This is a genomic window from Streptomyces sp. NPDC052299, from assembly GCF_040679335.1.
Lineage (GTDB): Bacteria > Actinomycetota > Actinomycetes > Streptomycetales > Streptomycetaceae > Streptomyces.
Genome location: NZ_JBFAUP010000013.1, coordinates 1 through 57,671 on the forward strand (window position 1 = coordinate 1; position 57,671 = coordinate 57,671).

Annotated in this window: 39 protein-coding genes and 1 pseudogene (1 of these 40 running past the window's edge); 17 read left to right on the plus strand and 23 right to left on the minus strand. The window is 73.5% G+C overall.

What is annotated here, in order from left to right; translation table 11 throughout:
• Positions 1–548: 548 nt before the first annotated feature.
• A complete protein-coding gene (locus AB0L33_RS22125) occupies positions 549–998 on the plus strand; it encodes a PTS glucose transporter subunit IIA (protein WP_365683976.1) in 450 nt (149 codons plus the stop codon).
• A gap of 79 nt (positions 999–1,077) precedes the next feature.
• Positions 1,078–2,748 carry a phosphoenolpyruvate--protein phosphotransferase gene (ptsP, locus tag AB0L33_RS22130; RefSeq protein ID WP_365683978.1) on the plus strand — a complete coding sequence of 557 codons (1,671 nt, stop codon included), beginning with the start codon at positions 1,078–1,080 and terminating at the stop codon, positions 2,746–2,748.
• Positions 2,749–2,816: 68 nt separating this feature from the next.
• Here ptsP and AB0L33_RS22135 read toward each other — a convergent pair whose 3' ends face one another.
• Positions 2,817–3,764, minus strand: coding sequence for a hypothetical protein (locus AB0L33_RS22135; RefSeq protein ID WP_365683980.1), 948 nt, complete (start codon positions 3,762–3,764; stop codon positions 2,817–2,819).
• Positions 3,765–3,804: 40 nt separating this feature from the next.
• On the minus strand, positions 3,805–5,781 hold the full coding sequence (locus AB0L33_RS22140) for an acetoacetate--CoA ligase (protein ID WP_365683982.1): 1,977 nt from the start codon (positions 5,779–5,781) through the stop codon (positions 3,805–3,807).
• Between the two features lie 231 nt (positions 5,782–6,012).
• On the opposite strand from AB0L33_RS22140, the gene AB0L33_RS22145 reads away from it, so the two are divergent.
• A complete protein-coding gene (locus AB0L33_RS22145) occupies positions 6,013–8,538 on the plus strand; it encodes a glycoside hydrolase family 31 protein (RefSeq protein ID WP_365683984.1) in 2,526 nt (841 codons plus the stop codon).
• Positions 8,539–8,562: 24 nt separating this feature from the next.
• Here AB0L33_RS22145 and AB0L33_RS22150 read toward each other — a convergent pair.
• Positions 8,563–8,868, minus strand: a pseudogene (locus AB0L33_RS22150) (NUDIX domain-containing protein); the annotation flags it as partial.
• Between the two features lie 128 nt (positions 8,869–8,996).
• Between AB0L33_RS22150 and AB0L33_RS22155 the strand changes: the two are divergent.
• Together AB0L33_RS22155 and AB0L33_RS22160 are read left to right on the plus strand one after the other, a co-directional pair.
• On the plus strand, positions 8,997–9,803 hold the full coding sequence (locus AB0L33_RS22155; RefSeq protein WP_365683986.1) for a M15 family metallopeptidase: 807 nt from the start codon (positions 8,997–8,999) through the stop codon (positions 9,801–9,803).
• A gap of 111 nt (positions 9,804–9,914) precedes the next feature.
• Positions 9,915–10,265: a DUF962 domain-containing protein gene (locus tag AB0L33_RS22160; RefSeq protein WP_365683988.1), complete on the plus strand. Its 351-nt coding sequence runs from the start codon at positions 9,915–9,917 to the stop codon at positions 10,263–10,265.
• Positions 10,266–10,282: 17 nt separating this feature from the next.
• On the opposite strand, the gene AB0L33_RS22165 is transcribed toward AB0L33_RS22160, so the two are convergent.
• Positions 10,283–10,645 (minus strand): helix-turn-helix domain-containing protein, encoded by a 363-nt coding sequence (locus tag AB0L33_RS22165; protein WP_365683990.1) that lies wholly within the window; start codon positions 10,643–10,645, stop codon positions 10,283–10,285.
• A 140-nt stretch (positions 10,646–10,785) separates the two neighbouring features.
• Here AB0L33_RS22165 and AB0L33_RS22170 point away from each other — a divergent pair, with 140 nt between their 5' ends.
• On the plus strand, positions 10,786–11,664 hold the full coding sequence (locus AB0L33_RS22170) for an NAD(P)-binding domain-containing protein (RefSeq protein ID WP_365683992.1): 879 nt from the start codon (positions 10,786–10,788) through the stop codon (positions 11,662–11,664).
• A gap of 5 nt (positions 11,665–11,669) precedes the next feature.
• On the opposite strand, the gene AB0L33_RS22175 is transcribed toward AB0L33_RS22170, so the two are convergent.
• From AB0L33_RS22175 to AB0L33_RS22190, 4 genes are read right to left on the minus strand one after another with little or no spacing between them, the layout of a single operon-like run.
• Positions 11,670–12,275, minus strand: coding sequence for an ATP/GTP-binding protein (locus tag AB0L33_RS22175; RefSeq protein ID WP_365683993.1), 606 nt, complete (start codon positions 12,273–12,275; stop codon positions 11,670–11,672).
• Positions 12,256–12,678 (minus strand): DUF742 domain-containing protein, encoded by a 423-nt coding sequence (locus AB0L33_RS22180; RefSeq protein WP_365683995.1) that lies wholly within the window; start codon positions 12,676–12,678, stop codon positions 12,256–12,258. Before AB0L33_RS22180 ends, AB0L33_RS22175 begins: the two co-directional genes overlap by 20 nt.
• A 9-nt stretch (positions 12,679–12,687) precedes the next feature.
• On the minus strand, positions 12,688–13,131 hold the full coding sequence (locus AB0L33_RS22185; RefSeq protein ID WP_365683997.1) for a roadblock/LC7 domain-containing protein: 444 nt from the start codon (positions 13,129–13,131) through the stop codon (positions 12,688–12,690).
• Positions 13,128–15,872 (minus strand): nitrate- and nitrite sensing domain-containing protein, encoded by a 2,745-nt coding sequence (locus AB0L33_RS22190; protein WP_365683999.1) that lies wholly within the window; start codon positions 15,870–15,872, stop codon positions 13,128–13,130. Before AB0L33_RS22190 ends, AB0L33_RS22185 begins: the two co-directional genes overlap by 4 nt.
• Positions 15,873–16,272: 400 nt before the next feature.
• On the opposite strand from AB0L33_RS22190, the gene AB0L33_RS22195 reads away from it, so the two are divergent.
• Positions 16,273–16,725 carry a hypothetical protein gene (locus tag AB0L33_RS22195; RefSeq protein WP_365684001.1) on the plus strand — a complete coding sequence of 151 codons (453 nt, stop codon included), beginning with the start codon at positions 16,273–16,275 and terminating at the stop codon, positions 16,723–16,725.
• Positions 16,726–16,746: 21 nt separating this feature from the next.
• On the opposite strand, the gene AB0L33_RS22200 is transcribed toward AB0L33_RS22195, so the two are convergent.
• The 6 genes from AB0L33_RS22200 to AB0L33_RS22225 form a co-directional block, all read right to left on the minus strand.
• Positions 16,747–21,549, minus strand: coding sequence for a hypothetical protein (locus tag AB0L33_RS22200; protein WP_365684003.1), 4,803 nt, complete (start codon positions 21,547–21,549; stop codon positions 16,747–16,749).
• Between the two features lie 58 nt (positions 21,550–21,607).
• Positions 21,608–22,528: a hypothetical protein gene (locus tag AB0L33_RS22205; protein WP_365684005.1), complete on the minus strand. Its 921-nt coding sequence runs from the start codon at positions 22,526–22,528 to the stop codon at positions 21,608–21,610.
• A gap of 58 nt (positions 22,529–22,586) precedes the next feature.
• The gene (locus AB0L33_RS22210; RefSeq protein ID WP_365684007.1) at positions 22,587–24,113 is read right to left on the minus strand and encodes a hypothetical protein; all 1,527 of its coding nucleotides are present in this window, start codon (positions 24,111–24,113) and stop codon (positions 22,587–22,589) included.
• Between the two features lie 70 nt (positions 24,114–24,183).
• Positions 24,184–27,813, minus strand: a complete 3,630-nt coding sequence (locus AB0L33_RS22215; RefSeq protein WP_365684009.1) for a hydantoinase B/oxoprolinase family protein — start codon at positions 27,811–27,813, stop codon at positions 24,184–24,186.
• A 101-nt stretch (positions 27,814–27,914) separates the two neighbouring features.
• Positions 27,915–29,336, minus strand: a complete 1,422-nt coding sequence (locus AB0L33_RS22220) for a HEAT repeat domain-containing protein (protein WP_365684010.1) — start codon at positions 29,334–29,336, stop codon at positions 27,915–27,917.
• Between the two features lie 234 nt (positions 29,337–29,570).
• Positions 29,571–29,963, minus strand: a complete 393-nt coding sequence (locus tag AB0L33_RS22225) for an ankyrin repeat domain-containing protein (RefSeq protein ID WP_330311228.1) — start codon at positions 29,961–29,963, stop codon at positions 29,571–29,573.
• A 243-nt stretch (positions 29,964–30,206) separates the two neighbouring features.
• Between AB0L33_RS22225 and AB0L33_RS22230 the strand changes: the two genes are divergently transcribed.
• Both AB0L33_RS22230 and AB0L33_RS22235 read left to right on the plus strand, forming a co-directional pair.
• Positions 30,207–30,401, plus strand: coding sequence for a hypothetical protein (locus AB0L33_RS22230; protein ID WP_018103962.1), 195 nt, complete (start codon positions 30,207–30,209; stop codon positions 30,399–30,401).
• 37 nt (positions 30,402–30,438) lie between these two features.
• Positions 30,439–32,028, plus strand: a complete 1,590-nt coding sequence (locus AB0L33_RS22235) for an ATP-binding protein (protein WP_365684013.1) — start codon at positions 30,439–30,441, stop codon at positions 32,026–32,028.
• 55 nt (positions 32,029–32,083) lie between these two features.
• On the opposite strand, the gene AB0L33_RS22240 is transcribed toward AB0L33_RS22235, so the two are convergent.
• Positions 32,084–33,583 carry a PLP-dependent aminotransferase family protein gene (locus tag AB0L33_RS22240; RefSeq protein ID WP_365684015.1) on the minus strand — a complete coding sequence of 500 codons (1,500 nt, stop codon included), beginning with the start codon at positions 33,581–33,583 and terminating at the stop codon, positions 32,084–32,086.
• Between the two features lie 102 nt (positions 33,584–33,685).
• Here AB0L33_RS22240 and AB0L33_RS22245 point away from each other — a divergent pair, with 102 nt between their 5' ends.
• The 4 genes from AB0L33_RS22245 (at position 33,686) to AB0L33_RS22260 (ending at position 37,164) form a co-directional block, all read left to right on the plus strand.
• Positions 33,686–34,327 carry a hypothetical protein gene (locus tag AB0L33_RS22245; protein ID WP_365684017.1) on the plus strand — a complete coding sequence of 214 codons (642 nt, stop codon included), beginning with the start codon at positions 33,686–33,688 and terminating at the stop codon, positions 34,325–34,327.
• Positions 34,324–35,088, plus strand: coding sequence for a glycerophosphodiester phosphodiesterase (locus AB0L33_RS22250; RefSeq protein WP_365684019.1), 765 nt, complete (start codon positions 34,324–34,326; stop codon positions 35,086–35,088). Before AB0L33_RS22245 ends, AB0L33_RS22250 begins: the two co-directional genes overlap by 4 nt.
• Before the next feature lie 49 nt (positions 35,089–35,137).
• Positions 35,138–36,514: an MFS transporter gene (locus AB0L33_RS22255; RefSeq protein ID WP_365684021.1), complete on the plus strand. Its 1,377-nt coding sequence runs from the start codon at positions 35,138–35,140 to the stop codon at positions 36,512–36,514.
• Between the two features lie 275 nt (positions 36,515–36,789).
• Positions 36,790–37,164 (plus strand): RNA polymerase-binding protein RbpA, encoded by a 375-nt coding sequence (locus AB0L33_RS22260; protein WP_003959706.1) that lies wholly within the window; start codon positions 36,790–36,792, stop codon positions 37,162–37,164.
• A gap of 111 nt (positions 37,165–37,275) precedes the next feature.
• Here the strand turns inward: AB0L33_RS22260 and fxsA are convergent, their stop codons facing one another.
• The 4 genes from fxsA to AB0L33_RS22280 all read right to left on the minus strand — a co-directional run bounded on the left by fxsA (position 37,276) and on the right by AB0L33_RS22280 (position 41,344).
• Positions 37,276–37,866, minus strand: a complete 591-nt coding sequence (gene fxsA, locus AB0L33_RS22265) for an FxsA family membrane protein (protein ID WP_365684024.1) — start codon at positions 37,864–37,866, stop codon at positions 37,276–37,278.
• Between the two features lie 55 nt (positions 37,867–37,921).
• Positions 37,922–38,689: a polyprenol monophosphomannose synthase gene (locus tag AB0L33_RS22270; protein WP_365684026.1), complete on the minus strand. Its 768-nt coding sequence runs from the start codon at positions 38,687–38,689 to the stop codon at positions 37,922–37,924.
• Between the two features lie 527 nt (positions 38,690–39,216).
• Entirely contained in the window at positions 39,217–40,857 is a 1,641-nt protein-coding gene (locus AB0L33_RS22275; protein WP_365684028.1) for an amidohydrolase, read from the minus strand.
• Positions 40,858–40,903: 46 nt separating this feature from the next.
• Positions 40,904–41,344, minus strand: a complete 441-nt coding sequence (locus AB0L33_RS22280; protein ID WP_018103953.1) for an Lrp/AsnC family transcriptional regulator — start codon at positions 41,342–41,344, stop codon at positions 40,904–40,906.
• A 202-nt stretch (positions 41,345–41,546) separates the two neighbouring features.
• On the opposite strand from AB0L33_RS22280, the gene AB0L33_RS22285 reads away from it, so the two are divergent.
• Positions 41,547–41,942 (plus strand): hypothetical protein, encoded by a 396-nt coding sequence (locus AB0L33_RS22285; protein ID WP_365684030.1) that lies wholly within the window; start codon positions 41,547–41,549, stop codon positions 41,940–41,942.
• A gap of 400 nt (positions 41,943–42,342) precedes the next feature.
• Here AB0L33_RS22285 and AB0L33_RS22290 read toward each other — a convergent pair whose 3' ends face one another.
• On the minus strand, positions 42,343–43,515 hold the full coding sequence (locus tag AB0L33_RS22290; RefSeq protein WP_365684032.1) for an acyl-CoA dehydrogenase family protein: 1,173 nt from the start codon (positions 43,513–43,515) through the stop codon (positions 42,343–42,345).
• Between the two features lie 393 nt (positions 43,516–43,908).
• Here AB0L33_RS22290 and AB0L33_RS22295 point away from each other — a divergent pair, with 393 nt between their 5' ends.
• A complete protein-coding gene (locus tag AB0L33_RS22295) occupies positions 43,909–45,183 on the plus strand; it encodes a glycoside hydrolase family 18 protein (RefSeq protein ID WP_365684034.1) in 1,275 nt (424 codons plus the stop codon).
• 63 nt (positions 45,184–45,246) lie between these two features.
• Here the strand turns inward: AB0L33_RS22295 and AB0L33_RS22300 are convergent, their stop codons facing one another.
• Positions 45,247–45,396: an SCO1431 family membrane protein gene (locus tag AB0L33_RS22300; RefSeq protein WP_365684036.1), complete on the minus strand. Its 150-nt coding sequence runs from the start codon at positions 45,394–45,396 to the stop codon at positions 45,247–45,249.
• Between the two features lie 194 nt (positions 45,397–45,590).
• Positions 45,591–49,352, minus strand: a complete 3,762-nt coding sequence (locus AB0L33_RS22305; RefSeq protein ID WP_365684038.1) for a S8 family peptidase — start codon at positions 49,350–49,352, stop codon at positions 45,591–45,593.
• A 208-nt stretch (positions 49,353–49,560) separates the two neighbouring features.
• Here AB0L33_RS22305 and AB0L33_RS22310 point away from each other — a divergent pair, with 208 nt between their 5' ends.
• Positions 49,561–50,412 (plus strand): helix-turn-helix transcriptional regulator, encoded by an 852-nt coding sequence (locus tag AB0L33_RS22310; RefSeq protein ID WP_365684040.1) that lies wholly within the window; start codon positions 49,561–49,563, stop codon positions 50,410–50,412.
• A gap of 43 nt (positions 50,413–50,455) precedes the next feature.
• Here the strand turns inward: AB0L33_RS22310 and AB0L33_RS22315 are convergent, their stop codons facing one another.
• Positions 50,456–54,562, minus strand: coding sequence for a S8 family serine peptidase (locus AB0L33_RS22315; RefSeq protein WP_365684042.1), 4,107 nt, complete (start codon positions 54,560–54,562; stop codon positions 50,456–50,458).
• 340 nt (positions 54,563–54,902) lie between these two features.
• Here AB0L33_RS22315 and AB0L33_RS22320 point away from each other — a divergent pair, with 340 nt between their 5' ends.
• Positions 54,903–57,671, plus strand: the 5' portion of a protein-coding gene (locus tag AB0L33_RS22320) for a S8 family serine peptidase (protein ID WP_365684044.1). It continues 1,509 nt past the right edge of the window; 2,769 of the gene's 4,278 nt are visible here — the first part of the coding sequence; the start codon lies at positions 54,903–54,905; its stop codon lies off the right edge, out of view.

The window sequence follows — 57,671 nt, forward strand, 5'->3', positions numbered from 1 at the left end:
CTGCCGAAGCAGGCCGGGGTATCAACATATCTGGCGTTGACTTTTGGCACGCTGTTGAGTTCTCAAGGAACGGACGCTTCCTTTGTACTCACCCTCTCGGGCTTTCCTCCGGGCGCTTCCCTTCGGTCTTGCGTTTCCGACTCTATCAGACTCTTTCGTGTCCGATTCCCGGTCGAAGCGGGTCAAGCGATTTTCGCTTTCCAGGTCTTCGCTTTCGCGTTTCCCTTTCCGGCGGACCAGACACTATCAAACCTTTCCGGTCCCCCTGACCGGCCCCCCGCAGACATGCGGGTGCCCGATTTCGGGTTAGGGTTTGGGCTCAATAGCCGCTGCCGACCCCCGACTCAAAGTCGCGTTGGGGCCAGGCAGGAGTACGACAGTACAGGCAGCCGGGAGTCGAGGCAAATCGTTTCCGGTGCGCCCCTAGGTCCTCGAACCACCAGGACTCGGGCGGAACCGGGACTTCTTATGACTTACGCTGCTGAGCAGTACGCCGTCCTCCTCTCTAGCCGCGGCGGCACCTTCGAAGCTCCACTGGGAGGCCCCCCATGACCACTGTGACGTCCCCGCTTGCCGGACGTGCCGTTGGGCTCGCTGCCGTACCCGACCCCGTCTTCGCCGGCGCGATGGTCGGTCCGGGCACCGCCATCGACCCCGTCCGCGAGCCCTCCGAGGCGGTCTCCCCCGTCGACGGAGTCGTCGTCTCCCTCCACCCTCACGCGTTCGTGGTGGTCGACAGCGAGGGGCACGGGGTGCTCACGCACCTGGGCATCGACACCGTCCAGCTCAACGGTGAGGGCTTCGAGCTGCTCGTGAGCAAGGGCGACACCGTGGCCCGCGGTCAGGCCGTCGTCCGGTGGGACCCGTCCGCAGTCGAGAAGGCCGGCAAGTCCCCGGTGTGCCCCATCGTGGCGCTGGAGGCGACGGCCGACGCCCTCTCCGAGCTCGTGGAGTCCGGCGATGTCGCGGCCGGCGACTCGCTGTTCGGCTGGCAGTAACGCGATCGGCGCAGTGACAGCCGACTGGATATCCACCACCGCGGAGGCAACGGCCACCGCACGACCGGAGACGGGTGAAATGGAGACAACGCTGCGAGGCGTAGGCGTGAGCCACGGTGTGGCGATCGGCGAGGTACGGCACATGGGCACCGCGGTGCTCGAACCGCCGGCCAAGCAGATCCCGGCCGAGGAGGCCGAGCGCGAGCAGGGGCGGGCCCGGCAGGCCGTGGAGGCCGTCGCCGCCGACCTCATCGCGCGCGGCAACCTGGCCGGTGGCGAGGCGCAGCACGTGCTGGAGGCCCAGGCCATGATGGCCCAGGACCCCGAGCTCATGGCCGATGTCGAACGCCGCATCGCCGTCGGAAGCACCGCCGAGCGCGGTGTGTACGACGCGTTCGCCTCGTACCGGGCGCTCCTGGCGGGTGCCGGCGAATACCTGGCGGGCCGGGTCGCCGACCTCGACGACGTGCGCAATCGCATCGTGGCGCGGCTGCTCGGCGTGCCGATGCCCGGCGTGCCGGACAGCGACGAGCCCTACGTCCTGATCGCCCGGGACCTCGCCCCCGCCGACACGGCGCTGCTGGACCCCGCGCTGGTCCTCGGCTTCGTCACCGAGGAGGGCGGGCCGACCAGCCACAGCGCCATCCTGGCCCGGGCGCTCGGTGTGCCCGCCGTGGTGGCCCTGCCCGGGGCCGGTGAGCTGGCCGAGGGCACGCTCATCGCCGTGGACGGCAGCACCGGTGAGATCTTCGTGGAGCCGAGCGACGCGAAGCGGGCGGAGCTGGAGAGCGCCGCCGCCGCGCGCAAGGCCGCGCTGACCGCCGCGACGGGCCCCGGTGCCACGTCGGACGGTCACAAGGTGCCGCTGCTCGCCAACGTGGGCGGGCCCGGTGACGTGCCGGCGGCCGTGGAGGCGGGTGCGGAGGGCGTCGGCCTCTTCCGTACCGAGTTCCTCTTCCTGGACGACAGCAAGCAGGCGCCGTCCGAGGAGAAGCAGATCGCCGCGTACCGCGCGGTGCTCGAGGCGTTCCCCGAGGGCCGTGTCGTGGTGCGGGTGCTGGACGCGGGCGCGGACAAGCCGCTCGACTTCCTGACCCCGGCGGACGAGCCGAACCCGGCGCTGGGCGTGCGCGGGCTGCGGAGCCTCCTCGACCACCCGGACGTGCTGCGCACCCAGCTGACCGCGCTGTCGAAGGCCGCCGAGGGGCTGCCCGTCCACCTCGAGGTCATGGCGCCCATGGTGGCCGACCGCGCGGACGCCAAGGCCTTCGCCGACGCCTGCCGCGAGGCCGGGCTGAACGCCAAGTTCGGCGCGATGGTCGAGATCCCGTCCGCCGCGCTGCGGGCGCGCTCGGTGCTGCAGGAGGTGGAGTTCCTGTCGCTGGGCACCAACGACCTGGCGCAGTACACCTTCGCGGCGGACCGTCAGGTGGGGGCCGTCTCCCGGCTCCAGGACCCGTGGCAGCCTGCGCTCCTGGATCTGGTGGCGCTGTCCGCCGAGGCCGCGAAGGCCGAGGGCAAGAGCTGTGGTGTCTGTGGTGAGGCCGCCTCCGATCCGCTGCTCGCGTGCGTGCTGACGGGCCTGGGTGTGACGTCCCTGTCGATGGGCGCGGCGTCCATTCCCTATGTGCGTGCCACGCTCGCCAAGTACACGCTGGCGCAGTGCGAGCGGGCGGCTTCGGCCGCGCGTGCGGCGGACTCGGCCGAGGAGGCGCGCCGGGCGGCGCAGGCGGTGCTTTCGGGCGAGTAGTCCGGGACCGCACGACGCGAGGTGAAGGGGCTTTCCGCCGGGGACCGGCGGGAAGCCCCTTCGTCGTGTCAGCGGTGCTCCTCCGGTTCATCGGCGCCGATGTCGAAGCCCGCGCAGTACTCCACGCCGGACTCGGGGGCGACGGGTTCGCCCGTGTCCGCGTCGGTGCAGTAGGCGCTGAAGACCTCGCCGGCGGTGAGCGGGTCGAGGTTGCCCCGGCTCAGCCGCCAGCCGTGCACGCGGTCCGGGGCGCCCGGGGTGCTCGTACGCAGGACGACCCCGCCGTGGCTCTCCAGGGCGATGGCGACGGCGAGGACGCTCACGAACTCGGCGCCCTCCGATGTGTCGAGCAGGAGGGGCCCCGCGCCGGGGCGGTCGGTGTGCAGGGCGGCGAGCAGCTGGTCGTTCTCCGTGGGGGTGCTGCACACCAGGTGGTGGATGCCGGGTCCGGCGGCCTCCAGGGTGCGTTCCAGGAGGTGGGAGGCGCGGTCGAAGGCGGCTTGGCCGATGTCCCGGCCGCAGTCCGCGCAGTGGCCGAGGCCCGCCAGGAGCATGGTGGCGTACTCCCAGGTGGCCCGGCGGACGGCGCGGCCGACGAGCAGCTGGATCAGGGCGTCCAGGGGCTGCCCTTCGTAGGTGACGGTGGCTCCGCAGGCGGCGATCTCCGCGGTGAAGCGGCTTCGGCCGGCCGGGGTGTCGGGGGCGATGCCGGCCTCCGCGCAGTACTGCACGTACTCCAGGGGGTCGAACAGGGCGACCGTCGTGTGCACGCCCTGTGCGGTGAGGGCCTTGAGCAGGGCCTCCACCTGTGCCAGATAGACGCCGTGGTCGTCGAAGGTGAAGGTGCGGAAGCGGCGCATCGCCGCGAAGTCCTCCTCATCGGTCAGCAGGCCGATGGTGGTGGGTGCTTCGCGGCGCAGCGCGCGTCGCATCGTGGTGGTCGCGGTCCGTCCGTGGACGGTGGTCCGCTTGTTGCGTGTCTGCGCCATGATGTCCCCCAGTGCGCTGTCGATCATTGCTCACTCAGAGTAACCACGGGCACTGACAACGGGGCGGTCAGCGGCGTTCGCGGGCCAGCTTCTCGTAGAAGTGGAGGAGTTCCAGGTTGTCGATCGAGCCGGGGTTGACGGCCTTTTCCAGGGCCGTTCCCTGGAGCAGGCGCTTGACCGGAACCTCGATGCGCTTGCCGGTGAGGGTGTGCGGGATGCCGGGGACCTCGATGACCTCGTCGGGGACGTGGCGGGGCGAGAGGTTCTCGCGGATGGTGCGCTTGATGCTGTCGCGGAGGGCGTCGTCCAGGGTGGCGCCTTCGGCGAGGTGGACGAAGAGCGGCATCCAGTAGCCGCCGTCCGGTTCCTCCAGGCCGATGACGAGGGATTCGCGGATCTCGGGGAGTCGTTCGACGGCCTCGTAGATGTCGGCGGAGCCCATGCGGACGCCCTGCCGGTTGAGGGTGGAGTCCGAGCGGCCGTGGATGACGACGGAGCCGCGGTCGGTGATCGTGATCCAGTCGCCGTGACGCCAGACGCCGGGGTACACGTCGAAGTAACTGTCGTGGTAGCGGCTGCCGTCGGGGTCGTTCCAGAAGCGGACCGGCATGGACGGCATCGGCTTGGTGACGACGAGCTCGCCGACCTCGCCGGTGAGCGGTTCGCCCGCGGGGTCCCAGGAGTGGAGGTCCGTGCCGAGGCTGGCGGCCTGGAGCTCGCCGATGTGGACGGGGAGGGTGGGCACCGCGCCGGCGAAGCAGCTGCAGACGTCGGTGCCGCCGCTGACGGAGGCGATCCACAGGTCGTCGGCGACCTCGTCGTGGAGCCAGCGGAAGCCGTCGGGCGGGAGCGGGGAGCCGGTGGTGGCGACGCACTGGACGCGGGAGAGGTCGAAGTCGCGTCCGGGGTGGATGCCGGCCTTGCGGCAGGCCATGACATAGGCGGCCGAGGTGCCGTAGAGGGTGGCGCCGGTCTGTTCGGCGACGCGCCACTGGGCGCTGATGTCCGGGTAGCCCGGGCTTCCGTCGTACAGCACGACGGTGGCGCCGGTGAGGAGGCCGGAGACGAGGAAGTTCCACATCATCCAGCCGGTGGAGGTGTACCAGAAGAAGCGGTCCTCGGGGCCGAGGTCGCAGTGGAGGCCGAGCTGCTTGAGGTGTTCGACCAGGATGCCGCCCTGGGACTGGACGATGGCCTTGGGCAGGCCGGTGGTGCCGGAGGAGTAGAGGACCCAGAGCGGGTGGTCGAAGGGGACCTGCTCGAAGACCGGTTCGGTGTCGGCGGCGGTGAGGGCGGCCCAGTCGAGGGCGCCGTCGGGGGCTTCGGTGCCGAGCAGCGGGATGTGCACGACGGCGCGCAGGGTGGGCAGTTCGCGGCGGAGTTCGGCGACGGTGTCGGCGCGGTGGTGTTCCTTGCCGCCGTAGCGGTAGCCGTCGACGGTGAAGAGGACGACGGGTTCGACCTGCTGGAAGCGGTCGAGGACGCTGCGGGCGCCGAAGTCGGGGGCGCAGGAGGTCCAGATTCCGCCGACGGCCGCGGTGGCGAGGAAGGCGACGACGGCCTGCGGGATGTTGGGGAGGTAGCCGCTGACGCGGTCGCCGGGGGCGACCCCGAGTGCGCGGAGTTCGGCGGCGAGCGAGCCGACCTGGCGGCGCAGCTCGGACCAGGAGGTCGGGGCCTGGGTGTGGCTCTCGTCCACGTGGAGCAGGGCGGGCGCGTCGGCGCGCAGGGGGTCCTCGGAGGCGCGCAGCGCGTGCTCGGCGTAATTGAGGGTGGCGCCGGTGAACCAGGTGGCGCCGGGCATCGAGCGGTCGCCGATGACCTGCTCGTACGGGGTGGAGAAGCGGACGTCGAACCATTCGGCGACGGCCTTCCAGAAGGTGTCGAGCTCGTCGACGGACCAGCGGTGCAGACTGGCGTAGCCGCCCTCGGCGGGGGCGCCGTGGTGCTCGGCCGCCCAGCTCTGGAATCGGGTGACGGCGGCGGCCGCGACGCGGTCGGGACCGGGCTGCCACAGGGGGGCTTCGTCGGCTGCTGAGGTCATGGGGCGGCTCCCTGGCTGTAGCGGGTACGCGGAGTGTGCGCAGGTCGCGCGCACGTGCGGGGGTGTGCGCGTGAGGCGACGTCACGGACGATGCCATGTGATCGTCTTTCGCACCAGGGTTGCCCGCACATGGTTCCGTGTCCCGGTATGTGCTCCCGCCACGTCCGGTGCGGGGTGAACGGAAGTTGAACGGCGCTCGTTCGCTGCCGGGCGGGTGGCAGGGTGAGCGGCATGAACGGTCGTGACCTGGTGCGCTCGGTGAAGCTGGTGGGTTCGAGGCGGGGGCTGCGCACGGTGCGCTCGGCGTGGCGCCGGGCGCGTGCGGACGCGCGTGCGCTGCCGGGGCGCGGGGCGGAGCGTGCCCGGGTGCCGGGTCCGGTGACCGGGGCGGAGCCGGGGCCCGGGGGCGGGGTGGTGCGGTTCGCCCGTTCGGAGCTGCGGATCCGGGTGGCGGTGGGCGGGGCGGTGTTCTGGGGGTGGGACGGGGCGGAGCCGGGGCCGTCGTACGCGTTGCCGGGCGAGGCGCCGGACGCGGATCCGCGGGCGGTGCTGGAGCCGGGTACGGACGGCGGCTGGCAGGTGGTGGCGGAGCGGCTGACGGTCGCGGTGTCGCGGCACGGGGCGGTGGAGCTGCGGACGCCGGGCGGGGTGGTGCTGCGCCGGGAGCTTCCGCCGCGCTGGTGGGAGCCGGTGGCCGGCGGGGACGTGCGGTGGGTGCAGCGTTCGGAGGTTGCGGCGGACGCGCGGTTCTTCGGGCTGGGCGGGAGGGCGGCGGGGCCTCGGCTGCGGGACGGTTCGTACGCGCTGTGGAACACGGACCCGGGCGGGCGGTTCGGGCCGGGGGACGATCCGCTGTATCTGACGATGCCGGTGCAGCTGGTGGTGGCGGACGCGGGGACGCACCTGGTCTTCTACGACAACTCCTGGTCGGGCGAGGTGTCGTTGCGGGAAGGGGAGGAGGGCGCGGGGGCCGGGCACGACCGGCCGGGCGCTTCGCAGGTGCGGATGGACGGCGGGCCGCTGCGCTGCTGGGCGGTGGCGGGGACCCCGGCCCGGGTGCTGGCGGGGTGGTCGGCGCTGACGGGAGCGGCCGCGGTGCCGCCGTCCTGGGCCCTGGGTCCCCAGCACGCCCGGTGGGGCTTCGGCTCCGCGCGGGAGGTCCGGCGGATCGTCGCGGGATACCGGGAGCGGGGTCTTCCGTTGTCGGTGCTGCACCTGGACATCGACCACTACGACGCGCACCGGGTGTTCACCGTGGACCGCGGGCGGTTCCCGGATCTGCCGGGGCTCGCCGGGGAGTTGCGGGAGGCCGGGGTGCGGCTCGTGTCGATCGTGGACCCGGCGGTCGCCGCGGACGGCGGGAACGCGGTCTACGAGTCCGGCCGGGCGGTGGGCGCGTTCGTCCGGGACGCCCGGGGGCGGGAGGTGCGGGGGGAGGTGTGGCCGGGGGTGTGCGCGTATCCGGACTTCACGGATGCGGGGGTCCGGGAGTGGTGGGGCGGGCTGTACGCGGAGCGGCTGGCGCAGGGGTTCTCCGGGGTGTGGCACGACATGAACGAGCCGGTGTCGTTCGCGGCGTTCGGTGATCCTTCGCTGCCTCGGTCGGCGCGGCACGTGCTGGAGGGGCGGGGCGGTGATCACCGGGAGGCGCACAACGTGTACGGGCTGGCGATGGCGCGGGCCGGTTACGAGGGGCTGGCCCGGTTGCGTCCCGAGGAGCGGCCGTTCCTGTTCTCGCGGTCCGGCTGGGCGGGGATGCAGCGGTACGGGGGCACCTGGTCCGGTGATGTGGCCACGGGGTGGCCGGGGCTGCGGGCCTCGTTGGCGCTGGTCCTGGGACTCGGTCTGTGCGGGGTGCCGTACTCGGGGCCGGACGTGGGCGGGTTCGACGGGTCGCCGTCGCCCGAGCTGTATCTGCGGTGGTTCCAGCTGGGCGCGTACCTGCCGCTTTTCCGTACGCACGCGGCGGTCGACGCGGGGCGCCGGGAGCCGTGGGAGTTCGGGCCCGAGGTGCTGGCGGGGGCGCGTGCGGCGCTGGTGGAGCGGGAGCGGCTGCGGCCGTACTGGGTGACCCTGGCGCGGCTGGCGGCGCTGACGGGTGCGCCGTACGTGCGCCCGTTGTGGTGGTCGGCGCCCGGGGACCGGGGGCTGCGGGACTGCGAGGACGCGTTCCTGCTGGGTGACGCCCTGCTCGTGGCGCCGGTGCTGGAGCCGGGCGTGGTGCGGCGGGCGGTACGGCTGCCGCCGGGGCGCTGGTACGACACGGTGAGCGGGGCGGTGTACGAGGGGCCGGGGCGGGTGGTGGTGGAGGCGCCGCTGTCCCGGGTGCCGGTGCTGGCCCGGGCGGGGGCGGTGATTCCGGTGCGGGGTGCGGACGGCGGCCCGGAGCTCGAGGTGTGGGCGCCGGTGGCGGGGAGTCCGGGTGGCGGGACGGTGGTCCGGGACGCGGGTGACGGCTGGGAGCCGGTGCGGGTCGAGCGGTACACGTCCCGGCTGGAGGGCGGGCGCGTCGTGGTGGAGCGGGACGGCGGGGCGGTGGACTGCCCGGTGCGGGTGCGGGGCGCGGGGTGCGGGGGCTCAGCGGTAGCGGCCGGCGAACCAGCGGTGGACGGCCTCGGTGTGGAGGGGGAAGGCGAGGGTGGCGGGGGCGGTGAGCAGGGTGTGGCCGGACGTCTCGTCGGTGGGGGCGGACGGCGGGAGCGCGGCGACGGGCCGTGCCGGGAGGAGCCCGAAGAGGAGCAGGTGGCCGGCGGGTGAGCTGAGGGCGTCGGCGAGACGGACGTCCTCGGGGCGTGCCTCGATGCGGGTCTCCTCGCGCAGTTCGCGTACGACGGCGTGCTGCCAGTCCTCGGCGTGGTCGATGAAGCCGCCGGGCAGGGCGAGGCCGCCGCGTGCGGGTTCGATGGTGCGGGTGATGACGACGAGGCCGGTGGTCCCGCCGTCGGTGACGGGGAGCAGGGCGACGGCGACCGGGAGCGGGTTGCGGTAGGCGGTCTCACCGCAGGCGGCGCAGGTCCGGGGCCAGGTGCCGGGGGCCGGGAGGCCGGTGTAGGCGGCTCCGCAGGCGGGGCAGTGGGCGAACGTCACGGGCTGCTCCGTTTCCTCGGGGGGCCGGGCCGGCTCTCGTGGTGACGGGGCGTGGGACCGGTGGCGGACACGCGCGGACTGTACCGGATCTCCCTTCGCGGCGGCCCCGGACCGTGGAGGATGTGCTCATGACAGCCATTGCGACCGCTTTCCGCGCCCTGGCGGCCACCGCCGCCGCCCTGCTCGCCGTGACCGTCACCGCCCCGGTGGCGCAGGCGAGGCCCGAGCCGAAGGCGCCCCGGGAGTTCGTCTCGCTGCGTTCGGTGGACCCCACGATCATCCAGGAGATGCGCTACCCGACGGCCCACGACTTCATGGGCGAGCCCGTGGACGGCTACCGTCAGCCGCTCTGCATCCTGACCCGGCCGGCCGCCGAGGCCCTGCACCGTGCGCAGGTCCGGCTGTTGCGGCAGGGCTACTCGCTGAAGGTGTACGACTGTTACCGCCCGCAGCGGGCCGTCGACCACTTCGTTCGGTGGGCGAAGGACCTGGACGACGAGGCGATGAAGGGCGAGTTCTACCCCCGGGTCGACAAGTCACGTCTCTTCGCGGACGGTTACATCGCGGAGAAGTCGGGGCACAGCCGGGGCAGTACCGTGGACCTGACGCTGGTACGGCTCCCCGCGCTGCCGACCAGGCCGTACCGGCCGGGCGAGGAACTGGTGCCGTGCTATGCACCGCAGGCCGACCGGTTCCCCGACAACTCGGTGGACATGGGTACGGGCTTCGACTGTTTCGATACTCTCTCGCACACCGATGATCCGCGTATCCAGGGTGTGCAGCGCGCCAACCGGCAGTTCCTGAAGAAGACCCTCACGGAGGCGGGTTTCGTGAATCTGGCCGAGGAGTGGTGGCACTACACCTTCCAGCCGGAGGCGTTCCCCGGCACCTACTTCGACTTCCCGGTGGCCCGCAGGTCGGTCGCCGGGCACTGAGCCGGTGGCGCGGGCGGCCGGGACCACCCCCGTGGGTTCCGGCCGCCCGTTCTCCCTTCCGGACGCGGCCGAGCCGTTTCCGGTTGCCGGATCAGCGATTACGGTGCCCGTATGTCACAGCAGACGTTCGATTCGTACGAAGAGTTCTGGCCGTACTACGTCGCGATGCACTCGCGGGCCGCGACCCGTTGGGTGCATCTCACCGGCACCCTGACCGGTCTGGCCGTCAGCGCGTACGGACTGGCGCGCGGCCGGAAGCGGTATCTGGCCGCGCTGCCGCTCATCGGTTACGGCACGGCCTGGCCCGCGCACTTCCTGATCGAGAAGAACAACCCGGCCACCTTCGGCCACCCGGCCTGGTCGCTCCGCGGTGACGTACAGATGATCCGCATGATGCTGGCCGGGCGCGACCGCGAGCTGGCGCAGACCGCGGAGAAGTGGCTCGCGGAGAACGGCTTCTAGCCGCCCGGGCCTCGGTCTCACGCGGCGTCCGGAGCCGTCATCTCCGCACCGATGCGCCGGATCCGCTCCTGTCCCCACTGGGCCAGGGCCTCCAGGGCGGTGTTGAGGGTGACGCCGTGCTCCGTGAGGGAGTACTCGACCTTCGGCGGCACCACGGCGTACACCTCCCGGTGCACGAGGCCGTCGGTCTCCATCTCCCGCAGGTGCTGGACGAGCATCTTCTCGCTGACGCCCGGGAGCCCGCGCCGCAGTTCCGCGAAGCGGCGCGTGCCGTGCTCGTGCAGTTCCCAGATGATCAGCGACTTCCATTTGCCGGCGACGACGTCCATGGCCGCGTCGATCCCGCAGACGTAGGGGCCCCGCCGTGCCGTTGTCGCCATGACCGCCTCCACGCCGCGCGGACGGCACTTACCTTCCGGTGAGTACCCCACTAATAAGTCCGTACTGTTCAACTCTACTGCCCCTGAAGAGGATTGAGGCATCGGCGAAACCCTTCGCCCGACAAGGGGAGTGCAAGGACATGCAGGAGATCCACGCGACAGACGTGAGCGTTCTCGGACTCGGCGCGATGGGCAGCGCGCTTGCCGGGGCTCTGGTGAAGGCCGGAGTGCGGACCACGGTCTGGAACCGCTCGACGGGCAGGGCAGCGGCACTGGTCGCCGGGGGCGCGAGGGAGGCCGCCACCGCCGCCGAGGCGGTCCGGGCAAGTCCGCTGGTGGTCGTCTGCCTCTTCGACCACGACTCGGTGCACGAGGTGCTCGACCCGCTCGTGGGTGACCTGGCGGGGCGCAAGCTGGTCAATCTGACGACGACCACGCCCGACCAGTCGAGGGAGTCGGCCCGCTGGGCGGCCCGGGCGGGGATCGCCTACCTGGACGGCGGCATCATGGCGGTGCCCTCCATGATCGGGCAGCCGGGGTCCTCAATCCTGTACAGCGGTTCGCGGGAGGTGTTCCGTGAGCACACGGAACTGTTCGACCAGTGGGCCACCAGCACCTACTACGGCGAGGACGCGGGGCTCGCGTCCCTATACGACTTCGCGCTGCTCTCGGCGATGTACGTCATGTTCGCCGGGTTCATGCAGGGCGCGGCCATGCTCGCACCGGCGGGCGTGCCGGCGAGCCGGTTCGCGGCGATGGCCGGGCCGTGGCTGACCGCGATGACCGGTGAACTAGCGGGATACGCCGAGGTGATCGACGGCGGGGACTACGCGGCCCCGGGACAGCAGAGCCTGACGTTCTCCAACCTCGGCCTGTTCATCGAGGCGATCACCGACCAGGGGGTGAGCGCCGAACCGGTTGCCATGGTCCAGCGCCTCATCCAGCGGCAGGTGGACGCCGGCCACGGGACGGAGGGGTTCGCCCGCATCATCGAGAGCCTCAGGAGCCCCGCTGCGTAGAGGTTCTAGGTGGTCACCGGCTCGCGCGGGCGGTCCGCGCGAGCCAGGGCGTGTTCGACCACGGCCACCAGCACGTCCCGGGCCGAGGCGCGGTCCCGCGCGTCGCACATCAGCAGCGGCACCTGCGGGTCCAGGTCGAGCGCGGCCCGTACCGTCGCCTCCGGGAACAGTTCCGCGCCCTCGAAGCAATTGACGGCGACGGCGAACGGGATCTCGCGGCGCTCGAAGTAGTCGACGGCCGCGAAGCAGTCGGCCAGGCGCCGGGTGTCCGCGAGGACGACCGCGCCCAGCGCGCCCTGCGCCAGCTCGTCCCAGAGGAACCAGAACCGGTCCTGCCCCGGCGTGCCGAAGAGGTACAGCACCAGGTCCTCGCGGAGCGTGATCCGCCCGAAGTCCATGGCCACGGTCGTCGTGGTCTTCCCCTCGACGCCGTCCAGGTCGTCCACCGGACGGCCCGCCTCGGTCAGCCGTTCCTCCGTGCGCAGCGGCCTGATCTCGCTGACCGCGCCCACCAGCGTCGTCTTGCCCACGCCGAAGCCGCCCGCCACCAGGATCTTGAGGGTGACGGGCTCCACGCGCCGCCTGCTGCGGCTAGAGCGCCCGAAGGCCATTGATCACCTCACGGAGAATGTTCACGTCCGGCAGCTCGGCCGGCGGAACGGGACGGGTCACGTGTACCAGCTCGTCGTCCACGAGATCGCCCACCAGCACCCGCACCACGCCCACGGGCAGGTCCAGGGACGAGGCGAGCTCGGCGATCGACTGGGGCACCTCACCGCAGAGTTCGAGGATCTCGACGTGTTCCGGGGTGAGCAGCTGGTCGCTGTCCGGGTCGTCGGCCGCGGGTTCGGGCACGACGATCGCGATCAGGTCGAGGCGGTGGCGGGACGCGCTGCTGGTGCGCCCGCGGGTCATCGCGTAGGGGCGGACGACGGGCCCCGCGTCGTCGTCGTACCAGCGCGGGGTCCGCGGCCTTTCCGGGGTCTCCGGGGAGCCGGGCGATGCGGCGCTCATGGCGTCCGCTCACCCCCCGGAGGGCTGACCGGCCGTCCGGGGCGCGTTGGCCAGGTGGCTCCCCACGCGCTTGACCATGAGCGTCATCTCGTACGCCACCTGCCCCACGTCCGAGTCGGATTCGGCCAGTACGGCGAGGCAGCTGCCGTCGCCGGCCGCCGTGACGAAGAGGAACGCCTCGTCCAGTTCCACGACGGTCTGGCGGACCCTGCCCGCGTCGAAGTGGCGACCGACGCCCTTGGCCAGGCTGTGGAAGCCGGAGGCGACGGCGGCCAGGTGCTCGCTGTCCTCCCGCGTCAGGTCCTTGGACGCGCCGGTGGGCAGCCCGTCACTGGAGAGCACCAGCGCCTTGCGGATGCTCGCGACGCGTGCGACGAGTTCGTCGAGGAGCCAGTTGAGTTCGCCGGACCCCTGGCGTGCGGTGTCGGCTGCGGCGGCGTTCGGTGCGGTCATGGACCGTCCCCTCCCGGAGTGGTTCCTGGTGCGGTGTCGCCGCGGCCCGTCGGGTCCTCGGCGTTCTCCTGGCGGCCGCGCTGCCAGCCACGCTGGAGCGAAGCCATACGACTGCGTACCTCTTCGGCGTCCCGCTCGATGTCGTCGGCGCTCCCGGCCGGACCGGGCCCTGCCGTGCGGGCGTCCGGCCCTTCGCGCAGCTGCGGGGCGAGGCTGGCCTGCCGGACCCGGCGCGGCAGGCCGCCCAGGGTGTCGGGGGCGGGCTCGGGCGCACGGGGCGCGGGCACCGCGGGGCGGCGGTCCACCGGGCGGGCCGGCTCGCGGTCCTCGGCGGCCGGGTGGGCGCGGCCCCCCTCGCGGTCTCCCGCGCGGCCTCCCCCGTCGACCCGGCGGCCGCGGTCGGTGACCAGCGTCGGCGGGCGGCGCCGGCGGGGCAGGGGCCGGGTGCCCTCGGGGTGCAGCGCCCGCACGCCGTCGTCGGGCGCCTGCTGGTGCTGCTCGCGGTCGCCGTCCCGGCGCAGGGCTCGGGCGCGGAAGATGCCGCCGCGTTCGCTCTCGGTGTCCTCCAGGTCCGCGACCCCGTCGAGCACGGAGTCGAGGCCGGGTCCCGCCACCGCTTCGAGGACCGGGTCGCGGGTGAACTCCAGCGGTTCGTCGCCCTCCAGCTCGACGGGGCCGTTGAGCAGGGCCGGGTCGACGAGTCCGGTGGGGACGGGCGAGAGGCCGCTCGGCCGGCCCGGCACCGGGTCCTGGGCCCCGGGGCGACGGGTGTCGCCGTCCGCCGTGCCGCCGGCGATGGCCTTCTCGGCCCGGCGGTCGAGCCGGAAGCCGGTACCGTGCGATTCGGGGGCGTCGGTGAGGAGGGCGGCGGGGATGAACACGACCGCGGTGGTGCCGCCGTACGGGGAGGTCTGGAGGGAGACCCGGACGTTCTGCCGCTGGGCGAGCCGGCTGACCACGAAGAGGCCGAGGCGGTCGGTGTCGGACAGTTCGAACTCGGGGGTCTCGGCGAGCCGGAGGTTGGCGTCGAGCAGGACGTCCGGCGGCATGCCGAGGCCCCGGTCGTGGATCTCCAGGGTGAAGCCGTTGGCGACGCGCTCGCCGTGCACCTGGACCGCGGTGTGCGGGGGCGAGAACACCGTGGCGTTCTCCAGGAGTTCGGCGATCAGATGGGTGAGGTCGGCGACGGCCGGGCCGCCCACGCCGATCCGGGGCAGTCTGCGGACCTCGATGCGTTCGTAGTCCTCGACCTCGGCGACGGCGGCCCGGACCACGTCCATCAGCTGGATGGGCTTGCGCCACTGCCGGGAGGGGGCGGCGCCGGAGAGGATCACCAGGCCCTCGGCGTGGCGGCGCATGCGGGTGGTGAGGTGGTCGAGGCGGAAGAGGTCGGCGAGTTCGTCGGTGTTCTCGGTGCGGCGCTCCATGGTGTCCAGGAGCGTGAGCTGGCGGTGGAGCAGGACCTGGTTGCGGCGGGCGAGGTTGACGAAGACCTCGGAGACGCCGCGGCGCATGTCGGCCTGTTTGACGGCGGCCTCGACGGCGGCGCGTTGCAGGGTGTTGAGGGCCTGGCCGACCTGGCCGATCTCGTCGCGCTCGTACTGGAGGTGCGGGGACTCGGTCTCCACGTCGACCTGTTCGCCCGAGGCGAGGCGGCGCATCACGCTCGGCAGCCGGACGCCGGCGACCTCGTGGGCGTCCTTGCGCAGCCGGGTGAGGTCGCGGACGAGTTCGCGGCCGATGCGCACGGAGACGAAGACGGAGACGACGAGGGCGAGGAAGCCGAGGACGCCGGCGATACCCGCCTTGATGAGGATGCCGTAACCGGCGGGCTTGCCCCGGTCCTTGAAGCGGTTGGTCATCTCCGTCGAGTCGTTGGCCAGCCGTTCCAGGGCGGCCGGGGCGACCTCCTGCCAGCGGGCGGCGTCGGCGGTGCGCGGGCTGGTGGTGGGGCCCCGGGAGATGATCCCGTTCTCGGCGGAGCGCAGCGGTTCGCTGTCCGGGCCCTGCCAGTACTCCTGGACGCGGCGGCGTTCGGAGACGGGGAGGAGGTCGAGGTTCGTCTCGTAGAGCAGGCCGCGCTGGGCGACGAGGTCGGATATCTGGCGGAGTTCCGGGGCGGTGAGGCGGCCGGCCAGGAGTCCGGAGGCGACCAGGGCGTCTTCCCGGGAGAGCATTTCGCGGGCGCGGGAGATGCCGGTCAGTGCGCGGACCTGCCGGTCCATGGAGACGTTCTCCATGGTGTGCAGGCCGGTCAGAAATCGGTAGCAGGGGTCGATCAGCCGGTTGTAGTAGGCCATCGCCTTGAGCCGGCCGATGGTGCGTTTGTCGACGGAGTCGCGCAGGGCGTCGAGTCCTTCGGCGGCGCCGAGTATCGAGCCGAGCTGCGATTCCGCGGTCGCGCCGAGCGCGTCGCGGATGTCCTTCTGCCCGGCGCTCTCGCGGACCTCGGCGACGACCCGGTCGGTGGCGGCGCGCTGTCTGCGCAGGACGGGCAGGGCGTCGGACGCACGCGGGTCGGCGAGAAAGACCAGCGTCTGGCGGCGTTCGCTCTGGATGACCCGGACGGTGTCCTCCAGGGGGTGACCGACCTTCTCGACGACGGTGCTCGCGCCGAGCAGTTTCCCGGCCTCGCGACCGGTGAGATAGGTGGCGAATCCCCAGAGGGCGGTGAGCGATACGAGAGGCACCACGAGCAACGCCACGATCTTCCTGCGGATGGACTTTCCGCGAAAGCGCATGGCCTCCCCCAGGTCATCCCCGCGGGACCGGGGACGGGTTTCGTCAACAAACGGCGCGAGCCTACTACCGACGGACAGACAACTCGAAGGCATGTCCGGGCGATTTTCGGCCGCGTTACCGGGAGTTGACCATGGCTTGTCCCGGTATTCCGCGAGATGAAATTCACGAAAGCGACAGAAGAGGCCCCGGGGCTTGGCAGGTTCCTTCACGTCCCGGTTGGCTGGAATTCTTCGTTTCGTGACACCTGGGAGGAATCTTCACCGCTGACCACTCGTCTGTCTGTACGGGGGTAGGGGGACCAACGGGGCGGGCTCGGGCGGACGGGACGGACCGGCCGCGTAGAAAGGGTGTATGCCGGGCAGCAACCCTGAAGTCGGACAGCGGTGGGAGTGAACGGCCTTGGACACACAGGAGCGTGAGGGCGCGGTGGGGGACACGGGTGCGCGGGGGCCGTGGGACGTTCCCCGGCAGCCGCTCTGGGTGGAGGAGCCCGCGACGCGGCGACGGATGCCCGATCCGGTGCGGACGGCGGCGGTGCGGGCGGTGCTCGTCATGTCGCTGACGATGATCCTGGCGATGGTGGCGTTCCTCACCGCGCTGGCGGGGTCCTGGCTCTCCTTCCCAATGGTGCTGAGCGCGGTGGCGAGCACGGTGGTCGCGACCTGGGCGGTGCTGGACGTCTGGGTCACCCGCCAGGTGTGGAACCAGCGCCACGGGGTGGTCTCCGAGCCCAGCAGTTCGGCCCGGCGGCTGCGCCGGGAGCGGCGCCGGGCGCGGCGTGAGGCCCGCGCCGCGCAGCGGGAGGCGACGCGGATGGAGCACCGGGGCGCGGACCGACTCTCGCGGGCCTGACCGCGCCCGGGGGCCCTGGCGCTACGGAGCCCGGGTCTCCTCGATGGTCTCGGACGCGTCCGGGGTGCGGGGCGCCGGGGCGCCGCGCTTGAACATGCGCGTCGCGGTGATCTCGCCGTGCACGGTCTCGCTGCCGGGGTCCTGCTGCGGCAGCCCGGGGCGCAGGTGCTCCTCGACGCTGATGTACTTCAGCCCGGCGCGCAGGTCCGCGTCGTTGCGCAGCCGGATGACCAGCGGGAATTCCGCCAGCGCCGTCGTGTCGAACAGGCCCGTGGTGTACAGCAGTTGTACGCCGAGCGCGTCGGCCACAGCGCGCTGGAGCTCCAGCAGATAGGTGGCGTTGGCCCGGCCGATCGGATTGTCCAGGAACAGCGTGCCCGCGTGCCGGTGCTCCGCGCGGTCGCGCCCCCGGTCGTTGCTGCGCAGAGCGGCCATCGTGCAGTACAGGGCAATGGCGGCGGTGAGCAGCTGTCCGCCCGAGAAGACGTCGCCCATCTGCCCGACCGGCACGCGCTCGGCGCGCAGCACGGCGTCCGGCTTCAAGATCTCGACGGCGACGCCCTTGGGTTCCAGGGCCGCTCCGACCCCGCGCAGCAGCAGTGACATGCCGTCGCGGCGCAGGTCGGAGTTCTTCCGGAGGGCCGCCCGCGTCGCCTCGTCGACGACCTCGCCGAGCCGTTCGGTGAGGGTGGCCTGGTCGGGCTCCTCGAAGCGGATGCGGAGGAATTCCTGCCCGGACCACTCCCCCAGGCCCTCCGGGAGGCGGGAGAGGCGCTGGGCGGAGCGGAGGGTGGTGAGCGCGGACTCCACCAGGCCGCGCAGCCGGTCCACGATGGAGTCGCGGTTGCGCTCCAGCTGGGCCAGCTCGTCGGTGAGGACGCGCAGCCTGGGCGCGAAGGCGGCGGCCCACTTCTCCGCGTGCTCGGGGAGCGCGGCGGCGGGCAGTTCGCGGATCTGCTGCCGGGCCGGGGTGCGGACCTGCTCGTAGCGGGTGGAGTTGGCGTGGCGTACGAGGACGTCGCTCGCCTCCCGGACGGCCGCTTCGGCGGCGGAGAGGTCGGCGGCGCAGCCACGCAGCGAGCGGCGGGCCTCGGCGGCGGACTGCCGGGCCTCCTCCAGGCTGCCCGCGTAAGCCTCGGGGTCCTCCGGCTCGTCCTCGGAGCCGTGGTCCCTGAGCAGGTCACGCAGCAGGGCGGCCGTGTCGTCGAAGCCGCCCGCCGCGTCCTCGGCGGCGCGGTGCGCGTGCAGCAGCTCGGCGTGGGCGGCCCGGGCGGTGTCCAGCGCGGCGGTGGCGGCGGCCAGCTCGGCGGTGGCGGTACGCAGCAGGGCCTGGGCCTGTTCGGCGTCGGCGGGCACCCGGTCCTCGGGCAGCTCGGTGTGCAGGCTCTCGCCGTCGGCGGGCGCCAGGCGTTCGGCCTCGCCGCGCAGCCGGCCCAGCTGCTCGCTCGCGGCGGAGGCCCGGGTCTCCAGGAGCTGGACGAGGGATTCGGCGCGGGCGGCCGCGGCCTGCCGGGACGGGCCGTCGGCACCGTCGGTGCCCTCCAGGAGCTGGGCGGCCCGGGTGCGGACCTTGTTGGTGAGGCGGTCCAGCTCGGCGAGGGCGGCGCTCTCGTCGCTCTCGGCGCGGGCCTGCTCGGCGCGCAGGTCGGCGCCGACGCCGACCTTCTCGTACAGCTGGGACGCCGCCCGGTACGCCTCGCGCAGGGCGGGCAGGGGCTGGCGCGGGGTGTCCTCGCCGAGGTCGGGGAGGTGTTCGGGGGCGCCGGCGATCTCGGCGCGTTCGACCCGCAGGGCGCGGGCGGTGCGGCGGGCGTCGTCGGCGGCGCGCTGGGCGGCGCGGCGGTCCTCGTCCGCGGCCCGGGCGCGCTCCAGGAAGACGGTGGCGCGGGCCTCGCACTCCGCCGCCTCGTCGGTCAGCTCGCGCAGCTTGGCCTGCCAGCCGGCCCGTTCGCGGAGCCGGAAGGCGAGTCCGGCGAGCGCGTCGGCGGCCCGGCGGGCGCGCTGGGCGGCCTCCTGGCGCTCCTCGCGGACCCGGGCGGTGTCGGCGGCGGCCTCGTCGGCCTCGGCGCGGACCGTGCGGGCCTCGGCGAGGGCGGACTCGGCGGTCTCGGCGGCGGTGCGGGCGATGCCGGCCGCTTCGGCGAGCTCGGCGAGCATGCCGGGCGGGCAGTCGGCGCGCCAGGAGCCGATGCGGGCGGCGAGCGCGCGGTCGGCGCCGAGACGGGCGGCGAGCACGCGGATGTCCTCGTCGCGGGCGGCGGCCCGGCTGCGCAGCGCCTGGCGCTCCTCGTCGGCGGCGTGCTCGTCGTGCATGGCCGGGTTCGGCGGTACGAGGAAGACGCCGTCGTCCGCGCCGGAAGCGCCGGTGCCGGGGTCGGGCACGGGGGCGAGGAGGGCGGCGGCGGTGCCGACGGCGACGGCGGACCGGGGCAGCAGGGCGGCGGCGCCGAGGACGTCACGGGCGCGGGCGTGCGCGTCGGGGTCCGTGATGACGACGCCGTCCACGAGCTCGGGGCGGGCGGCGAGGACGGCGGCGTGGTCGGCGGGGTCGACGGCCTGGGCGAGGTAGCGCCAGCCGGGCAGGGCGGGGATGCCCTGTTCGCCGAGGTATTCCACGGTGGCCAGGACGTCGGGGCTCGGCGGGAGGAGGCCGCCGTCGCCCAGCGCGCCCAGGATGCGGGCGTCGTCGGCGGCGGCGGTGCGCAGTTCGAACAGGCGCCGTTCGGCGGTGGCGACGCTCTGGTCGAGCAGGTCGCGCAGCTCGTCGGCGGCGCGGTCGAACTCGTCGGCGGTGAGTGCCTGACCGGCGGGCCCGGGAAGGGCCGCGGTGGCGGCGGACGCGCCGTGCGGGGCGGGTTCCGCTCCGTCCGGGGTGGCCGGTGCGGGGCCGGGCCCCTCGTCGTGCCCGTGCTGGGCGTCAGCGGTCCGGCCGGTCCCGGCGGCGGCCTGCCGGGGGCGGGGCACCGCGCCGGTCCGGTCCGCGGACAGTCCGAGCAGTTCGGCGAGGCGGGGTTCGGCGGCGATCGAGTCGGCGGCCCCGAGCTCCGCCTGGTACGCCTGCTCGGCGGCCCGGGCGGCGTCGGCGGCGCGGGCGGCGGCCAGTTCGGCGCGGGACTCGTCGGCGGTGGCCTGGCGGGCCCGGTCGGCGGCGGCTCCGGCGGCCTCGCGGGCGGTGTCCCAGGCGGCCACGGCGGCCTGTTCGGCGTCGTTGGCGGCGAGGGCGGCCCTTGCCGGGTCGGCGTGCGGGGCGGTGTCGTCCAGCCAGCCGGCCCGGACGGCCTCGGCGGTCTCCTGCTCGACCTCGGCCAGGCGCTGGCGCAGGTGGCCGGCCTCGCTGCGGGCGCGCTGGGCCTCGGTGGCGGCGGTGGTGGCGTCCCGGTGGGCGGCCTCACCGGCACTCTGGAGGGCGTCGGAGCGCTCCTCCTCCTCGTTGGCCCGGCTCTCGCCCGCCTCCGCGGCGGTGTGCAGGGCCCGTACGAGGTCGGCGGCGGCGCTCGCGCGGGCGGCGAGGGCGGGGGCGGCGTCGCGCTCGGCCTCCCGGATCGCGGCGGCGACGCGGGCGGAGCGGTCGGCGGCGGCGCGGTGGCGCAGGACGGCCTCGGCGGCCTGCCAGGCGGCGTGCAGGGTGCGTGCGTCGCCGAGTTCGCGGCGCTGGGCGGCGGCGCTCTTCTCGGCGGCGGTGAGCGCCAGCGAGGCGTGCCGGTAGGCGAGTTCGGCGGCGATCAGGGCACAGCGGCCGCGGGTCTCCTCGGCGCCGGTGACGGTGTGGGCGGCGGCGGTGACCTGCTGGGCGAGCTTGGCGGCGCGGCCGCGCTCCTCACCGGCGCGGGCGGAGAGGCGGCGGGCGAGGGTGCGGGTGCGGCGCTCGGACCCGGCGTGGATGTCGCGGGCGCGGGCGCGGTTGCCGGCGGCTTCCACGATGCGGCCGAGGAGGTCGACGGAGCCTGCGGTGAAGTCGCGTTCGGCGGTGAGTTCGGCGCGGCGGCCGAGCTTGTTGCCGAATCCGCTGACGAGGTCGGCGAGGCCGTCCGTGTCGCGGGTGTCGGTGACGGCGCGCAGCAGCAGGTCGGTGAAGTCGGAGTCCTTCTTGACCGCGAAGAGACCGGCCGCCTCGCCCTCGTCGGCGTTCATCTCGCGCTGGTAGCGGAAGAGTTCGGGGTCGAGGCCCAGGTCGCCCAGGTGCTCGTTCCAGCGGTCGTGGATCTCCTCCCAGTGCACGTCCAGGTGCTGGTAGAACTTCCCGGCCTCGGTGAGGGCGTCGCGGAAGCCCTTCATGGTGCGGCGGCGGCCGCGGGCGCCGGAGGTGCCTTCGGCGGGGCGGCCGACGGCGGTGGACTCGGCGACGGGCAGCGAGTCGAGGCCGAGCCCGGGTCCGGGCCGGAACGAGTACCACGCCTCGGCGAACTTCCGGGGGTCGTTGGAGACCTGGCGTCCGCGCCACTCGCTGACCTTGCCGACGACCACGCACTCGCCGGTCCGGGTGTGCTGCCACTCCAGGGCGACGTGGCCGCAGTCGTCGGCGAGCAGGAACTTGCGCAGCACGCCGGAGCTGGCGCCGCCGAGGGTGTTGCGGTGGCCCGGGAGCATCACCGAGAAGATGAGCTTCAGCAGGACGGACTTGCCGCCGCCGTTCTCCAGGAAGAGGACGCCCGCGGGGGCGGGGCGGCGCGGCGGGCCGACCGGCTCCTCCTCGAAGAACTCCGCCTGTGCCGGGGCGGGGCGGGGCACGGGCTCGCCGACTCCGCGCAGGTCGAGCACGGTGTCGGCGTAGCGTGCGCCGGCCGGTCCGATGGAGTAGAGGCGGACCCGGGACAGCTCGTACATGGCGGCGGACTCTCGTCGTTCTGGGAGCGGGGGGAAGGCGTCGGTGACGGGCGGGCGGTCAGCCGTGGAACGGCAGGCCCGCGTCGGCCGCCAGTTCCAGGTCGTCGGGGTCCGGGGGCGGCAGCAGCGTGGCGCTCCCGTCGGTGACGGGCACGACGCCCAGGTCGAGGAGTTCGGCCATGGCGGCGGTGCCGGCCATGTCGCGGACCTGGAGCTGGTAGCGGGCGGTGGTGCGGTACGTGCCTCCGGCGTCGTCGCCGGTGCGCTGGAGGAAGCCGGAGTCGGTGAGGAAGGCGACGGCCTTGCCGATGATGCCGGTGGTGGAGCCGGCGAGCCGGCGGGCGTCCTTGGTGGCGCCGGTGGCGCTGCGCCGGGCGTAGACGCGCCAGCCGGCCTCCAGGCCCGGGGCGTCGCTGGCCGGGTCGGTGTTGTCGCCCTGCTCCTCGGCGCGCTGCTCCAGCCGGTCGCACGCCTGGCGTACGAAGGCGTCGACGCCGTTGACCGTGATCCGGCCGATGTAGGCGTCGTCGGCCAGGTCCTCGGGGCGCGGGAAGGCCATGGCGGCGACGGCGAGGTGGGCGAGGCCGTGCAGGAAGCGGTCGGCGCTGTCCGAGGAGGCGCGGCGCGCGTAGTCGCCCATGCGGACGGCGAAGACGGAGTCCTCCCCCGCCGTGACGGCCATGCCCGCCCGGGGCGAGACCTCCAGGACGATGAGGCCGAGGCCGGTGGCGACGGCGTCGGAGAGCCGGGCGAAGGCGGGGTCGTCCCGGTAGCGGCGCAGCAGTTCGGCGTATTCCGCGTCGCGGGCGGGGAGGAGCTTGGGCTGGAGGCCGAAGGCGACGAGGCGGGCGGCGTCGGCCGCGTCCGCCGGGGTGACGGCGGCGGGTGCGGGCGCCGGGCGGTCGGGTTCGTAGCCGGGGGCGGGCCGGTCGGCGGGCTCGCTCCACGCGTCGGCGTGCTCTGCGCGGGGGTCGCTCACGACACTGGCTCCTCGGTGCGGTACGTGCTGTGGAAGGTGGTCCGGGGACGCGCGGCTTTCACGGCGCCTCCGTACGGTCGGCCGCCATGCCGGCGGCGTCGAGCAGGGCGGTGCCGACGATCAGGTCGGCGCCGCCGAATTCCTCGTCGTCCAGTGGGGTGCCGTCGTCCACGGAGAACAGCAGGCGGCGCTCGCCCTGGCGGTAGGCGGTGCCGACCGGGGGGCTCGCGGCGTGCACGGCGAGCAGGGCGACCAGGTAGGGCAGGTCGGGGTCGCGGAGGCGGGCGTCGGCGAGCAGGCCGGAGAGGCGGCGCGGCGCGTCGTGCTCCAGGTCGAGGAGCTCCATCGCGGCGGCCAGCTGCTCCTCGCTGAAGCGGCTGTCGTCCGGGGTGGCGATCAGGTCCGGCTCGGGCATCTCGGCGCCGAGGTGTTCGCGGGCGGGGGGCGGGCTGAGGAGCAGGTCGACCAGGTCGCCCACCCGTACGGAGACCGGGGTGCGCAGGCCGGTGCCGTGGGCGAAGAAGGCGTCGGTGGCGCGGCTCGCCTGCTCGACCGGGAGCGGCAGCAGCGGGCCGAGGAGCTGTCCGTACAGGTCGAGTCCGGTGCGGGTGGCGGGGGCGGCGAAGGCCTGGCGGTCCTGCTCGGCGCGGAAGAGCGGTCCCGCTTCGAGCAGCCGGGACTGGAGCTGGGTGTGGCGGCGGATGCAGTCCTTGACGATGTCGACCAGCTCGGCGGCGCGGCGCTTGTGCTCAGGATCCTCGGCCTCGTCCCGGGCCTTGCGGATGTTGGTGAGGATCGCGTTCTCGTGGCGGTAGCGGTCGGCGACGTGGTCCAGGGCCTCGGCGATCATGTCGGGCACGGCGTTGAGCCAGTCGACCGCGCGGACGTTGCGCCGGGTGGCGTCGAGCGTCTTGCGCAGCGTCTCCGCGTACTGAACGGTCCGGTAGCGGGCCTGTTCGGCGGCGAGCTGGGCGTCGGCGAGGCGGCCCCGGCTGATCAGGACCTCCAGCTTGACCTCGGCGGCGATCTGGGCGCTGGTGACGTCGGTGTCGAGGGCGCCGACCAGGACGTTGACCGCCTCGTCGGTGGCCCTGAGGTAGACGCTGCCGCCGTGCCCGGGGACCTCCTCGATCAGCTTGAAGTCGTAGTCGCGGCGGACGTAGACGCCGTCGGGCCCGAAGGTGCCGTAGACCGCACGGAATCCGCGGTCCACGCTGCCGACGTTGATCAGGTTCTCCAGGACCCAGCGGGCGACCCGTTCGTGCTCGGCGGCGGGGCGGGCGGGGGCCTGGGCGGCGACGCGCGGGAGGAGCCTGGTCACTATCTGGTCGTGGTCCGCGCCGGTGTCGAAGTCCATGTTGAGCGTGACGTGGTCGATCGCGGCGAGGGCGACCTCGGCCATCGCGTAGCCGCTGTACTCACCGGCGAGGTTCGCCTTGCGCGCGTCCAGGTCGTGCAGCGGCGCGGTGCAGGCGAGCGCGCGCAGCCGCCGGGACAGCCCCTCGTCGGCGGCCGGGCCCGGTGCGGGCCGCGGCCCCGCGCTGAGCTGGGGCGCAGCGTTGTCCGTGTAGGCAGGCGAAGTCACGGTGCACAGATTAGGTCCTCGCACCGACAACGGTCGAAACGGCGCAGAAGGGCCGCTCCCGGCGGACCGGTCAGGTCCCCTCGTGCTCCCCGCCGGGCTGCCCGTAGCCGCCTCCCCCGGGCGTGCGCAGCACCAGCACGTCGCCCGTTCCGGCGTCCGCGCTGTCGCAGGCGGCAAGCGTGGTGCGGCCGCCGTCGGCGCGTTCGATGTGCTGGCTGCCGAGGGCGCCGGGCCCGCCGCCGGCCATGCCGTACGGGGGCACCCGGCGGTGTCCGGTGAGCAGGGCGAGGGTGACCGGTTCGAGGAAGCGGATGCGGCGCTCGACCCCGCGGCCGCCCCGGTGGCGGCCCGCTCCCCCGCTGCCCTCGCGCACCCGGAAGCTCTCCAGCAGGACGGGGTAGCGCCATTCCAGGATCTCGGGGTCGGTGAGCCGGGAGTTGGTCATGTGGGTCTGGACGGCGTCGGTGCCGTCGAAGTCCTCGCCCGCGCCGGAGCCGCTGGCGACGGTCTCGTAGTACTGGACGCGGTCGTTGCCGAAGGTCAGGTTGTTCATGGTGCCGGAGCCCTCGGCCTGGACGCCGAGGGCCGCGTACAGCGCGCCGGTCACCGCCTGGGAGGTCTCGACGTTGCCGGCGACGGTGGCGGCGGGCGGGACGGGCGCCAGCATGGAGCCCTCGGGGATCCGGATCTCCAGCGGGTTCAGGCAGCCGCTGTTGAGCGGGATGTCGTCGGCGACCAGGGTGCGGAAGACGTACAGCACGGCGGCCATGACCACGGATTTCGGGGCGTTGAAGTTGCCCGGCTGCTGCGGGGACGTGCCGGTGAAGTCGATGACGGCGCCGCGGGCCTCGCGGTCGACGGTGACGGTCACCTCGATGACGGCGCCGTTGTCCGTCTCGTAGCGGTAGTGGCCGTCGCCGAGCCCGGCGACGATGCGGCGCACCGACTCCTCGGCGTTGTCCTGCACATGGCCCATGTAGGCGTCCACGACCTCGGTGCCGAACTGCTCGGTCACGGCGCGCAGTTCGGCGATCCCCTTCTCGTTGGCGGCGATCTGGGCACGCAGGTCGGCGAGGTTGGTCTCCGGGTCGCGGGAGGGGTACGGGGCGGTGGTGAGGTGGTCGCGGGTGGCGTCCTCGCGGAAGACGCCGTCCCGGACCAGGAGCCAGTTGTCGAAGAGCACGCCCTCCTCGTCCACGGTCCGGCTGAAGGCGGGCATGGAGCCGGGGGTGATGCCGCCGATCTCGGCGTGGTGGCCGCGCGAGGCCACCAGGAAGCGCAGCACCGGCCCGTCGCCGGTGGTGTCGAACACCGGTGTCACGACCGTGACGTCGGGGAGGTGGGTGCCGCCGTGGTAGGGATCGTTGATGGCGTAGACGTCGCCGGGGCGCATGGTGGCGGCGTTGCGCCGGAGCACTTCCTTGATCGACTCGCCCATGGAGCCCAGGTGGACGGGGATGTGGGGCGCGTTGGCGATCAGGTTGCCGTCGGCGTCGAACAGCGCGCAGGAGAAGTCGAGGCGCTCCTTGATGTTGACGGAGCGGGCGGTGTTCTCCAGGGTCACGCCCATCTGCTCGGCGATGGACATGAAGAGGTTGTTGAAGACCTCCAGCATCACCGGGTCGACCTGGGTACCGACGGCCTGCCGGGCCGGGCGGGGGCGGGCGCGGGTGAGCACGAGGTGGCCGGTGGCGGCGAGTTCGGCCTGCCAGCCGGGGTCCACGACGGTGGTGGCGTCGGCCTCCGCGATGACGGCGGGGCCGGTGACGACGTCGGTGGCCCTCAGGTCGTCCCGGCGGTGGAGCGGGGCCTCCTGCCAGTGGCCCTCCGCGAACATGCGGGCGGTGTCGTGCGGGCGGGGTGTGGTGGGGGCGCCCTCGTCCCGCGTGGCCGGGCGGATCTCGGCGTGGCCGCCGGCGGTCCCGGTGGCCTCGACGGAGACGGTCTCCACGACGAGCCCCCGGTCCGCCGTGAATCCGTAGCGGGCGCGGTGCTCGCGGGTGAAGGCGTCGGTCATGGCGGCGGCCGTGTCCAGGGCGACGGGCAGGCTCGCGTCGGTGCCCTCGTAGCGCAGCAGGACCCGGGCGCGGGTGGTGATGGCGTCGGCGGGCACTCCGTCGGCGCGCAGGTCGGCGCTCGTCCGGGCGGCGAGCTCGTCGCACAGTTCCCGCACCCGGGTCTCGGAGCCGGCGTCCAGGGCGGCTTCGAAGGACTGCTCGCGCATGGCGGTGGCGTCGGCGAGCCCGATGCCGTACGCGGACAGCACCCCGGCCAGCGGCGGGACGAGGACGGTGTCGATGCCGAGGGCGTCGGCGACCGCGCAGACGGCCTGGCCGCCGGCGCCGCCGAAGCCGGTGAGGGCGTAGCGGGTGATGTCGTGGCCGCGTTGCACGGAGATCTTCTTGACGGCGTTGGCCATGGAGAGGACCGCGATCTCCAGGAAGCCGGCCGCGGTCTCGGCCGCCGTCCGCTTGGTGCCGGTGGCCCGGGCGACCTCCTCGGCCAGTTCCTCGAAGCGCTCGCGCACGACGTCCGCGTCGAGCGGCTGGTCGCCGTCCGGCCCGAAGACGGCGGGGAAGTGGGCGGGCCGGATGCGGCCCAGCATGACCTGGGCGTCGGTGACGGTCAGCGGGCCGCCCCGGCGGTAGCAGGCGGGTCCGGGGACGGCGCCCGCGGAGTCGGGGCCGACCCGGTAGCGCCGGCCGTCGAAGTGGAGGACGGAGCCGCCGCCGGCCGCGACGGTGTGGATGTTCATCATGGGGACGCGCATCCGGGCCCCGGCGACCTCGGTGCCCAGTTCGCGTTCGAACTCGCCCGCGTAGTGCGAGACATCGGTGGAGGTGCCGCCCATGTCGAAGCCGATGACCCGGTCGTGTCCGGCCTGGGCGGAGGTGCGGACCATGCCGACGACCCCGCCCGCGGGTCCGGAGAGGACGGCGTCCTTGCCGCGGAAGTGGGCGGCCTCGCGCAGGCCGCCGTTGGACTGCATGAACATGAGCCGGATGCCGGGGAGTTCGGCGGCGACCGAGTCGACGTACCGGCGCAGGATCGGCGAGAGGTAGGCGTCCACGACGGTGGTGTCGCCGCGCGGGACGAGCTTGATCAGCGGGCTGACCTCGTGGGAGCAGCTGATCTGGGTGAAGCCGGCGGCCCTGGCCTCGGCGGCGACCGCCTGCTCGTGGGCCGGGTGGCGGTAGCCGTGCATCAGGACGACGGCCGCGCTGCTCAGCCCGTCCGCGCGGGCCTCGCGGAGCAGTCGGGCGGCGGCTTCGCGGTCGAGCGGGGTGACGGTGCGGCCGTGGGCGTCGATGCGCTCGGGGACCTCGATGACCCGGTCGTACACGGCTTCGGGGAGCAGGATGCGGCGGTCGAAGAGGCGGGGGCGGTTCTGGTAGGCGATGCGCAGGGCGTCCCGGAAGCCTTCCGTGACGACCAGGACGGTCGGTTCGCCGCGCCGCTCCAGCAGGGCGTTGGTGGCGACGGTGGTGCCCATCTTGACGGCGGCGACCCGGTCGGCGGGAACCGGCTCGTCGGGTCCGAGCCCGAGCATCAGCCGGATGCCGGCGACGGCGGCGTCGCGGTAGCGGTCCGGGTCGTGCGAGAGGAGTTTGCGGGTGACGAGCTGCCCGTCGGGGCGCCTCCCCACCACGTCGGTGAAGGTGCCGCCACGGTCGATCCAGAACTCCCAGCGCCCGGTCATGCCCCCATACTGGCCCGCCGTCCGGTGATCGCGGAACAGGGCGGGAGCGGCGCGCCCCCGACGCGCATCACTCCTGGGGTGTTACGGGGTGCTCCCGCCGGTCAGACCGCCGGGGCGTCCGGGCCGATCCTGCTGCGTACCGCCGACTGGACCTCGGCCTCCTCGGCGGGGTCGGCGGCCAGGCGGCGCAGCCGCTCGGCGACGCGCAGGTCACCGGTCTCGGCGTGCCGGGCGGCGATCTCGCGGGTCGTCTCCTCGCAGTCCCACAGGCACTCGACGGCGAATCCGGTGGCGAAGGACGGGTCGGTGGCGGCGAGGGCCCGGGCGGTCCGGCCGCGCAGCTGCGAGGAGGACGTCTCCCGGTAGATGTGGCGCAGTACGGGTGCGGCGCAGGCGATGCCGAGGCGGCCGGCGCCGTCCACGAGCGCCCACAGCCGTGGCGCGTCGGGGCCGTCGCCGCGCACGGCGTCGCGCAGCGCGCCGAGCACCGCCGGGGCGTCCTGCGGGCCACCGCGTCCGGCCAGGACTCCGGCGGCGGATGCTCCGAGCGCGTCGGGCCTGCGGGCCCAGCGGCGGGCGCGCTCCACGGCGTCCTCGCCGCACATGCGCTCGAAGGCGGCGACGGCGGCGTCGGCGACGGTGCCCCGGGGCTCGGCGGCGGCGGTCTCGATCAGGTCGAGCACGACGGGGTCGCGGACCTCGGCGGCCAGATAGTGGAGGGCGGCGCAGCGGGCGGCGTCGGGTCCGCTGCGGGCGGCGGCGATGATGCCGGTCCGGTCCTCGGGTCCCGCGACGGCGGCGAGGCAGCGGGCGGCGGGCACGTGGAGCACACTGCCGCGCTCAAGACCCTGCTGGGCCCAGTCGAAGACCGCCTGGACGCTCCAGCCGGGGCGGGGGCCGCCCGGGCGCATCTGGCGTTGCCAGCGGTCGAAGGACCCCTGCTCGGACGCGGCCCGGACGCGGGCGCCGACGCCCTCGCGCGGGTCGTCGGCCCAGAGCCGCCAGGGGCGGGGCTCGTAGGCGTCGCGCACGGTCGCGGCCAGTTCGGCGCGGCCCTCGGGGTCGTCGGGGAAGCGGGCGAGGACGGGTTCGGCGAGGGAGCGGAGTCCGGCGTCGTCGTCGCGCAGGGCCAGCTCGTCCAGGGCCCAGGCCCAGTTGGAGCCGGTCGCGGCGTAGCGCCGCAGCAGGGCCAGGGCGTCGCCGCGCCCGTAGGCGGCGAGGTGACCGAGGACGGAGAGGGCTAGGCCGGTCCGCGAGTCCTCGGTGTCGAGGTGGTCCTCGGGGTCGGTGAGGTGCCGCTCGATCTCCTCGACCCCGCCGTCGAGGTCGAGGTAGAGGCGCGCGTAGTACAGGGAGCGGTTCTCCACCTGCCAGTCGTGGCGGGGGTCGCTCAGGACGCAGTGGTTAAGAGCCGCCAGGGCCTCGGAGCGCGGTGCGGCGAGCGCGTGGAGCGTGCCGTCGCCGCGGCCTCTCTGGAGCAGGCCGAGCAGGGTGCCGCTCGGCGCTATGAACGGATCGAACATGGGGAAAGCCTCACATCAAGCTGTCGACACAACCGGGACTGTGCAGTTCCACGTGCTCCGGGACGAGCACTGGGGCGAGCCCTAGGCCGCGCAGCAACATGATTCGCCGACCGCCGTCTTCTGCCTGGTGTAGAGCATCTTCCTCTGCCTCTCGTCGGGTGACCCGGATCGGGCCCGCGACGTCATGATGACCCAGCCATTTCGCCACCGCGACCACATTTACGGCGTACCCGTTCAGCGGGCGCCGAAGAGTTCCAGCAGGTCGTCCTTGCCGAACATGCGCGCGGTGTCGACCGCGGAGGGCGTTCCGGCGGCCGGATCGGCGCCCGCGTCGAGGAGGGCGCGGATCACCGCTTCCTCGCCCTTGAAGACGGCTCCGGCGAGGGGGGTCTGGCCCCGGTCGTTCGCCCGGCCCGGGTCGGCGCCGCGGGCGGCGAGGGCGGTGACCGCGGGGGCGTGCCCGTGGTAGGCGGCGAGCATCAGCAGCGAGTCGCCCCGGTCGTTGGTGAGGTTGGCGGGCACCCCGGCGTCCACGTAGGCGGCGAGGGCGTCGGCGTCGCCGGCGCGTGCCAGGTCGAACACCTTGGAGGCCAGCTCCACGACCTCGGGATCGGGGACGTCGCTCATCGGGGTACCGCCTTCCTTGACCGTTCGGGCCGCCGTGGGCGGCCGGGACGTGCACGGCGGGGGCCGTGCGAGTGAACCGACAGGGTACTGCCCGGGCGGGTACATGATCAGGCCCGGGCTTCACCTCCGCCGATCGAGTGGATAATCACCCTTTTCACCCGAATGCGCCTTTTATCTTATGGATACTTGGGGTGAGCCTGGAAGGACTCATGGTGACCGTCCCCTCCAACCAGGAGAACACTCATGATCCTTTCCATGTCCGGCGTCGTCATCCTCGGCATCATCGTCTTCCTGTTCTTCAGGAAGGACGGCCTCAAGGCGTCGCACGCCCTCGTCACCGCCCTGTTCGGCTTCTACCTGGCCGGGACCGCCATCGCACCGAGCATCACCGCGGGCGGAGCGAGCCTGGCCGGACTCCTGGGCGGGATCAAGTTCTGACCCTCCGCCTCCGCACCGACCCCTTCAGGAGACAGACGTGGCCAGGCGACCACTCCCCCGCATTCTGAGCAGCGGCAGCGCTTCGATCACTCGCAGTCGAGAATTCGCGCGCACGGCCGCCGACAGCGCCACCGATGTGCTCCATCCGCTGATCACGCTCACGCGTGGTCTGCGGCTGCTGGCCGGCGCAGGACGGCAGAAGTGGGCCGCGACACCCAAGGACCGGCGTGGCGCCACGCTGTTCCTCGTCGCGGCCTGCGTACTCGTGGTCGCGCTCATCCCGTACGGGCCGGTGCTGGCCCTCGTCACGGTGATGGGCGCAGCCGCATGGACGGGGCGCGACCGCACCCCCGCGAGGACCGGCCCCGACGAGGCGGAGACCGCCCGGCTGCGGTCCCTGTACGAGGCCCTCGTGCCGTACTTCTCGACGGCCGACGACCCCAGCCCGCTGTTCAGCCACGGCGGCGACTGGGAGCAGGTCTTCAGCGGTTACGCGTTCGACGGCGACGGCCGCGTCTCGCGCCTCCAGGTCGCGTATCCCGCGTACTTCACCGACAGCGAGCCCCAGTCCCGGGCCCGGATCGAACAACTGCTGCACGCCAAGTCGGGCCGCGGCCGGGAGTACCGGTTCAGCTGGGACGAGGAGGGCAACCGGCTCGTGATGAACGTCCTGGACGCCCTGCCGACCTCGCTCACCGCCCAGCGCTTCGTCACCGCCCCCGGCGAGACCGTCCTCGGCTTCACGGACGAGGACGCCGTGCAGCGCACCCTCCCGGTGAGCGACAACGCCGGCAGCCGGGACGCGCCCGGCGTCGTCTGGCGCACCGGCCCCCGCTCCACCGAACCGCACCTGCTGGTCGCCGGGCAGCCCGGCAGCGGCACCACCACCCTGCTGCGGTCCATCGCCCTCCAGGCGCTCCAGCAGGGCGACATCCTCATCGTGGAGGGCAGCGGCACCGGCGAGTACGCCTGCTTCACCGGGCGCGAGGGCGTCCTGGCCGTCGAATGCGGGCCCGCCGGCGCGCTCTCCACCCTGGAGTGGGCGGCCAACGAGACGGAACGCCGGCTGATCGAGGCGAACCGCGCCCGGCAGGCCGGGAACCCGGTCCCCGAGGACCTGACGCGGCCGCTCTGGATCCTGCTGGACCGGCCGAGCGCGCTCGCCCGGCCGGCCGGGGACGGCGCGCCCGACGCGCAGGAACTGCTCCAGGTCCCGCTGCGGCACGGCCGGGCCGCCAACGTCGTCGTGGTCCTGGCCGAGGCGTTCGACCACCTCGACGGCCTCGGCGAGACCGTCCGGACGCACACCAGGGCCCGGGTGGTGCTCGGCGACTGCACCGCGGAGCAGGTCGAGGCGGTGCTCGGCACCGGGCCGCACACCACCCCGCCGCCGGAAGCCCCGGCCGGCCGCGGCTACGCCCGCTTCGGCGCCGGCCCGGTGCTGCGCATCCAGGTCCCGGCCACGCCCGACCCGTACGACGACGCCACGAGCGAGGCGCAGCGCGCGGCGGTGCTGAGCCTGCTGCCGGAGCGGCGCACGGCGGTCGAGGCGGGGGCGCCGGAACCGGCGCCGGCCGACGCCGTGGGGACACCGGTCGCACTGGAGGCCGTGGCCGTCGGCGACTGAGCGCGTGACGGCGATCGAGGAGGGCCCGGCGGCGCGCCGGGCCCTCCTCGGTCGTTCACGCCACGAAGGTGCGCGGTGCCTCCGCGCCCGCGCCGGCGCCCGCTCCGACCAGCCGGGCCGCCTGGGCGAGGCGCTGGGCCGCCTCGTCCGCGACCGGACCGCCGACCGTGAACGGCAGCCGTACGTAGCCCTCGAAGGCGCCGTCGACCCCGAACCGGGGCCCGGACGGCACGCGCACCCCGACCCCCTCGCCCGCGACCGCGAGCCGGGAGCCGGACAGGCCGCCGGTGCGCACCCAGAGCGTGAGCCCGCCGCCGGGCACGGAGAACTCCCACTCCGGCAGTTCCCGGCGCACCGCGGCGACGAGCGCGTCGCGGTTCTCGCGGGCCTGCTCCCGGCGCAGCCGCACGGCCTCCTGCCAGCCGCCGGTGCGCATCAGCCAGTTCACCGCGAGCTGTTCGAGGACGGGGGTGCCCATGTCGGCGTAGGCGCGGGCGGCCACCAGGCTGCGGATCACGTCGGGCGCGGCCCGTACCCAGCCGATCCGCATGCCGGCCCAGAACGCCTTGCTGGCCGACCCCACCGTCAGGACCGTGCTGCCCGCCGGGTCGAACGCGCAGACCGGGCGCGGCATCGCCACGTCCTCGTCGAGGTGCAGCTCCCGCATCGTCTCGTCCACGACCAGCACCGTGCCGGCCGAGCGGGCGGCGTCCACCAGGGCGCGGCGGCGCTCCTCGTCGGCCAGCGCCCCGGTCGGGTTGTGGAAGTCCGCGACGACGTAGCCGAGCCGGGGCGCGGCGTCCCGCAGGACCTGGCGCCACCGGTTGAGGTCCCAGCCGCCGAGCCCCTCCTCCATGGCGACGGGGACCAGCCGGGCGCCGGCCTCGCGCATCAGCTGGAGGATGTTGGCGTAGCTCGGGGACTCCACCGCGATGCGTTCGCCGCGTCCGGCGAAGAGGTGGCAGATGGCGTCGATGGCGCCCATCGCGCCGGTGGTGACCATGATCTGCTCGGGCATGGTCGGGATGCCGTCGGCGGTGTAGCGGTCGGCGATCATCCGGCGCAGGGCGGGCAGCCCGGCGGGGTAGTCGCCGTGGGTGTGGGCGTACGGCGGCAGCTCCTCCAGGGCGCCCTGGACGGCCCGGGTGAGCCAGGGTTCGGGGGCCGGCAGCGAGGCGCAGCCCAGGTCGATCATGGAGCCCAGGGCCTCGGGCGGCAGGGGCTCCAGGCCGCGGGCGGGCAGCGGGTTGCCCGCCGGGACCGCCGTCCAGCTGCCCGCGCCGCGCCGGGACTCCAGGAAGCCCTCGGCCCGCAGCGCCTCGTAGGCGGCGGCGACCGTGGTGCGACTGACCGCCAGGGCGAGGGCGAGCTCGCGTTCGGCGGGGAGGCGGGCGGCGACCGCGACCCGGCCCTCCAGGACGAGCAGCCGGATGCCGTCGGCGAGGGCGCGGTAGGCGGGCGGGCGGCGGCTGCCGGGACCGGCCGGCCGCTGCTGCTGGGCCCGGAGCTGCCGGGCCAGCTGGGCCGCTCCGACCGCCGAAGTCCACTCCGCCATGAGAATCAGTCCACCTTCCTCGGATTGGCCATGGTTGGCGACCAATCCCCTGCCACAGAGTGACACGGAGCGGTCCAACACCACCACACCAGGGGGCACCCCTTGTCCAAGCACCTCACCCGCCGGCTGGGCCGGCTGTACGCGGGACTCGCGTTGTACGGGGCGAGCTCGGCGCTCCTGGTCGTCGCCGGTCTCGGCCTGGAGCCCTGGGGCGTGCTGCACCAGGGCCTGGCCGAGCGCACCGGGATCAGCATCGGCGTGGTCTCGATCATCGTCGGCGCGATCGTGCTGCTGCTGTGGATTCCGCTGCGGCAGCGGCCGGGCCTGGGCACGGTGTCCAACGTGTTCGCCGTGGGCATCGCGATGGACGGCACGCTCGCCCTGGTCCCCGAGGTGCACGGCCCGGTGGCGCGGGCCGGTGTGATGGCGGCGGGAATCGTGCTGAACGGCGTGGCGACGGGCCTCTACATCAGCGCCCGGTTCGGCCCCGGCCCCCGGGACGGCCTGATGACCGGGCTGCACCGGCGCTCCGGCCGATCCATCCGGCTGGTGCGCACCGCGATCGAGATCGCGGTGGTGGTCACCGGCTTCCTGCTCGGCGGGTCCCTCGGCATCGGCACGGTCCTGTACGCCCTGGCCATCGGCCCGCTCGCCCAGGTATTCCTGCGGGTCTTCGCGATCCCCAGCGAGAGCGCCCCCTCGGCCGGGACGCCCGCGCCCCGGCGGTCCATACTGCGGCGGTGACCTCCGAACGCCACCCCTATCTGGATCACCCCGCTCCGCTCGCGTTCGCCCACCGGGGCGGGGCCGCGGACGGCATCGAGAACACGGCCGCCGCCTTCCGCCGCGCCGCCGACGCCGGGTACCGCTACTTCGAGACCGATGTGCACGCGTCGGCGGACGGCCGGCTCGTCGCCTTCCACGACGCCACGCTGGACCGGGTGACCGACGCCCGGGGCCGCCTGGCGGAGCTGCCGTGGAGCGAGATACGCCGGGCCCGGGTGGCCGGGCGCGAGCCGCTGCCGCTGTTCGAGGAGCTGCTGGAGACCTTCCCCGGGGCCCGGTGGAACGTGGACGTCAAGGCGGAGGCCGCCCTCCTGCCGCTCCTGGAGCTGATCCGCGCGACGGACGCCTGGGACCGGGTGTGCGTCGGCTCGTTCTCCGAGGCCCGGGTCGCCCGGGCGCACCGGCTGGGCGGCCCGCGCCTGGCCACCTCGTACGGCGTGCGCGGGGTGCTCGGCCTGCGGCTGCGCTCGTACGGCATCCCGGCCGCGCTGCGCGCCGGGGCGGTGTGCGCGCAGGTGCCGGAGAGCCAGAACGGCATCCGGGTCGTGGACCGCCGCTTCGTGCGCGAGGCACACGCGCGAGGGCTCCAGGTGCATGTGTGGACGGTGAACGAACCGGAGCGGATGGCCGCTCTCCTGGACCTGGGGGTGGATGGCATCATGACCGATCACATCGAGGCGCTGCGCACGGTGCTGAGCGGGCGGGGGGCCTGGGCCTGAACCGCCGCCGGCCGGGCGGCGCCTTCACGGGGAGATTCCAGGGGGCGCCATGACGGCCGAGACCGCAGACACCACCGAGCCGGCCGACGGCGCGGCCGGCCCGGACGACCCGGCCGCACGACGCAGGGAGCAGCGCGGCTGGTACTTCTACGACTTCGCGTGCTCCGTCTACTCCACGAGCGTGGTCACGGTCTTCCTGGGCCCGTATCTGACCTCGGTCGCCAAGGCCGCCGCCGACCCCGACGGCTTCGTCCACCCGCTCGGCATCCCGGTGCGTGCCGGGTCGCTGTTCGCGTACGCGGTGTCGGCCTCGCTCGTCCTGGCGATCGTCCTGATGCCCGTGGTGGGCGCGGCGGCCGACCGCACGGGCCGCAAGAAGCCGCTCCTCGCGGCGACGGCGTACACCGGGGCCGCGGCGACGACCGCGATGTTCTTCCTGGACGGGGACCGCTATCTGCTCGGCGCCTTCCTGCTCGTCGTGGCGAACGCGGCGACGGCGGTCGCGATGATGGTCTACAACTCCTACCTGCCGCAGATCGCCGAGCCCGAGGAGCGCGACGACGTCTCCTCGCGGGGGTGGGCGTTCGGCTACACCTCCGGGGCGCTGGTCCTCGTACTGAACCTGGTCCTGTATTCGGGCCACGACTCCTTCGGCCTCTCGGAGTCCCAGGCGGTACGGATCTGCCTGGCGTCGGCGGGTCTGTGGTGGGGCGTCTTCACCGTCGTCCCGCTGCGCCGGCTGGTCGACCGCCGGGTGACGCCGGGCGGCCGGGGCGCCGCGCCGGGCTCGGGGTGGCGGCAGCTGCGGGCCACGCTGGCGGACATGCGGCGCCATCCGCTGACCCTGTCCTTCCTGCTCGCCTACCTCGTCTACAACGACGGCGTGCAGACCGTGATCTCGCAGGCGTCGGTGTACGGCTCCGAGGAGCTGGGCCTCGGGCAGTCGACGCTGATCACGGCGGTGCTGCTGGTGCAGGTGCTCGCGGTGGCCGGGGCGCTGGCGATGGGGCGCATGGCCCGGGTGCACGGGGCGAAGCGCACGATCCTGGGCTCGCTGGTGGTGTGGACGCTGATCCTGGTCGCGGGGTACTTCCTGCCCGCCGGGTCGCCCGTCTTCTTCTATGTGCTGGCGGCGGCGATCGGCCTGGTGCTGGGCGGCAGCCAGGCGCTGTCGCGTTCCCTGTTCTCGCACCTGGTGCCGCGCGGCAAGGAGGCCGAGTACTTCTCGGCGTACGAGATGAGCGACCGCGGCCTGAGCTGGCTGGGGCCCCTGGTGTTCGGTCTCGCCTACCAGCTGACCGGCAGCTACCGGGACGCGATCATCTCGCTGGTGGTCTTCTTCGTCGTGGGCTCGGTGCTCCTCGCGCGGGTGCCGCTCGCGCGTGCGATCGCGGCGGCGGGAAACCCCGTGCCGGAGCGGATTTAGACGTTGAAGTAAAAGGCCGGTAGTGTACGCCTTTGGCCTGCCCCGGGTGACCGTTACGGCGAGTGGAACTTCGCGAACCGTTGGGTGACAACTTCCGTCAAAGGTGACAAACCGGGTATGGGCGGGTACTTGAACCCTGGGAAACCTGAAAAATCAGCGGTTCGACGGGCGACGCATGACCGGTAACGGGAATCTTTGCCGCCGACCGGACGTTGACCGATTGACGACGACAGCGACACCTGTCCTGTGGGCGACAAGCCCGGGAGGCACGATTCATGAGTGAGCGAGCTCTCCGCGGCACGCGACTCGTGGTTACCAGCTACGAGACGGACCGCGGCATCGATCTGGCCCCGCGCCAGGCGGTGGAGTACGCATGCCAGAACGGACATCGATTCGAGATGCCGTTCTCGGTAGAGGCGGAAATTCCGCCGGAGTGGGAGTGCAAGGCGTGTGGCGCCCAGGCACTCCTGGTGGACGGGGATGGCCCCGAGGAGAAGAAGGGCAAGCCCGCGCGTACGCACTGGGACATGCTCATGGAGCGGCGCACGCGCGAGGAGCTGGAGGAGGTGCTGGCCGAGCGGCTGGCCGTCCTGCGCTCCGGGGCGATGAACATCGCCGTGCATCCTCGGGACAGCAGGAAGTCCGCGTGACCCGCTAACGCGGTTCCACGACAGGCCGCGGGCCCGGTACGTTTTGCGTACCGGGCCCGCGGCTTTGTCGTTTGCTGCGGCTCGTCCCGCCTGTGTCAGGGCTTGGAAGGGTCACCGCGTCAGCGGCGGGCGGGGCTCGTCATCCGGGCCCGGGTGGTCGCGGGGCGGCTCGTCGCGGATGACCTCGCCCTGGACCACCTTGCCGTCCGGGCGGTGGATGCGGGCCTGCTGGAAGGCGTCCGAGAAGCCGCCGGGGGCGGCCGTCCGCATGCGGCGGTCCAGCGAGCTTTCCGCGTAACGGCTGAGGGCCGTCCGCAGCGGCGGGATGAGGAGCAGCAGCCCGGCCGCGTCCGAGATCAGGCCGGGGATCATGATCAACAGCCCCCCGAGCATCAGGAAGCCGTTGCCCCGGCCGCTCTCGGGGGCGGCGGGTGAGGAACCGTCCGCGCCCGGCTGCCCCGGCATCCGCTGAAGCGTCTCCGTGAGGTTCCGGAAGGCCCGGCGGCCCGCGCCCTTGATCACCGCGGCGCCGAACACGATCCCGGCGGCCAGCAGGATCACGACGGTCAGCCCGCCCGCGGCGTCGGCCACCAGGATCAGCAGCCAGATCTCCAGCACCGCCCAGGCGGCGACGGCGAGAGGTATGAAGGTCCGGGCGCGCGAGCGCCTGCGGGCGGTCGGGGGCGGTGTGCCGGTCGTCATGTCCCCAGTGTGCCTGGCCACGCGTCCGTACGCCGTAAGGGGGTGACCGGCGGACTCAGGGGTTACGGCGGCCGAGCACCTTGTTCGTCCGGCTGGTGACGCCCCAGGCGGTCACCCGCCACAGCGCCTCGACCAGGATGTCCTTGCTCATCTTGGAGTCGCCGACCTCTCGGTCCACGAAGGTGATCGGCACCTCCACCACGTGGAAGCCGGCCTCGACCGCGCGGCGGGCCAGGTCGACCTGGAAGCAGTAGCCCTGGGAGGCGACCGCGTCCAGGCCGATGCCCTTCAGGGTCTCGGCGCGGAAGGCCCGGTAGCCGCCGGTGACGTCCCGGGTCCGCAGGCCCAGCATCAGCCGGGAGTACGTGCTGCCGCCGCGCGAGATGAACTCGCGGGACTTGGGCCAGTTCACCACCCGGCCGCCGGGCACCCAGCGGGAGCCGAGGACCAGGTCCGCGCCCTTGAGCGCGGTGAGCAGCCGGGGCAGTTCCTCGGGCTGGTGGGAGCCGTCGGCGTCCATCTCGACGAGGACGCCGTAGTCGTGGTCCATGCCCCAGCGGAAGCCGGCGAGGTAGGCCGCGCCGAGCCCTTCCTTGCCCTTGCGGTGCAGGACGTGGACGTGGTCGTCGTCCGCGGCCAGCTCGTCGGCCAGCTTGCCCGTCCCGTCGGGGCTGTTGTCGTCGGCGACGAGGATGTGGGCCTCCGGCACGGCGTCGCGCACCCGGCTCACGATCGGCTTGATGTTCTCGGCCTCGTTGTAGGTCGGGATGATCACCAAGACACTGCCGAGCGGGCCGAATTGCCGCTGACCGCCGTCGTTCACTTACTGCCCCTCACGTCCGTACGCAGGTGCACACCATATCGAGCGCGGCGGGGCCGGACGCCGACCCGGTCGGGGTGGCGCGGGAGCGGCGGGGGACACAAGCGCGGAATCGGGGACAGAAGTGCGGATCGGGGCCCGGAGTCCTTCGGGCCGACCTGGGACCCGCTGGCTGCGGATCGACCTAGAGCCGTTGTCTACTGAACGTCCGGGCCCCACCCGGGTCGCACCCTCCGTCCGGCTGAAACCTTCCCTCGCCCCCGAGGCGCGGGCGCTGAACCTGGCTGTCAGTGGTGGTGCGCCGGTGCGGCACACCACCCCGTGACCCAGCGGCGTTCGACGACTGCGTGGAGGTTTCACCGGTCGGACGTCCTGTGGTGGACTCGGCCGAACCTACCGGCCGATGGCCGCATTCTGTCAATACTTGCCTGACCTGCATCGATTACCGAAATCGCCTGGTCAGTCCCGAAGATCCCCAGGTGACGGAAGAGCGGACCCGCCCTGCGTGGGCGGGCCGGAATCTCCGCACGTCACTCGTTCGGCCTTACGTAGACAGTTTGTCCGAGCACCACGGTGCGCAGGCAGACCGGCAGGTCAGCGCCGGGGCCGAGGTCGGGCAGTCCCGGCGTCCCGGACCGGGGGTCGGTCGACCAGCGCGCCACCCGGTCGTCCGGCGCCTGGACCACCAGCTCGTCGGTGCGCCAGACCGCGTAGTCGGCCGGGGCGCCGGGCACCAGGGTCCCCGCGTCGTCCCGCCCGAGGGCCCGCCAGCCGCCCCGGGTGTGGGCGGTGAAGGCGGCACGGACCGAGACGCGGTGCTCCAGCGTCCGGTGGAAGGCGGCGGCCCGCACGGTCCCCCACGGGTCCAGCGGGGTCACCGGACTGTCCGAGCCGAAGGCGAGCGGCACACCGGCCCGCAGCAGCGCCGCGTACGGGTTGAGGGTGGCGGCCCGTCCGGCGCCGAGGCGCTGGGCGTACATGCCCTCCTCGCCGCCCCACGCGGCGTCGAAGGCGGGCTGGACGGAGGCGGTGAGGCCCAGCTCCGCGAAGGCCGCGACGGTCTCGGGGGTGAGCATCTCCGCGTGCTCGATGCGGTGCCGGGCGGCCCGCACCCGGGCGAGGCCCACCTTCTCGGCCGCGGCCCTGATGCCCTGGACGACCGCGGAGAGCGCCGCGTCCCCGATGGCGTGGAAGCCCGCCTGGAGCCCCGCCTCGGTGCAGGCGGCGACGTGGGCGGCGATCCGGGCGGCGTCCAGGTGGGCGGTGCCGGTGTGCGGGGCGTCGGCGTACGGCTCGTGCAGGCAGGCGGTGTGCGAGCCGAGCGAGCCGTCCACGAAGAGGTCGCCGGCCGCGCCGACGGCGCCGAGCTCGCGGATGCGCCGGGCGTCCTTCTCGTCGGCCACCTCCTGGGCCCAGTAGCCGAAGACGCGGGGCCCGGGCCGCTCGGCGGCCACCTTCAGGAGCCCGGTGAAGTCGTCCTCGTCGGAGATGTCCGGGCCGCCGCACTCGTGGAGCGAGCCGATGCCGAGGGAGGCCGCGTGGCGCAGGGCGGCACGCTGCGCCTCGGCGCGCTGGGCGGGCGTCACGGCGTCGTGGGCGGCCGCGCGCACGGCGTGGTGGGCGGCGGCGGTCAGCGGCCCTTCGGGGTGGTAGCCGGGCATCGCGGTGACACCGGGGACGAGGTCGAGCAGGGCGGTGCTGACGACCGCCGAGTGCACGTCGACCCGGGGCAGGTAGACGGGCCGGCCGGACGCCGCCCCGTCCAGCTCGGCGCGGGAGGGCGGGCGCTGCTCGGGCCAGCGGGTGGCGTCCCAGCCGTGTCCGAGGACGACCCGGTCGGCGGGGTGGGCGGCCACGTGGGCGCGGACGCGGGCGAGGGCGTCGCCGAGGGTGCGGGCGCCGGAGAGGTCGAGCCCGGTGAGCGCCAGTCCGGTCGAGGTGGTGTGGACGTGGGCGTCGGTGAACGCGGGGGTGACCAGCGCCCCGTCGAGGTCGATCACCTCGTCGACGCCGCTCGCGAAGGCGTCGGCGGCGCCTTCGGAGCCCACCCAGGCGACATGGCCCCGTTCGACCACCATGGCGGTGGCGAAGGGGTCGGCGGGGCTGTGGACGTCTCCACCGCGCAGCAGCACGGTGCGGTGTTCGCTCTGGGGGGCGGTGCTCTCGGTCATGAGCACCAGTCTCCCGCGTTCCGGCACGCCCTCGTGCCCGGCCCCCTCAGATCTGCGGCGGGCGCGCCTCGTACGGGGTGGACAGGACGACCGTGGTGCGGGTGGAGACACCGGCCAGCGAGCGGATGCGGGTGAGCAGGTTCTCCAGCTCCAGCGGCGTCGCCACGCGGACCTTGAGGATGTAGTTCTCGTCGCCGGCGACGCTGTGGCATGCCTCCAGCTCCGGGACGCCGGCGAGCCGTTCGGCGATGTCGTCCGGGGCGCTGGGGTCGAACGGCTTGACCGAGATGAACGCGGTCAGCGGCAGGCCGACCGCCTCCGGGTCCACGACCGCGGCGTAACCGCGGATCACCCCGCGCTGCTCCAGCCTGCGGACGCGCTGATGAACGGCCGAGGTGGACAGGCCGGTGGCCTTGCCCAGGTCGGTGTAGCTCATCCGCCCGTCCTTGACGAGCAACTCCACGATGTGACGGTCCAGCTCCTCCATATGGATCAATCTATGGCCATGAGTGGTTCCCGGCACAGCCGCCCAGCCCTTGGGACGGCACCTGCGCCGGGCATGTGACCAACGCCACAGGTTTACGCGGCAGTAGTGGGACACGGAACGGTTACGGCCGATCGGCGGCGGGAAGTGCTTGCTGTGGCCGAGGCCACAGCGTCATGCCGGCCCATCCGAGGGGGGATTTCCCATGCCACACCTGAAGCTCACCGGACGTACCGAACCGGAGCCCGTTGATCCGTTCGAGGACGCCGCTCCCGACGCGTACGACACCTTCGAGATGTACCGGGTCGTCTGCCCGGACTGCGCGCAGCCCATCGCGCTCCTGGCGGACGAGGACGTGCTCCCGGAGCACGCGCTGTGCCCGTCCCCGTGGAACCCGTTCGTGCTCACCGTGTGCCCCGGTACGGGGCGCGCCGCCGGGGACCGGCCCGCCGAGGCCGACGGCGCCCAGGAGCAGGAGACCGCGCTGCTGCTGACGCTCCCGCAGGGGCTCGACTGGCGGACGCAGCCCTTCTCGCACGCCGGCGGTGCCGGTTCCCGGCCGATCCGGGTGGCGCACCCGCTCCGGCGCGAGGCCGCCTGAGCCTCCCCCCTTCCCGAACACGCGGCCGGGGTGCTCTGGCAGCCCGGCAGCCGGAGAGAACCGGGTGAACATTCGCCCGAATCGAACAACCAGTGACCCCGCGGCGCCCTACGGCGTTGCCCCGGTATGACCCCGCTGCATTCCACGGCCGGCCCCGGGCGGCGCCGGCTCGCCGCCCCGCCTTCCGAAGAATCGGTTCCGCAGCCCGGTTCCGTACCGGCGTCCCGGTCCGAACCGCCCCGGTCTGCGCCGCGTGCGGTGCCCCATTCGAGCGATCCGCCGATCTACCGGGCGCTGCTGCGGCACTGGGAGAGCACGGGCCGGACCCTGCCGGGCCGTCATGACCAGGACTGGAACCGGATCATGACGACGCCCGTGTGGTCCGAGCGGCCGCTGCGGGTCAGCGGGACTCAGGGCCCGCGAGGTGGCGAGCGATGACCATCCGCTGAATCTGGTTGGTGCCTTCCACGATCTGGAGCACCTTGGCCTCGCGCATGAGGCGTTCGACGGGGAAGTCCTGCGTGTAGCCGTAGCCGCCGAGCACCTGGACGGCGTCGGTGGTCACCTGCATCGCGGCGTCCGTGCAGAAGAGCTTGGCCATGGCGGCCTGGCGCGAGAAGGGGCGGCCCGCGTCCCTCAGCCGGGCGGCCTCCAGGTAGAGCGCGCGGCCGGCCTCGATGCGGGTCGCCATGTCGGCGAGCATGAACCGCAGGCCCTGGAAGTCCGCGATGGGGCGGCCGAACTGCTTGCGGCCGGTGGCGTAGCCGAGGGCCTCGCCGAGCGCGGCCTGGGCGACGCCGATGGCGCAGGCGGCGATGCCGAGGCGGCCGGAGTCGAGGGCGGACAGGGCGATCGCGAAGCCCTGGCCCTCCTCGCCGATCCGGCGGGAGTCGGGGATGCGGACGCCGTCGAAGTGCAGCTGGGCGGTGGGCGAGCCCTTCATGCCCATCTTCTTCTCGGGGACGGCCGCGCTCAGCCCGGCGGCGTCGCCGGGGACGAGGAAGGCGGTGATGCCCCGGGGGCCCTCGGCGCCGGTGCGGGCCAGCACGGTGTAGAAGTCGGCGATGCCGCCGTGCGTGATCCATGCCTTGGTGCCGGTGATCACCCAGTCGTCGCCGTCCCGTACGGCCTTGGTGCGCAGCGAGGCGGCGTCGGAGCCGGAGGCGGGTTCGGAGAGGCAGTAGGCGCCGAGCAGACCACCGGAGAGCATCGACGGGAGGTGTTCGGCGCGCTGCTCCTTGGTGCCGTAGCCGGCGAGGCCGTGGCAGGCGAGGGAGTGGACGCTGACGCCGAGGCCGACGGTGAGCCGGGCGGCGCTGAGCTCTTCGAGGACCTGGAGGTAGACCTCGTACGGCTGGTCGCCGCCGCCGAGTTCGGAGTCGTAGGGCAGACCGAGCAGGCCGGACTCGGAGAGCAGGGTGAAGACCTCGCGGGGGAAGCGGCCCGCTTCCTCCTCCTCGGCCGCCCCCGGGACGATCTCCCGCTGGGCGATGTCCCTTACGAGGTCGATCAGCTGGCTGGATTCCTCGGTGGGCAGACGGCGTTCGACCCACTGCGGGGCACGGTCGGACATGACGGCGCTCTCCTCCCTGTCGGGCGTTGCGGCGGTCACGCGCGCGGGGTGTGAGCGGCGCCGCCGGGGGGATCTCCGGGCGATGCCCGAAATCACTGCTGCCCAGCCGATGTTGCCCTCCCGGATTACGAGAGGCGCAGGCAGGCGGCTGTGGCGGGACGAGTATGCCCGATCGGATGGCATCCGTCACCGGTTGACCGAACATACGAATGAACGGGCTCCGGGCGCCCGGCTCCGGAGGTCCGGAGATCGTCGATATTGGTCCGAACCATTGACCCAACTGGTCTAGTCCATCTACCGTTCCCGGCGAACCGGCTTACCGCGTTCATGCCAAGTTCGAGCGCCGTGAGCCGGTGGTCCATCGGCACGTCCCCTCCCCCACGAGGAGCAACCATGACCGGACTGCATCGCCCGGGAGCCCGTCTTCGGGCCCTCGCCGCTGCCGCGTGTACCGCCGCTCTGGGCGCAGCCCTGCTCGGCGTGGCCGGCACCGGCACCGCAGGCGCGACCCCCACCGCGCCCCGGGCCGCCGCACCGGCAGCAGCACCCGCCGCCTCCACGGCGGCCGGTGACAAGGTGGTCGGATACTTCACCAACTGGGGTGTCTACCAGCGCAATTACCACGTCAAGAACATCGAGACCTCGGGCTCGGCCGACAAGCTCACCCACATCAACTACGCCTTCGGCAACGTCCAGGGCGGCAAGTGCACGGTCGGCGACTCCTACGCGGACTACGAGAAGGCGTACACCGCCGACCAGTCCGTCGACGGCGTCGCCGACACCTGGGACCAGGAACTGCGCGGCAACTTCAACCAGTTGCGCAAGCTGAAGAAGCTGCACCCGGACCTGAAGGTGATCTGGTCCTTCGGCGGCTGGACCTGGTCCGGCGGCTTCGGCCAGGCGGCGCAGAACCCGGCCGCGTTCGCCGAATCCTGCTACGACCTGGTCGAGGACCCCCGGTGGGCCGACGTCTTCGACGGCATCGACATCGACTGGGAGTACCCCAACGCCTGCGGTCTCACGTGTGACACCAGCGGCCGGGACGCCTACGGCAAGCTGCTGTCGGCGCTGCGCTCGAAGTTCGGCAGCGACAACCTGGTCACCTCGGCGATCAGCGCGGACGGCTCGGACGGCGGCAAGCTGGAGGCCGTCGACTACGGCGGCGCCGCGCAGTACGTCGACTGGTACAACCCCATGACGTACGACTTCTTCGGCGCCTGGGACGCCAAGGGCCCGACCGCCCCGCACTCCCCGCTGACCTCCTACGAGGGCATCCCGAAGGAGGGCTTCAACAGCGAGGCCGCCATCGAGAAGCTGAAGGCACAGGGCGTCCCGGCCGCGAAGCTGCTGCTCGGCATCGGCTTCTACGGGCGCGGCTGGACCGGCGTCACGCAGGACGAGCCGGGCGGAACGGCGACCGGCGCGGCACCGGGCACGTACGAGGCGGGCATCGAGGACTACAAGGTCCTCAAGAACACCTGCCCCACCACGGGCACCGTAGCGGGCACGGCGTACGCCCACTGCGGCAGCAACTGGTGGAGCTACGACACCCCCGCGACCATCGGCACCAAGATGGCGTACAAGAACCAGCAGGGGCTGGGCGGCACCTTCTTCTGGGAGCTGAGCGGTGACACCACCGACGGCGAGCTGATCAAGGCGATCGACTGACCCGGTGACGTGGTGAACTCAGGGGCGGGGGGCCTTTCGGACTCCCCGCCCCTGACGTGCGTACTAGAGCAGGCCGAGCTGCGTGACGAGCATGGCGACCACGACCACCAGGGTCCAGCCCAGGACGTGCTCAAGCAGCTCGGGGCCGTCGTCGGGGCCGCCGGTGCGGGCACGGCGGCGGGCGGCGGTGAGGGTGGCGGCAGTCGCGGTCATGGCATCTCGTTCGGTCGGCCGGCAGGGGGCGCGCCCAGCACCCGGCCGGGACCCGACCACAGTGCCAGCCCGGGGCGCCCGGGGGTAGAGACGTCCGTCACTGCCCCCGGGCGCCCGGCCCGCCGCCGCCCCCGCGACGTGCGGAAACCGGGCGCGGGGGCGGCGGGGTGTGTGCCGCAGACCACAGCGCGCGGTCAGCGCACCTCGTACGCCCTGATCATGGTCTGGCTCACCCGGGCGCCCTCGTCGTCCGTGAGCGTGACCTTGAGGTGGACGAACGTTCCGGCGGGCGCGTCGCCCGGGAGGGCGGCCTGCCATCCGTCACGGGTGGACGTGACGCGGGCCTGGTGCCAGCCGGTGACTGCGTCGACGGTGGACTCGGTGCCGTACGCGTACTCCAGGCCGGCCTTCCGCCGCGTGGCCGGGCCTGCCGTGTCGTCCGTGACGGCGCTCAGACCGATCGTGGTGGCTTCGCCCGCCGGGCGCGAGTTGCGCAGGTCGGACGGCACGTCGAGGACGGGGACCAGCAGGTGCTGGGCGCCCTGGTCCGAGGCGTCGGTGGTGAAGACCCACTCGGTGGCGTACGCGAGCCCCGTGCGGTCCAGGGCGCCCGCGCGGCGCTGCCACTGCTGCTGGAAGGTCACCTCCGCCTTCCTGTCGGGCAGGTTGAAGGTGCCGGAGACCATGGCCTGCGGTTCGCCGTCGATCAGCAGCCGGCGGGTGCCGGTGTCGGTCATCGCGAGGGTGGAGTCGTGCCCGCCCGCGTCACCGAACGGGGCGATGGTGAAGCCGAGACGGTTGCTCTCGCGGTTCATCAGCGCCGGGCCGTAGGTGTTGCGGACCGGGCCGTAGGGCGACTTGTACCACTGGGACGTCGTGCGGCCCTTGTCCCGCTCGCGCGGCCCGTCGTACGAGGTGCTGCCGTACGGGCCGAGGTCCCGGCGCATCAGGGTGGTCCACGTCAGCCCGTCGTCGCCGGACGGGGTGAAGTACTCGGTGCGCTGCTGCGGCGCGTGCAGGGGCAGGGTGGTGCCGCCGGCCCAGATCGCCGCGATGCCCGGCAGCCCGACCTTGACGTCGGACCAGTACGTGGCGTCCCCGGTGCCCTGTACGTGGTAGCGGGCCTCGTCGGCCGCGAGGTCGCGGTCGCGTACGCGCTGCGTTCCGGTGGGGATCGAGCCGTGACCGGTGAGGGCGAGGTTGTAGACGTACGGGCTGCGATCGGTCGCGGTGCCGGACCAGGAGAGGCGGACATCGCCCTTGGCCAGCGCGTCCTTGACCGCCCGCGAGTCGGCCGCCGTGATCGTGGCCTGCGGGATGCCCTCGGGGCCGGTCAGCTGGAACCGGCCCTCGCTCTCCGGGACGGCGGCCAGCACGCCTGCGGCGCCGGCCTTGCGCGCGGCGGCGTCCCAGGTGAACGCGTTGCCGCCGCCGGTGCCCGCGTCCACGAGGGCGATGCGGCCCGTGAGGTCGTGGGCGGCGAAGTTCGCGTCGGTGCCCTTGCCGATGTACGTCACCGGCGCGGAGCCCTCGCCGTCGAACTCGGTCCCCCTCTGCACCGGGAGGGAGTCCAGGACCCGGCCGCCGGTGATGGTCAGCGCGGCGCGCGGCGCGGTCTGCCGGGCCGAGGCGAGGAACGTCAGCCGGTCGTCACCGTGCACCGGCTGGGCGTAGACGCCCTTGGCGTACGACGGGACGGTGGTGACGTAACCGGCCTGGAGGCGGCGCGAGTCGTCCAGGCCGAGGGCGAGGCCGATGGCGAACCCGGCGCCCTGGCTGGGGCGTTCGGTGTCCCAGGCGATGCGGCGCGCGTCGCGGGCGTCGAGGGTGACCTCGGTGTCGCCGGAGACCGTCAGCTTCTCGCGGTAGAGCTGGCTGACCGATGCGACGCTGCCGATGTCGCCGGGCTCGTCGCGGGTCATCACGAGTCCGCTCAGCGCGTACGTGCCGAGGGGCACCCGGACCGTGGTGCTGCCGGCCTCGGGGTAGCCGAGGGTGTAGCGCCGCGCCGTGTCGCGGTGGTCGTCGAACAGCTGGAAGGCGGACGGGGACGAGGCCGGGTCGCCGTGCCGGTCGAGGCCCTTGACGGTGAGGTCGGCCGACGGGACCTCCATGTGCACGCCGAACGGAACGGTGACGCGCACGCCGTGCGACCCGGTTGCGACGAGGCGGCCGGTGACCGTCCCGTACGCCCCGTCGCTCAGGCGGGTGCCCGGGTCGATGCGGACCGGCACGTCGGCGGTCCCCCGTGCCGGGACGGTGACCGTGGTGCGCGCGGGCCGCGCGAAGCCGGGGAGGCGGCTGCCGTCGTCACCCCGGACGTCCTCGACGCGCAGGCTGAGGCGGACGTCCTGGCCGGTGAGGTTGGTCAGGGTGACCGTCTTGTCGACCGGGTCGAGGTCCCGCTGGGGATACGCGAAGTCGCCCAGGAGCGGCACGGGCGGGGCGGTGACCGGCTGGGACACCGCGCGGGCCACGTCCATCGGGCCCGCGCCCTGCTCCAGGACCGGCGCGTCGGTGGACGTCGCGGACGAGGTGAGCAGGGCCTTGAGGCCGGCCGGGGTCAGCTCGGGGTGCTGCTGGAGGAGCAGCGCGGCGCCGCCCGCGACGTGCGGGGTGGCCATCGAGGTGCCGGACATCTCCTGGTACGCCTGGTCGCCCCGGCCGCCGGAGTTGGCCGCGACGACGCCGACGCCCTGGGACGCGATGTCCGGCTTGGCGCTCACGCCGTCGACGGAGGGGCCCCGGCTGGAGAAGGAAGCGGTGGCGTTCTTCCGGTCCACCGCGCCGACGGTGAGGGCGCTGGGGGCGCAGCCGGGGGTGGAGACGGTGCCGTGCAGCGAGGCGTTGCCGGCGGCTATGACGAACAGGGCCTTGTCGCTGAGGCGTTCCACCGCGTCGACGCCGGGTCCGGCGCAGGCGGTGTCGCCGTCGGAGCCGAGCGACATGGAGACGACGCGGGCGCCCTGGTCGACCGCCCATTCCATCCCGTTGACGATGCCGCTGATCGAGCCGGAGCCGTCGTCGTCCAGCACCTTGCCGATGAGCAGGTCCGCCTTGGGCGCCATGCCCGCGTAGGTGCCGTCGGAGGCGGCCCCGGTACCGGCCACGGTGGACGCGGTGTGGGTGCCGTGGCCGGTGCGGTCGGAGGTGGCCGGGGTGCTGACGAAGGTCTCGCTGCCGGCGACGCGTCCGGCGAGGTCGGGGTGGCCGGCGTCGACGCCGGTGTCCAGGACGGCGACCTTGACGCCGGAGCCGTCCAGCCCGGCCCGGTGCGCGGTGGTGGCACCGGTGAGGGGCACGGTCGGGGTGCCGAGGCCGCTGACGGCGGTGCCCCGGACCTTGGCGTCGAGCCAGATCTTGCTGACGGCCGCGGCGGCGGCGGTCCGGGCCGCGGGGCGCCCGGTGGCCGGGGCGAGCTTCTGCCAGGCGTCGGCGGCCGACTTCTTGCTGACGGCCAGTCCGGCGCCGCCGATGGACTCCAGGGTGGCGGTGGTCCGGGTGCCGGGGACGGCGGCGGCCCGCACGCCCCGGGCGGCGCCGCCCGCGTACTCCACGACGACGGGCACGCTGTCCGTGTGCGCGTCGTCGTAGCCGTCGGCGACGAGCCGCCCGATGTCGAAGAGCGCGGCGTCCACGAGCCCGGCGTCCACCAGGCGCTCGACGCCCTGCGGGAACACATAGGTCCGCTTGCCGTCCCGCCAGGTCGCGGCGGCGTGATCGGTGCCGTCGGCGCCGCGCAGACCTGCCGACAGGACCCGGCCGGCCCCGTCCACGCGGGCCTCGACCACGTCGCCGGTGATCAGGGTGACGGTGACCGCGCGGCCGGGTCCGTCCGTGAGCGGCTGGGCGGCGTCCGCCGGGGTGGCGGCGGACGCGGCGGGGGCGGCCGCCGCGAGCAGGGCGGCGGTGGCGAGCCCGGCGGCCGTCCGGCGCCATGGCCTCGTACGTCTCATCGTTGGTCTCCAGGAGGGGAAGGGGTCCGGTGACCTCGGAGGGAGGGGCCCGGTGAGCAGCAGCGTGGCCAACACCGCCGCTCCGTGGGGGCCTTGTGGCTGGCGAGTGGCTGCCATGGCGTAATCCCGACACCCGCGCGGAGCGGGTCGCGGGCACCGTGCGGGGGGTCCGTTGCCAGGCGGCTTCGCAGGTGGCGACACTTGAGCCATGTCGTCCCGTCCAGAAGTGCCACCGTCCCCGCGTGCCGAGCCGTTCCCCGGCCCGCCCGCCTCCGTGCGCTCCTCCCTGATCCGGTTGCAGGAGGACCTGCGCCGGGCCGATGACTCGCTGGTGCGGCTGCTCGGGTCGTGGCGGCCCGACGGCCATGAGGAGCCGGGGCAGTTCGTGGAGTTCTGGGAGGGGCGCGAGGCCCAGGCCCGGCGGCTGTACGAGCTGGAGTACGGGGCCCGGACCTCGCTGCTGGGCTTCCAGTCGGGGGCCAACACGGTCGCCCCCGTCCCGTCCACGCTGGCGGACTCGGAGGAGGCGGCCCCGGAGGAGCAGGAGGCGGCGGGGGCGCGGGAGGCCGACGCGGAGCCCCCGTTGCGCAAGGACGGCAATCCGCACGCCGCGTACCGCGTCGTCGTGGACCGGGCCTTCCTCACGGAGCCGGCGGCGCTGCGCGCGCTGGACGAGCGGCTTGCGGCCGGTCATCAGGTGCGGGTGGTGGACCAGCCCCTGATCAAGCTCCTCATAGCCGACGAGGAGACCGCCATGGTGCAGTTGGAGGCGGGCAGGTCGATGGTTCTCGGGCCGCCCCTGGTGCGGCTGGCGGTCGAGCTGTTCGAGTCGGTGTGGCAGCGTTCGCGGCCCTATCTGCGGGAGGACGGCGACCTGGACCCGACCGACCGCAGGCTGCTCCAGCTGATGCTGTCCGGTCTCACGGACGCGGCGACGGCCCACCAGCTCGGCACGTCGCCCCGTACGGTCCAGCGGAGGCTGCGCGCCCTGATGGACGCGGCCTCGGTCTCCTCACGCGTCCAGCTCGGCTGGTACGCGATGCGCAACAACTGGGTGTGAGCGGGCCGCCCGGGGCGCGTACGGCACCCCGGGCGGCGGGTCGTCACATGCGGGCGGTGTAGTACTCCAGCGTCCGGCCGTGCAGGCGCTTGACCGGGTCGGTGACGCGGTCGGACATGGTGTTCTGCTGGAGGTAGTTGGTCACCACCCAGGTCAGGTCCTTCCCGTCGACCGTGCCGTCGTGGTTGATGTCGGCGGAACGCCGCGCGGTCCCCCGGGCGTCGTACACGGCGGCGGCGTCGCGGACGTCGATGACGTCGTCCCCGTTGACGTCGCCGGCGACCAGGGAGGCCACCGACGAAGCGCTCGTCCCGGCCACGGCCCCGTAGCCGGTGAGGCCGAGGTCGATGTCCTCGGTCCAGGAGAAGTGGCCGGGCACCCGGATCTCCAGGCGGTACGGCTTCTCGGCGGGCTTCAGTCCCTCGGCCGAGATCCGGGCGGTCGCGTCGGCGGTCATCGGGTGCCGGGTGCCGTCCGGGGCGGTCAGCTCGGCCTGGAAGCCGTCGAGGCTGTAGTCGCGCTTGGTGTCGTAGCCGTAGTCCTTGGTCAGCAGGGCCTCGGCGGCGGGCCGGGCGCCGAAGGTGGACTCCGGGTTGAGCATCCGCACCGCGCCGTAGAACAGGATGTTCAGCGGCACCTTGGTGCCCGTGGTGTCCATGGCGCTGGTGGTGCCCGTGTTGAGCCCCGCCGAGGTCGTCCAGTGCTCTCCCGTCACCTCGTACGTCACCTTGAGCAGCGGCATCGAGTCACCGCTCAGGCCCTCCGGGTCCGAGACGTCGAAGCCGAGGGTGGTGTACGAGGACGCTCCGGCGGACACGTTCGTGGTGGTGATCTTCGACGGGCCGTGGGCGGCCAGTTCGGCGGTCGGCTCGATGGCGGTGATGCGGATGTTGCGGTCGTCGTAGCGGATCTGGGAGTTGAAGGACTTCCAGTGCTTCAGGTCGTGGGCCGTCAGGGTGTATGTGAGGCTGTCACCGGCCCGTGCGACGGGGGCGTCGGCGGCGCCGACGAGGTAGGGGATTCCCTTCTTGATGACGTTGAGGGAACGTACGTCGCCGATGTTTCCGGCGGCGTCCGCGGGCCACATCTTGACGAAGGCGGTCGGCGGCCCGACGGACAGGGGCACCTGGGCGTTCACGTTGCCGTCGGCGTCGGCGTTGACGTGGCCGGTGGGAGCGTTGGGGCTGTACGTGGAGTAGTACAGCGCGTTGTCCTCCTGGCCGATGTCCAGCCCGGCCGCGTGGATCGCGTCGGTCTCGCCGTCCCGCAGCCGGCCCGAGAAGGAGAACGACCTGGCGTCGGCGGGAACTTCGACGACCGTGGGGCGGGACGGGTCCCAGGCCCCGTACGTGTCCTCGTAGGTGGGCGCGTGCGAGTCGACGTAGACGTCGCGCAGCACCGAATCCGTGCCTCCGAAGCCGTCGGTGCCGACGATGCGCAGCTTGTAGTGGCCGTCGGCGATCCAGCGGCCCCGGGGGTCGAACGGGGTGGCCTCGCGCCCGGTCACCGGGTGGTACCAGGCGCCGACCGTCGCGGGACCGTAGAGGACGCCTTCGGAGAGGCCGGTCGTGTTGATCCCGCCGATGTAGCCGAGGTCCTTGCCCCGGGTGTCGGCGAGGAAGATGTCGACGCTCGTCAGCTGCCCGGCCATGCGCAGGTTGAACGTGGCGGCGCCGCCGCCGACGGAACCGGCGTCGGAGAACTGGTTGGTCGACATGACCGGCTTCGTCATGTCGATCTCCGCGAAGCCGGACTCGGCGACCCGCAGCCCGAACGGCATGCGCAGGGCATGAAGTCCCTCGTCCTGTACGGGGGTCAGGGTGACGAAGCCCTCGTAGTAGCCGGCGGGTGCGTCGGCGGGAACCCGCAGCGTGGTGCGGACGGGCGTGCTGCCGTGCGGCTTGCTGGTCACCTGGCCGTCGGCGGACAGGGTGATTCCGGCCGCTTGGGCGTCCCCGGAGGCACCGTTGCCCCGGGTGAACGCGACGCCGACCGCGTAACGCCCCTGGGTGCCGCTGTCGTTGACCAGGTCGAGCCGCTTTTCGACCTGGGTGGCCCGGCCGACCGGGAGCACCCCGAGGTCGAGGGCGCCGGTGCGGTGGTCCAGCTCGGACCGGGTGCCGTCCAGGGAGACGTACGGGGTCTTCGCGGACACCTGGAGCGAGGTCTCGGTGTGCACGGCGGCGTACGGGTCGACCGCGCCGGCGCCCGCTTCGAAGACGCTCACCTTGCCGGGCATCGGGCGGGCGGTGTTCATCAGTGCCGCCTTGACCCCGTCCGGTGTGAGCCGGTGGTCGTGCTGGAGCAGCAGCGCGGCGGCCCCGGCGACGTACGGGGAGGCCATGGAAGTGCCGCTGAGGCGGGCGTACGCGCCGGAGTAGTCGCCGGTCTCCGGCGCGACGGTGTCGGCCGGGACGGACGAGAGGACGCTGACGCCGGGCGCGGCGATCTCGGGCTTGATGGCGCCGGTGCCGTACACGGGGCCGCGCGAGCTGAAGGACGCGAGTTCGCCGCTGCCGAGCACGAAGGTCCCGGCCTCGGTGAAGGTGAGGCGAGCGGTGGCGTCGGTGGTCCCGGCGGCCAGGGCGGCGCCCTCGGCGGCGGTGAGCGAGAAGGCCGGGACGTAGGCGGGGCTCTCGCCGATGTAGTTCGGGATGTGCCCCTCGGCCGCGTTGTCGTTGACGAGGAGGACGGCGACGGCGCCCATGGACGCGGCGCGGCGCACCTTCTCGTCCAGGGGGATGCCGCCGCGCTTCACGAGGACGGCCTTGCCCTTGACGTCCTTGCCGCTGTATCCGGCGGCGGTGCCGGTGGCGACGTCGGCGACCGGGTAGCTGCTGGAGGTCAGGCCGGAGAGCGCGTCGCCGAAGGGGCGGGCCAGCAGCCGCCCGGTGGCGGAGGTGGCGCCCGCGCCGATGCGGTACTCCGGCAGGGTCATCGGTTCGTCGTGCGCGGCCACGGTGAGCGGCAGCGCGGCGGCGCCCGGGGTGCCCAGGGTGTTGGCACCCGGTCCGCTGTTGCCGGCGGCGATGACGGTGGTGATCCCCGCGAGCACGAGGTTGTCGGCGGCTATCGCCTGCGGGCTCATCGGGTCGTTGACCGCGGCGCCGAGCGACATGTTGACGACGTCCATGCCGTCGTCGGCCGCCCGGTCCATCGCGGCCATGATGTCGCTCGTGCGCCCGCGCCCGTACGGGCCGAGCACCCGGTACGCGTACACGGAGGCACCGGGGGCCACGCCGTGGGCGGCGCGCTCCTCGGACTCCGCGCCCCGGCCGGCGACGATCCCGGCGACGTGGGTGCCGTGCTCGGTGTAGTACGTCGAGCCCTGGCTGGTCTCGATCTGCCCGGAGGCCTTCCAGTCGGCGTAGGTCGTCTCCATCGGGTCGGCGTCGTCGTCGATGAAGTCGTAGCCGCCCTTGTAGGCGTCCTTGAGGTCGGGGTGGTGGTAGTCGATGCCGGTGTCGATGATGCCGACCTTGACGTCCTTGCCGGTGATGCCCTCGGCGTGCAGCCGGGCCACCCCGTCGTCGTCCTGCGCGGCGCCGGAGGTCCCGCCGCCGTCGGCGGGGGCGGGGCGGTCGAGCGCCTTCACGGTGGTGTCCGGCCAGACGGCGGTGACCTCGTCGTTGTCGAGGAGTTCGGCGACGCGGTCGCCGGGGAGCCGGAGGCTGACCCCGTCGAAGCTGTGGGTGTAGGTGCGCCCGGGCTTCGGGGCCGCCGCCTTCTTCCCCTTGCTCCCGTCGGCGGCGGGCTGCGCGAACATGTCGTCCAGCGCGGTGCGGAAGCGCTTGTGCGCCTTCGTCACGGCGTCCTGGGCCGCGGCCTCGCTGACCGTGCGGCCCTCGGCCGCGGCGAGCAGGCGGGCGGTGCGGGCGGGCGGGGTCTTCAGCTGGACGATGACGTCGACGGGCTTGCTGCTGCGCAGCGCGGCCTTGTCCGTGACGTGCAGTCCGCCCATGTCCAGGGCGGCCATGCGGTGCAGGGCTGCCAGCTCCTGGGCGTCCAGGGTGGCGAGCAGCGCCTCACCGTCCGGCGCACCGGACGGGGAGGGGGCGGCGAAGGCGGCGGGGGCGGTGGCCGCGAGGGTGGCGAGCACGGTTGCCGCCGCGGCCAGGGCCAGGTGTCTGCGCCCTGGGGCTTGCGTCATGATTCGTGGGCTCCGCTCTGGGCAGGGACGGACGGTGCCCCCTCGCCTCGGGCGTGGCGGGGGACGGGCATCGCATGATCGTCCGTGCGGGGGCCTGCCGGGGGGAATGGGGAACCGGTGGCGAGATTCCGCCTGTCGTCAAGTCGCCATCGGGGTCCGGTGGGTCCGGGAACTGGCGACAACACGTCGTGTCATGCATCCGCCACGCGAGGGTGCTGCGGTGCCCCGGCCGGGCTCGGTAGACCCGTGCCACGACCTCCCGCCGGTGCCCGGGGCTCCGGCGGGAGATCCCGACGCGGTCCCGGTCCTGCCGAGGCCCCCGCCACGCGAAAGGGCACTCATGTCCCGCCCCACCATCACGCGCCGCAGACGCCAGTTCACCGCCGCCGTCCTGGCGGCCGGCCTGACCGGCTCACTGATGAGTCTGTCGGCACTGCCCGCCCAAGCCGCCGACGTGCCGCATCCCTTGGGCACCGCCGTCCCGGACGCGCCCAAGAAGGCCCTGGCCTCCCAGCGCGACAAGCTGGGCGCCCACGACCGTACGCTGCTGCAGAAGGCCGAGAGCAAGAAGGCCAAGACGGTCACCGTCCTGCTGGCCACCGGCGAGGGCGACACCGAGGCGCTGCGCGAGAAGGTCGCGGACCTCGGCGGCCGGGTCGCCAGGGCCGACGACAAGCTGGGCTACGTCCGCGCCACCGTGCCGACCGGCAAGGTCGCCGCGCTCACCGCGCTCTCCTCGGTCCGGGCCGTCGACCTCAACGAGACGTACAAGATCCCCGACCCGTCGCCGGTCACCACCGAGGACAGGAAGAAGGACGCGAAGGGCGACAGCCCCGCCACGCCGAAGGCCCCCGGCCGCACCACCCCGGCCGACAACCCCTACCTGCCCGTGGCCGAGACCGGGGCGACCGGTTTCACCGCCGACCACCGCACCTGGGACGGCCGGGGCGTCACCGTCGGCATCCTGGACACCGGCGTGGACCTCGCCCACCCGGCGCTGCGCACCACCACGACCGGGCTGCCGAAGATCAAGGACTGGGTCACCGCGACCGACCCGGTGACCGACGGCGACCCGACCTGGCTGGAGATGCGGCTGAAGGTCACCGCGAAGGACGGCACCTTCCGCTACGGCGGGGTCGACTACAAGGCCCCTGACGGCGACTACGAGTTCCAGCTGTTCAAGGAGTCCGACACCTGGGGCGGAGAGCTGGAGGGGGACGTCAACCGGGACGGCGACTACAACGACACGTTCGGCGTCCTGTACCGCAAGGCGGACCACCGGGTGTGGGTCGACGCGAACCTCGACCGGACCTTCGGCGACGCCGATGTGGTCGAGCCGTACGCGAAGTCCGGCACGTGGGCCTCGTTCGGCACGGACGACCCGGACACCGCCGTCGCCGAGTCGATGCCGTTCACGGTCGAGTACCGCGACGACGTGGACCTGTCGGCGCGGGGCGGCACGAACGCCGGCAAGAAGGCCGACTTCGTCAGCATCGGCATCGTCTCCGGCGCCCACGCCACCCATGTCGCGGGCATCACCGCGGGCCACGGGCTGTTCGGCGGGGAGATGGACGGCGCCGCCCCCGGCGCCCGCATCGTCTCCGAGCGGGTCTGCCTCTTCGCCGCCGGCTGCACCTCGTACGCCCTCGCCGAGGGCATGATCGACGTCGTCGTGAACAAGGGCGCCGATGTCGTCAACCTGTCGATCGGCGGGCTGCCCGCGCTCAACGACGGCAGCAACGTCCGCGGGCTGCTCTACAACCGGCTGATCGACCAGTACGGCGTGCACATCGTCTCGTCGGCCGGCAACGACGGCCCGGGCATGAACACCGTGTCCGACCCGGCCGTCGCCGACAAGGTCATCGCGGTCGGCGCCTCGGTCAGCAAGGACACCTGGTGGGCCAATTACGGCTCCGAGGTGAAGGACCGCCAGTCGCTGTTCCCGTTCTCCGCGCGCGGTCCGCGTGAGGACGGCGGCATGAAGCCGGAGATCGTCGCCCCGGGCGCCGCGGTCTCCTCCATCCCGACCTGGCTGCCCGGCGAGGGCGTGCCCCAGGCCGGTTACGAACTGCCCCCGGGCTACGGCATGTTCAACGGCACGTCGATGGCCTCGCCGCAGGCCGCGGGCGCCGTCGCCGTGCTGCTCTCGGCCGCGTCCGCCTCGCACGTCGAGGTGTCGCCCGCCGGGATGCGGTCCGCGCTGACCAGCTCCGCGACGTTTCTGCCGGACCAGCCGGCGTACGCGCAGGGCGCCGGCCTCGTGTCCGTACCGGCGGCGTGGAAGCTGCTGGCGAAGGGCCCGAAGCCGACGGCGTACTCCGTCGAGGCGCCGGTCTGCGGTGTCCTCGCGGGCATGCTGGCCACGCCCAAGTCCGGCACGGGTGTGTACAACCGCTGCTCCCCCGACGACGGCGGGCAGCCGCTGAACCGGCCGAAGAACTACACGGTGAAGCTCACCCGCACCGGCTCCGGCAGCGGTGAGGCCCGCCTCTCCTGGGTCGGCAACGACGGTACGTTCAGCGCTCCCGGCACGGTGAAGCTCGACCGGGACCGGGCGACCGCCGTCACCGTCCGCGCGCAGGCCAAGTCCACCGGCGCGCACTCGGCGCTGCTGCGCGTGGACGACCCGGCGACGCCGGGCGTCGACCGGATCGTCCCGGTCACCGTCGTGGCCGCCGCCGACCCGGCGAAGCCGTCGTACGCGGTGTCCACCGCCGGCACGGTGGACCGCAACGCGACCCGCTCGTTCTTCGTCTCCGTGCCCCAGGGCGCGGCGGCGCTGAAGGTGGACCTGTCGGGCGTCGCCGAGGACAGCCAGGCGCGCTTCCTGGCCGTCGACCCGCAGGGCATGCCGGTCGAGGACACCGCCGTGAGCCGCTGCTACACCAACTTCTCGGACGAGAAGGACTGCGCCTCCGGCTCCCGCACGTACCAGCAGCCGATGCCCGGCGTCTGGGAGTTCGAGGTCGAGGCGCGCCGCACCTCGCCCGCGCTCGGCAACCCGTACCGGCTGACCGCCACCGTGCAGGGCGCCACGCTCGACCCGGCGTCCTCGGTGATCGACGAGGCGGCGCTGCACTCGGCGGCCGAGAAGAGCTTCACGGCGGTC

Bases quoted from the DNA above. Each gene is read 5' to 3' on its own strand.
- AB0L33_RS22125 (WP_365683976.1), top strand. From the start codon at position 549: ATGACCACTGTGACGTCCCCGCTTGCCGGACGTGCCGTTGGGCTCGCT.
- ptsP (WP_365683978.1), top strand. From the start codon at position 1,078: ATGGAGACAACGCTGCGAGGCGTAGGCGTGAGCCACGGTGTGGCGATC.
- AB0L33_RS22135 (WP_365683980.1), bottom strand. From the start codon at position 3,764: ATGATCGACAGCGCACTGGGGGACATCATGGCGCAGACACGCAACAAG.
- AB0L33_RS22140 (WP_365683982.1), bottom strand. From the start codon at position 5,781: ATGACCTCAGCAGCCGACGAAGCCCCCCTGTGGCAGCCCGGTCCCGAC.
- AB0L33_RS22145 (WP_365683984.1), top strand. From the start codon at position 6,013: ATGAACGGTCGTGACCTGGTGCGCTCGGTGAAGCTGGTGGGTTCGAGG.
- AB0L33_RS22155 (WP_365683986.1), top strand. From the start codon at position 8,997: ATGACAGCCATTGCGACCGCTTTCCGCGCCCTGGCGGCCACCGCCGCC.
- AB0L33_RS22160 (WP_365683988.1), top strand. From the start codon at position 9,915: ATGTCACAGCAGACGTTCGATTCGTACGAAGAGTTCTGGCCGTACTAC.
- AB0L33_RS22165 (WP_365683990.1), bottom strand. From the start codon at position 10,645: ATGGCGACAACGGCACGGCGGGGCCCCTACGTCTGCGGGATCGACGCG.
- AB0L33_RS22170 (WP_365683992.1), top strand. From the start codon at position 10,786: ATGCAGGAGATCCACGCGACAGACGTGAGCGTTCTCGGACTCGGCGCG.
- AB0L33_RS22175 (WP_365683993.1), bottom strand. From the start codon at position 12,275: ATGGCCTTCGGGCGCTCTAGCCGCAGCAGGCGGCGCGTGGAGCCCGTC.
- AB0L33_RS22180 (WP_365683995.1), bottom strand. From the start codon at position 12,678: ATGAGCGCCGCATCGCCCGGCTCCCCGGAGACCCCGGAAAGGCCGCGG.
- AB0L33_RS22185 (WP_365683997.1), bottom strand. From the start codon at position 13,131: ATGACCGCACCGAACGCCGCCGCAGCCGACACCGCACGCCAGGGGTCC.
- AB0L33_RS22190 (WP_365683999.1), bottom strand. From the start codon at position 15,872: ATGCGCTTTCGCGGAAAGTCCATCCGCAGGAAGATCGTGGCGTTGCTC.
- AB0L33_RS22200 (WP_365684003.1), bottom strand. From the start codon at position 21,549: ATGTACGAGCTGTCCCGGGTCCGCCTCTACTCCATCGGACCGGCCGGC.
- AB0L33_RS22215 (WP_365684009.1), bottom strand. From the start codon at position 27,813: ATGACCGGGCGCTGGGAGTTCTGGATCGACCGTGGCGGCACCTTCACC.
- AB0L33_RS22220 (WP_365684010.1), bottom strand. From the start codon at position 29,336: ATGTTCGATCCGTTCATAGCGCCGAGCGGCACCCTGCTCGGCCTGCTC.
- AB0L33_RS22225 (WP_330311228.1), bottom strand. From the start codon at position 29,963: ATGAGCGACGTCCCCGATCCCGAGGTCGTGGAGCTGGCCTCCAAGGTG.
- AB0L33_RS22230 (WP_018103962.1), top strand. From the start codon at position 30,207: ATGATCCTTTCCATGTCCGGCGTCGTCATCCTCGGCATCATCGTCTTC.
- AB0L33_RS22240 (WP_365684015.1), bottom strand. From the start codon at position 33,583: ATGGCGGAGTGGACTTCGGCGGTCGGAGCGGCCCAGCTGGCCCGGCAG.
- AB0L33_RS22255 (WP_365684021.1), top strand. From the start codon at position 35,138: ATGACGGCCGAGACCGCAGACACCACCGAGCCGGCCGACGGCGCGGCC.
- AB0L33_RS22260 (WP_003959706.1), top strand. From the start codon at position 36,790: ATGAGTGAGCGAGCTCTCCGCGGCACGCGACTCGTGGTTACCAGCTAC.
- fxsA (WP_365684024.1), bottom strand. From the start codon at position 37,866: ATGACGACCGGCACACCGCCCCCGACCGCCCGCAGGCGCTCGCGCGCC.
- AB0L33_RS22275 (WP_365684028.1), bottom strand. From the start codon at position 40,857: ATGACCGAGAGCACCGCCCCCCAGAGCGAACACCGCACCGTGCTGCTG.
- AB0L33_RS22280 (WP_018103953.1), bottom strand. From the start codon at position 41,344: ATGGAGGAGCTGGACCGTCACATCGTGGAGTTGCTCGTCAAGGACGGG.
- AB0L33_RS22285 (WP_365684030.1), top strand. From the start codon at position 41,547: ATGCCACACCTGAAGCTCACCGGACGTACCGAACCGGAGCCCGTTGAT.
- AB0L33_RS22290 (WP_365684032.1), bottom strand. From the start codon at position 43,515: ATGTCCGACCGTGCCCCGCAGTGGGTCGAACGCCGTCTGCCCACCGAG.
- AB0L33_RS22295 (WP_365684034.1), top strand. From the start codon at position 43,909: ATGACCGGACTGCATCGCCCGGGAGCCCGTCTTCGGGCCCTCGCCGCT.
- AB0L33_RS22300 (WP_365684036.1), bottom strand. From the start codon at position 45,396: ATGACCGCGACTGCCGCCACCCTCACCGCCGCCCGCCGCCGTGCCCGC.
- AB0L33_RS22305 (WP_365684038.1), bottom strand. From the start codon at position 49,352: ATGAGACGTACGAGGCCATGGCGCCGGACGGCCGCCGGGCTCGCCACC.
- AB0L33_RS22310 (WP_365684040.1), top strand. From the start codon at position 49,561: ATGTCGTCCCGTCCAGAAGTGCCACCGTCCCCGCGTGCCGAGCCGTTC.
- AB0L33_RS22315 (WP_365684042.1), bottom strand. From the start codon at position 54,562: ATGACGCAAGCCCCAGGGCGCAGACACCTGGCCCTGGCCGCGGCGGCA.